A 54193-nucleotide genomic window follows, 5' to 3' on the forward strand; every position below is an offset into this window, starting at 1 on the left:
CCAGCGGTGCGCGGTTGTGCGTGATATAGCGCAGCGTCAGGGAGCGGTCGCCGCGCAGGTCCACGTTCCACACCTGAATATTGGGTTCAAGGTTGCTCAGGTTGTACTGGGAGGAGAGACGGGAGCGGATCTCCCGGTATCCTTCCTCGTTGTGGATCGCGGAGATCTCCAGATAGTTGTTGCGGTCATCGTCCAGCACGGTGAAGAAGCGGAAATCGCGCATGATCTTCGGCGACATGAACTGGCTGATAAAGCTCTCATCCTTAAAGTCGCGCATCGCAAAATGCAGCGTTTCCAGCCAGTCAGAACCGGCGATATCCGGGAACCAGTACTTGTCCTCTTCCGTTGGCGACTGGCAGATGCGCTTAATATCCTGGAACATCGCAAAGCCCAGCGCATACGGGTTAATCCCGCTGTACCACGGGCTGTTGTAGGGCGGCTGGAACACCACGTTAGTATGGCTGTGGAGGAATTCCATCATGAACCGCTCGGTGACTTTCCCCTCGTCATACAGATGGTTGAGAATGGTGTAGTGCCAGAATGTTGCCCAGCCCTCGTTCATCACCTGCGTCTGCTTTTGCGGATAGAAATACTGGCTCACCTTGCGCACGATGCGCAAAATCTCGCGCTGCCACGGCTCCAGCAGCGGGGCATTCTTCTCCATAAAATAGAGCAGGTTTTCCTGCGGCTCGGACGGATAACGACGCGCTTCGGCAATCGTTTTTTCCTCCTCACGCTTCGGCAGGGTGCGCCACAGCATGTTCACCTGGCTCTGCAGATACTCCTCGCGGCTTTTCTGCCGGGCTTTCTCCTCCTGCAGTGAGATTTTCTGCGGGCGTTTATAGCGGTCCACGCCGTAGTTCATCAGCGCGTGGCAGGAGTCGAGCAGCTTCTCTACCTCGTCCACGCCGTAGCGCTCTTCGCAGTCGGTAATGTATTTACGCGCGAAGATCAGGTAATCGACGATGGAGCTGGCGTCCGTCCAGCTGCGGAACAGATAGTTATTTTTAAAGAAGGAGTTATGGCCGTAGCAGGCGTGCGCCATCACCAGCGCCTGCATGGTAATGGTGTTCTCTTCCATCAGATAGGCGATACACGGGTTGGAGTTAATGACGATCTCATACGCCAGCCCCTGCTGGCCGTGCTTGTACAGCCGCTCCGTTTCAATGAATTTTTTACCAAACGACCAGTGCGGATAGTTGATCGGCATCCCGACGCTGGAGTAAGCGTCCATCATCTGTTCGGAGGTAATCACCTCAATCTGATGGGGATAGGTATCCAGGCGATACAGTTTTGCCACCCGATCGATTTCGGCGAGGTAGACATCCAGCAGCTCGAAGGTCCAGTCGGGTCCATCGCTCAGACGTGTGTTGTCCTTGTTCAGGGAATCAATAGTAGCCATTAGCGCGCCCTCGTTGTGGGTGCTCTCTCTGTCTGGAGAGCCTCCTTTCAAGCATAGATCAACGTGTTAAAAAGCGTGCTGGCGCAGAAATTTTTTCTTTACGATTTCCCGTTTTTGATACGGCAAAAAAAGCGCACTCATCAGAATTTTATGCTGGTTAAAAATAAAGCTCAGCAGGAGATCCCAAATTATCCCTGTCCCCTGATGCTGGGGGATGTGTGAGGTAAGTCACCATAAAAAAGTCGTATGTTGAATAATATTTTCAACTAGGTTATCAATCTGTAATTAGATGATTGTTCTTTTGCTCATAATGGAGTGGCTATGCGTGTTGTCATACTGGGAAGTGGTGTCGTTGGCGTAACCAGCGCCTGGTATTTAAGTCAGGCGGGACATGAGGTTACCGTTATCGATCGTGAATCCGGCCCGGCGCTTGAAACCAGTGCGGCAAATGCCGGTCAAATCTCTCCTGGCTATGCGGCCCCGTGGGCGGCGCCCGGCGTGCCGCTGAAGGCGATCAAATGGATGTTCCAGCGCCACGCGCCGCTGGCCATCAGCCTTGACGGCACGCAGTTCCAGCTGAAGTGGATGTGGCAGATGCTGCGCAATTGCGACACCCGGCACTACATGGAAAACAAAGGGCGCATGGTGCGTCTGGCGGAATACAGCCGTGACTGCCTCAAAGCCCTGCGCGCGTCGACGGGGATTGAGTACGAAGGCCGTCAGGGCGGCACGCTGCAGCTGTTCCGCACCGAGCAACAGTATGAAAACGCCACCCGCGATATCGCCGTGCTGGAAGATGCCGGTGTACCGTATCAGCTGCTGGAAGCCAGCCAGCTGGGGCAGGTGGAACCCGCGCTGGCCGAAGTGGCCCACAAGCTGACCGGCGGTCTGCGTCTGCCGAATGACGAAACCGGCGACTGTCAGCTCTTTACCCAGCGGCTGGCGCACATGTGCGAGCAGGCAGGGGTAAAATTCCGCTTTAATACCTCCGTCGACAAGCTGCTGTCGGAAGGCGAAAAAATTTACGGCGTGAAGTGCGGCGACGAGGTGATAAAGGCGGATGCCTACGTGATGGCGTTTGGTTCCTACTCCACCGCCATGCTGAAAGGCATCCTCGATATTCCGGTCTACCCGCTCAAGGGCTACTCATTGACTATCCCGGTGAAAGAGGAGAGCGGGGCGCCCGTGTCAACCATCCTGGATGAAACCTACAAAATCGCCATTACCCGCTTCGATAACCGTATTCGCGTCGGCGGCATGGCGGAGATTGTCGGCTTCAACACCGAGCTGCTGCAGCCGCGTCGTGAAACGCTGGAGATGGTGGTGGGCGATCTCTTCCCGCGCGGCGGGTTTGTGGAACAGGCGACGTTCTGGACCGGCCTGCGTCCGATGACCCCGGACGGCACGCCGATTGTAGGCCGCACGCCATACAAAAACCTGTGGACCAATACCGGACACGGCACGCTCGGCTGGACGATGGCCTGCGGCTCGGGCCAGCTGCTGAGCGACCTGATTTCCGGGCGCACGCCGGCAATTCCGTTTGACGATTTAAGTGCTGCGCGCTATCAATCAGGATTTACGCCATCGCGTCCTCAGCACCTGCACGGCGCGCATAATTAAGGAGTTGTCATGTCCCGTCCTGTTCTGGCTCAGCTGGATCTGCAGGCCCTGAAGGAAAACCTGCAAATTGTTCGCCGGGCAGCACCTGGTTCGCGCGTCTGGTCAGTCGTCAAGGCAAACGCCTACGGCCACGGTATTGACCGTATATGGAGCGCGCTCGGCGCGACCGACGGTTTTGCGTTACTCAATCTCGAGGAGGCCATCCTGCTGCGCGAGCGCGGCTGGAAAGGGCCTATTCTGCTGCTGGAGGGGTTCTTCCACGCGGACGATCTGCCGCTGCTGGATAAGTATCGCCTGACCACCAGCGTTCACAGCAACTGGCAGATTAAAGCCATTCAGGATGCGAAGCTCCACGCTCCGCTGGATATTTATCTCAAGGTGAACAGCGGCATGAACCGCCTGGGCTTCCAGCCTGAGCGGGTGCATACGGTCTGGCAGCAGCTGCGTGGCCTGAAAAACGTCGGCGAAATGACGCTGATGGCGCATTTTGCCGACGCGGAAAAACCGGACGGCATTGCTGATGCTATGGTCCGCATTGAGCAGGCGGCTGAAGGGCTCGATTGTCCGCGCTCCCTTTCGAACTCGGCGGCGACGCTTTGGCATCCTGAAGCCCACTATAACTGGGTGCGTCCGGGGATCGTTCTGTACGGTGCATCACCCTCAGGCCAGTGGCAGGATATTGCCAACAGCGGCCTGAGGCCGGTCATGACCCTGCGCAGCGAGATCATCGGCGTGCAGACGCTGAAGGCGGGCGACACGGTAGGCTACGGCAGCCGCTTCCGGGCGAAGGGCGAGCAGCGGATTGGCATCGTCGCGGGCGGTTATGCCGACGGCTATCCGCGTATCGCGCCGACCGGCACGCCGGTCTGGGTGGATGGGGTGCGCACGGGCACGGTGGGGACCGTCTCAATGGATATGCTGGCCGTTGACCTGACGCCATGCCCGCAGGCGGGCATCGGTTCACCGGTCGAGCTGTGGGGCAACGAAATCAAAATTGATGACGTGGCGGCCGCGGCGGGAACGGTAGGGTATGAACTGATGTGTGCCCTGGCACCAAGAGTGCCGGTTGTGACGGTGTAACTTGTATCTTTGCCGGGTGACGCGAAGCCGCCACCCGGCAAAAAAACTACTCCCCGTCCTCTTCCATCGGCCTCAAACCGACCTTCCGCACCGCGTTATCTTCTTTTTCTGCCACCGTCCAGATCATCCCGGCAAACTCCACCTGGTCACCCACAACCGGCGCAGCGCCAAGCCGCTGCTGAATGATTTCTCCCAGCGTTTGCGGGTTGTCACCGTCTTCTGCACCTTCATCCAGGCCATAAATCAGCGCCACATCCGCAAATTTGGCGCTGGCTTCCAAAATAAAATCGCCGAAGAAACGCTGGTCCAGCGACACGGGAGGCGACTGGCTGAACAGCTTGCCCAGCGCGGGCAGGTCGCGCTCGCGGCCAATGACGCACAGAATATCCCCTTCGCGCAGGCGGGTGCTGCCGGTCGGGTGCAGCAGGACATTATCGCGGAACAGGGCGGCAATGCGCGTTTCAGTCGGCATGTGCAAATCGCGCAGCGAGGCCCCCACGCACCATTTGTCGGCGCTCAGCTGGTAGACGAACTGCTCCCACGGGTTTTCCGGGTGAATGTCCAGCCCCACGCGGGAGACCGGCCAGCCTACGGGCGGCACCACCACTTTGGCCTTTTTCGCCGCCCACCCGAGCGACGTGCCCTGGAACAGCAGGGAAATCAGCACCACGAAGAACGCCACGTTGAAGAACAGCCGCGCGTTGTCGAGACCGGCCATCATCGGGAACACCGCAAGGATAATCGGCACCGCGCCGCGCAGGCCGACCCAGCTGATAAAGACGCGCTCGCGCAGGTTAAAGCCGCGAAACGGCAGCAGGCCTGCAAATACGGAGAGCGGACGGGCGAAGAAGATCATCCACGCCGACAGCAGCAGCGCCGGAACGGCGATCGGCAGCAGGTCCGACGGGGTCACCAGCAGGCCCAGCACCAGGAACATGCCGATTTGCGCCAGCCACGCCAGGCCGTCAAAGTTCTGCAAAATAGCATGACGGTTGCGAATAGGGCGGTTGCCCATCAGGAACCCGCAGAGGTAGACGGCGAGAATACCGCTGCCGTCCAGCGCGGTGGTAACGGCAAAAATGAGAATGCCGCCGCTCAGCGCCAGCAGAGGGTAAAGCCCCGAGGGCAGAGAAATGCGGTTGATCGTCTGCTGTAACAGGTATCCCCCCGCCAGGCCGATGACAATCCCCAGCCCGAACTGCTGCAGAATATGCAGGGCAAACATCCAGCTCAGGCCCGTCTCGTGCTGCTGGATCATCTCTATCAGCGTGATGGTCAGGAACACCGCCATCGGATCGTTACTGCCGGATTCAATCTCAAGCGTTGAGCCAACGCGTTCGTTAAGCCCTTTACCCCCAAGCAGGGAAAAGACCGCCGCCGCATCGGTAGAGCCAACGATTGCGCCAATCAGCAAGCCTTCCATGAGATTGAGATTGAAAAGCCATGCGGCCATCATCCCGGTGAGGCCAGAGGTGATCAACACGCCGACGGTCGCCAGCGACAGCGCAGGCCCTAAGGCCACGCGGAAGGAGCTCGCCTGAGTGCGCATCCCGCCGTCGAGCAGGATCACCGCCAGCGCGAGGTTACTCACCATGTAGGCGAAGGGATAGTTATCGAAGGGGATACCGCCGATGCCGTCAACGCCGGCCAGCATGCCGATGGCAAGGAAAATAACAAGAATGGGTATGCCAAGACGCGATGAAAATGAACTTAATAAAATACTGCTGGTTACAAGTACAGAACCCAAAATGAAAAGGCTGATTATCGCTGCGGCATCCAATGTTCTCTTTCTCCCACCTCAATGTTAACGCTGTTACTAAAACCCTAACATATTAACAACGGCAACAGCGTTTTATTAAGGGGGTTTTTTATGCTTTTATGACCGGATGACCACCGATCGTTAACCGACTGCCCGAAACATCATGTGTAAGCGTCGCCTGCGCGCCCAGCGCAAGGGTAACGGTCTGCTGCTCATGGCCGAAATCCAGACCGGTGATAACCGGAATATCCAGCCGCGAGCGGATGAAATCGACCATGGTTTCCAGGGAGTAGCCCGCATCATAGTCATTCGGGGCAGAGCCGCTGAAGCTGCCCAGCACGATCGCGGACTGGCGATCGAGAATACCGGCATGATAAAGCTGCAATAACATGCGCTCGACGCGGAACGGATGTTCGTTAATATCCTCCAGCACCAGAATGCCGTCCTTGATTTGCGGCATCCACTGCGTGCCGATGAGCGAGACCAGCATCGCCAGGTTACCGCCCCAGAGCTGGCCCTCACATTCCCAGTGCGGTCCATTGCCTTGCCATTCCACGCTGTAGGTGGGATTGCGCAGCGCGCGCCAGAAATGCTCCACGGTGAACGCGTCCAGTTCCGGCGCGCCGAAGTTACCGGCCAGCATCGGGCCGCTAAACGTGATGACGTTATGCAGCGCCAGAAGACCAAGCTGGATGGCGGTGAAATCGCTGTGGCCGCATATCAGCAGCGGATCCTGCTGCTGGCGCTGCGCCAGGCCCTGCCAGTCAATGCTCTCAAGCAGCCTGCTCGCACCATAGCCGCCGCGCACCGCAAGGACTATTCGGTTTTCGCCCTTCAGGTTCACCAGGCTATTGATATCATTTAGCCTCTGCGCTTCTGTTCCGGCAAAACGTTGCTGGCGGCGGGGGATAATTGTCTGATTTTCTACCTGATGGCCGGATTCCAGTAAGCGCTGAACGCCCCGCTGCGCCGCGTCCTGGTTAATACAGTAGCCCGATGGCGCGATGAGATGAAACTGAGACATGGCAATTCCTTGCTGAATGAGAAACTAATTGTCTATATCATGCCGCGTATACGCCGCCTGCTTCAAGGGCGGCGCACCGCGATGACCGGCTATAAGGATAGATGACGTGAAATTGAGATGGTTTGCTTTTTTGATTGTTTTGCTGGCTGGCTGTAGTTCAAAACATGATTATCAAAACCCGCCCTGGAATCCGGAAGTGCCGGTGAAACGGGCCATGCAGTGGATGCCGATCAGTGAAAAAGCCGGGAAGGCATGGGGCGTCAGCCCGCGGCTGATCACCGCCATTATTGCGGTGGAGTCCGGTGGCAATCCTACGCTTGTCAGCAAATCCAACGCGGTGGGGCTGATGCAGCTGAAAGCCTCTACGGCGGGGAGAGAGGTCTACCGCTATATGGGCTGGAGCGGCCAGCCGTCGACCAGCGAGCTGAAGAACCCGGAACGCAACATTTCTATGGGGACCGCTTACCTGAGCATTCTGGAACACGGCGTGCTGAAGGGCATTGAGGATCCGGAAGTGATGCAATACGCGCTGGTGGTCTCGTACGTGAACGGCGCCGGGGCGCTGCTCAGAACCTTCTCCTCTGACCGCAAAGAGGCGATTGAGGAGATCAACGACATGGACAAAGATGAGTTCGTCAAGCATGTTGCGAAAAATCATCCGGCACCGCAGGCGCCTCGCTATATCTGGAAAGTACAGAAAGCGATGGATGCCATGTAATGCCGCAAACGGGCGGCGCTCGCTGCCCGACTTTTCCTACAGAACCTTATTCGCACGTTCCCGTGCTTCCCGTTCCAGCGAATAGATAATGCGCTGCAGCTCGCGCTCCGCGCCGGGCCCGACGTTCAGAAAACGGAAGCTCAGACGCGGCGTGGTAATCGTTTCATTTTTGCTGTCCACCACCGTGCGCTCGCTGATGGCAATCAGCTGTGCATCGAAATAAAAGCGGCCCCAGCCCGCCATATCCAGTTCTATTTGCGTAAACCGCATGCCTTCTACCAGACCCTCCGGCTTCGGGGTATCCATCAGCGCGCCCATTCCGCCCAGCGACAGGTCAAAGAGACGGAAGCGGATCTCTTTTTTGTCCGGCATTTTAGCCTTACAAAAATAGGCAGGATGAAGGGGGGCGCTGATGCGGAAATATTCACGGCGCTGGACAAACCAGAGGTTGCCAGGAAGGGGGGTAACAAAAGCCGGAAGTCCCTGGTATTCGCTCAATTCCAGTCGCGGCAGGACAAATTCCACTTTGGCCCCATGGGTTTCGGCCATGACCACGATATTCTCTGCTTTCAGCGCCGCGCGGTTTTCATACTCCAGGCTGCCCAGGTCAATAACCAGCCTCTCCTGCGAGACGTCAAGGATCTTGCTGATAAACTGATTATTCGACCAGCTGATGCGCAGCGGCACTTCGCCTTTTTGCAGGTCGCGTAATACCCCTAATACAGCCAGCGGATTTTGCTTGAGGAACTGCTCACTGTAATGACTCACGCCGGATGGCTCCTTGATTGATGACAGACTGTCTTAGCGTTATCGGCAATCCACCCTCAAACTTAATACAAACCGGTGAGATTTTTTTACCGTTGTCCGCAGGATAAGTCGGTGAGACGAAACTGGTTTTCCGGTGATGACCTATACTTAAGTTAGCTGTGCAGAAGGTTTTCTGCACATGCGTTTAATCTGCAAGAGGGCATTGCTATGGGTATCATCGCCTGGATTATCTTTGGCCTTATTGCCGGCGCTATCGCAAAACTGATCATGCCGGGAAACGATGGCGGCGGCTTTATTTTGACCTGCGTACTCGGGGTCGTTGGTGCGGTTGTAGGCGGCTGGCTGGCGACGATGTTTGGTTTTGGTGGTGACATCAGTGGTTTCGACATGCACAGTTTCCTGGTCGCTGTCGTGGGAGCCATTGTCGTGCTGGGCATATTCAGATTACTGCGACGAGCATAAAATGACAGAACGGCTCTCTGCGGAGGGCCGTTTTTTTTGCCGCCATATTGATTTGCTAATCTAAATGATAATAATTGTCGTTCCGTATTGCATGTAATAACAAGACGACATTATGAACTCCTCACGTTTTACGTTATGCACCCTGGCGGGTGCCGTCACGCTGGCATTGCAGGTCCAGGCTTTCGCCGAAGAATCAACCATTGTCGTCACGGGCTCAGAGCAGGGCAGCGCGCTGCCGGCCTGGACCAACAGCGCCACCAAATCGGCCGTTGCCGAAAGTAAAACGCCGCAGGTTATCAACACGCTCTCTGCGCCGGAGATCGAAAAGCGTCACGCGAACTCCGTGAATGAAATCCTGCGCTATGCCCCAGGCGTCTCAACCGAGGTGCGGGGGAATACCTCCTATATGAGCGAATACAAAATTCGTGGCTTTACCGTTGATCAGGAGTTTTACAACGGACTGCAGCTACCCTATAACGTCACCGGTAACACCAAGGCGCGCATCGATCCGCTGTTAATAGAGAGCGTCGATATCCTGAAAGGGCCTTCATCGGTGCTTTACGGCGGCGGTTCGCCGGGCGGGCTGGTAAATATTCAAAGCAAAAAGCCGCAGCGGGAAGCCCGAACCGAGGTCGGTTTTAACACCGGGAACCGTAATCTGAAAGAAGGCTACCTCGATTCGACCGGACAAATTGCCGACAGCGACTGGAATTACCGCCTGCTGGGTAAGGCGACGGAGAATGACGATCAGCCGCACACCAGCCGCTATGAAAATTATCTGGTCGCCCCGTCCGTTACATGGCAACCCGACGGTAAAACCCGCCTCACCCTGGATGCGCTGGCGCAAAACTCCCCGAGCCTGACGCCGTCTAACCCGCTGCCGCTCGCTTATCTGCGGTCCAAATATGCCGATCGCCGGGATTACGCCGGAGATGAGTGGAGCGGGTTTAAGCAGCGGCAGTGGATGCTGGGCTACAGCTTCGAACACGAGTTTGACAGCGGCTGGGGCTTTTATCAGAAAGCGCGCTATTTCGACGTCGATACCCACCAGAACAGCGTCTACGCGACGGGAACGGGAAGTGAGGTCTATCAGCTTAACCGCTTTGCCTATACCACCGATGAAGATCTTAAGAGCTTCAACATCGACAACCAGGTGACTAAAACCGTTGCGCTGGGCGAATGGAAACACCATCTGCTGGCCGGGTTTGACTATCAGAGGCTGAACTCCCATTTCCACTACCGCTACGCGTCGACTACGCCGGGCATGGATATGCGTAATCCGGACTATTCGCAAATCCACGAAAGCGCGCTGGGGCTCTACACCGCCCAGAAAAACCGTCTCAGCTACCAGCAGAACGGGTACTACCTGCAGGATCAGGTGGAATTTGGTGGCTTAAATCTGTTAGGCAGCCTGCGCTACGACGATTACCGCTCCGTCACCACCGATTACCTGCAAAACGGCGATAAGGCCTGGGTATCGCAGGATCGCGTTACCAAACGCCTGGGGGCGCTTTACGCCTTCGATAACGGTATTTCGCCTTTTATCAGCTATTCAGAAGGTTTTGCACCGGTCTCGCCGCAGGGGACGCTCACGGCGAAAGACGTCAAGCCAACCACCAGCAAGCAGGTGGAAGGCGGGGTAAAATATCTGCTGGCAGAGTACGCCACGACGTTTACCGCCTCGGTGTTTAACATCCGGCAGAAAAACGTCGTCACCTCCGACCCGGGCTTCCTGAACTACCGTCAGACTGGTGAAGTGGAATCCAAAGGCGCGGAGCTCTCCGCCATCAGCCGCCCGACGGACAACCTGACGCTGATTGCCAACTATGCCTACACCCACGTAATTAATACCGAAGATGATAAATACCAGGGCAAGCGTCCTACTCAGGTGCCGGAAAATGCGTTCAACCTGTGGGGGGATTACACCTTCGAGAGCACGCCGCTGAAGGGGCTGATGCTGGGCGCCGGGGCGCGCTATACCGGGCCGATGGAGATTTCACCGTCTAACGATGCGGGTAAGCTGGGGGGCACTACGCAGTACGATCTGGCGGCGTCGTACCGGATGGGCGAAATTCTGCCTTCGCTGGCGGGGCTGACGCTTAAGGCAAGTATGCAGAACATCACCAATAAAGAGACGCTGACCTGCTACGATGCGACCAACTGCTGGATTGGGCGTGACAGGACGTATCAGCTAGGGGCGAGTTACAGCTTCTAAATCCCTGTGAGTTCAAAATGTAAGCCGGGTAAGGCGTAGCCATCACCCGGCAATACTCCCTTACTGCGCCGCAGCTTTCACCGGCGCAGCCTCATCGTTCGCCGCAGGCTGATTTTCCGGCACGCTGTCGCACGGTTTCTCTTTCGGACAAACCAGATCCAGCATTTTCAGCGTCACGCCGTTACTCCAGCCGAACCCATCCTGGAGCGGATATTCACCGCCGCCACCGCCGGTACCGGTAGAAGAGACATCATATTTCTCCACCAGCTTCTTCTCGCGGTCATAAGTGTGCTGAACGTTCTTCAGGAAGCGCCAGGTCACGTCCATTGCAACCTTATCCTGCCCATAGTTCTGCAACCCTTCCGTTGCCACCCACTGCAGCGGTGCCCAGCCGTTTGGCGCATCCCACTGCTGGCCGCTGTTGATGGTGGTGGTGGTAATACCGCCCGGCTTCAACAGGCGTGCGGAAGTGGCCGCGGCCACTTTATCGGCGCGATCCTGTGCCGCCGCCTTCACGTAGAGCGGGAAGAGGGCCGCCGCCGTGAGCTGGTTGCGCACCTTCTTACTCTTGAGATCGTAATCGGCGTACCAGCCCTCTTTATCGTTCCACAGGTGGCGCTCAATGGCTTTTTGACGCGCGGTTGCTAATGCCTCGTATTTACTCGCCGCCGCGCTGTCGCCCGCCTCCTGGCCTGCTCGCGCGAGCAGTTTTTCCATTTTAAACATCAGGGCGTTCAGATCGACGGGCACAATGCTGGTGGTGCGGATGGTGCCGAGCTTTTGCGGGTCGTCCATCCAGCGGGAGCTAAAGTCCCAGCCCGAGGCCGCTGCGGAGCGCAAATCGCGGTAGATTTCCGTCGCAGGCCGGTTAGGGTTGCTCTTCGCCGTGGTGATATCGTCAAGCCAGGACTCCGGGCGCGGGGTATCGCGATCGTCCCAGTAGCGGTTGAGTACGGAACCGTCATCGAGCTTCACCACGCGCTGGTTAGCCTGCCCAGGCTGAAGGCTTTCTACACCCTCCATCCAGTAGGTGTACTCTTTTTCCATTTGTGGACGGTATTTTTTCAGCGCTTCTTTGTCATGCGTCGCCAGCAGCTCAACCATCAGTGAGAAGAACGGCGGCTGGGAGCGGCTCAGGTAGTAGCTGCGGTTGCCGTTGGGGATATGGCCGAAAGTATCAATCTCATACGCAAAGTTATCCACCATATCGCTGATTTTGTCCCAGTGGCCGCTCTCCGCCAGGCCCAGCATGGTGAAATAGCTATCCCAGTAGTAGACCTCGCGGAAGCGCCCGCCGGGCACAACGTAAGGTTTCGGTAACGGCAGCAGGGAATCCCATTTGTTACTGGCTTTATCCGTGGTGCGCGTCAGCACAGGCCAGAGGTCGTCAATGTGTTCACGTAAGCTTTGTCCCGCAGGCGGCACATATTTTTCACCTTCCGCAGGCAGTATGAAGTTCATCTCCACAAAGTGGCGCAGGTCAAAGCTTGTCTGGGTGTGCTGCATCCGGTAATCCGCCAGAATCATCAGCGGGTCGCTTTTGGGAACGGCATCGGCAAAGGTTTTCTGATCGGGAAACAGTTTGGCACTCTGCACGTCGTTAAACAGAGGGCCAAGCAAAATATCGGGTGAATTTTTCTGGTAGGCTGGCTGTTCTTCAGCATAACCCATCGTTGCTACACCGAGCAGCGCGCCTCCCAGCGCGAGGTGCAAAAGAGCAGGGCGTAAAGTACGAGGTCTTATCATCGGTTCGTCTCCTGTATTCCTGAACAGCGTGACCGCTGTTATCAATCACCTGAAAACCTTAGACGAATATTGCCCGCTTCGCGTGTTGAATATCCCATTTTGCGCAGAACCAGACAATTTACCGCTTCGCACGCCCTGTCCGGAAGGATTTGTTGTGCAACAAAAAAATAATAGAACCCAAAAGGCTATGTAGTCGAAATAGCGATGCTCCCTATTTGCGTATTCACTTTTATAATCAGGATGGATTTTATGAAATTAAAAAAAACGGTAATACTGATAAGTGCATTTTATTCCGGCGCTTAGACAGCAGCAGGCGGCCGCCGCGCAGGCAGCACCCGCCGTTGTTGTGCAATCCGAAGAGCCGGTAAGCAAAGCCGAACCGCCAAAGCTGACGCTTTCAGGGTTTGGTGATATTAAATTTTATGGTGACGTGGCGTTTAATATAGATGCCGCCAGTAAAACAGGCAGTCTGACCTCCATTAAGCAAAGCGCTAATAGCGACCAGGCACCGGGATATAAAGAACGCTGGGATATTAACGGGCGTAATTTATGAGGTTTTGATGGTTATCGAAAATGGATAACGGCAATTTTGCCGGATTTTCCGTTCAGCCTCTCGGCGGGAAAATGTATCTCGATGATGCGGTATTCTTCTTCGGTTCTGTGAACGACGGGGAAATTAAAGTCGGACGATCTCTACAGCGACGGCTACGGGTTTACTATGACCTGGGACGGGCTTAAAACCGATCCGGAGAACGGATTGGTCATGAACCTCAACACCGCTTACCTGGACGCGAAGGGCGAGTACGATATTCATACCATCCATACGATCTGATCCCGAACGTCATGAAGATGAAAAACTTCAACATCTATCTGGGCGCGTATGCGTCCTGGGTCAACGCTTCGCCGAAAGCGGGCGATAAGAAAAACGACGATCGCTACGGTGGCCGCGTGCGCTTTAAATACTCTTTATGATGCCAGCCTGCCGGTCAGACCTCTTCCGGGGCCTGGCCGGCTTCCCGCAGCGTGCCCGGCGCATGGCCAATGATGCGCTTAAAGGCCCGGCTAAACGCCGCCAGCGATCCGTAACCCAGCCGCAGGGCGACCGTTTCAATCGGCTGATTTTCGTGACGAATGTACTGAATCGCCAGCCGCATTCTCAGTTCGCTGAGATACTTTGCCGGGGTCGTCCCCGTCGCGGCCAGAAACCGTTCGGCAAACACGGAGCGTGAGGTGCCCGCTTCTTTCGCCAGGTCCGCCACGCTCCAGTTCAGGCCAGGCTGCTGGTGCATGGCGTAAATGGCCCGGCTCAGGCGCGGGTCGCGTAAAACCTGCACCCAGCCGGTGGCTTTACCGCAGCCGCCCTCAACCCAGCCGCGCACAATTAACGCCGCCACCACATCAGCCAGCCGGGCAAGGATCCCGGCGAACCCGGCCTGACGGGTCATGGATTCTCGCTCCATCGCCGCCAGTAGCGGATGAATTTCCGGCCAGGTGGACATCAGCCGGCTGACCATCATCACTTCCGGCATTGCTTTGATCAGCGGCTGCATCCCGCCGAGTTCAAAATCCATACACCCGCTAAAGATGATGGTGTTCTCGCTCTCCGGACAGGGCTCGCAGGTAATGGCGCACACCGAGCCGCAGATAGGTTCGCTCGGAAAAGCGTTCACCGGGGTAATGGCTGCCTGCGCGTCAGAGAGCAGGGCGTGGGCATTCCCGCCAGGAATAAACAGCGCGTCGCCGCCGCTCAGTTCGAAGGTCGCACCGCTCTCCATACGCAGCAGGGCGCTACCGTGGCTCACAAAATGGAACTGCGCCTTACCGGGCGCCTGGTGGAACGCCACGCCAAACGGCGCGCTGGCTTCAATCCGTCGGTATTTCACGCCCGACAGGCGCATGCCGCGTAAGAGTTCGCTGATCAAATCGGGGGACTGAACGGTCATGGCGCAACTCCGGACGAATAATCAATAAGTGGAGATTATATGTCATAGATCGTCCACGGTGAACCCTCTATGCTTTTGCGACAGTTGTCACATTTTTATAACGGGAGAACAACAGATGAATTCATGTGTCGTGGCGAGAGAGGCCGTGGCGCCAGCCAGACCCGCCTGGCGGGCCGTCTATTCACTGGGGCTGGGCGTGTTTGGGTTGATAACGGCTGAGTTCCTGCCAGCCAGTTTGCTGACGCCGATGGCCGCGAGCCTGGGCGTCAGCGAGGGCATGGCCGGGCAGGCCGTCACCGCCACCGCGCTGGTGGCGCTGGTCACCGGGCTTCTGATTACGCCGGCGACCAAAAGTATCGACCGTCGCTGGGTACTCATGTTTTTCTCCGTGCTGCAAATCATCTCCAGCCTGCTGGTGGCCTTTGCGCCTACGCTGCACGTCCTGCTGATGGGGCGCCTGCTGTTAGGGGTCGCCATCGGTGGCTTCTGGGCGATGTCGACGGCCACCACGATGCGCCTGGTTCCGACGGATAAAGTGCCGAAGGCGCTGGCGGTGATCTTCTCCAGCGTGTCGATTGCCACCGTGGTTGCTGCCCCGCTGGGGAGCTATCTGGGTAGCCTGATCGGCTGGCGCAACGTCTTTGTGCTCTGCATACTGCCGAGCGTACTGGCGCTGCTGTGGCAGATCTGGGTGCTGCCGTCCATGAAGCCCGAGAGCAGCGGTAGCCTCAGCACGCTGTTCCGCGTGCTGCGTCGACCGGGCATGATCGGCGGCATGCTGGCCACTATTCTGATCTTCAGCGGCCATTTCGCCTTCTTTACCTACCTGCGCCCGTTCCTGGAAACGGTGGGGCAGGCGAACGTTGAGACCATTTCACTGATCCTGCTGGGCTTTGGGCTGGCGAACTTTGTCGGTACTTCCGTTGCCGGACATCTGCTGGCACGTAATCTACGCCTGACGCTGGCGCTGGTGCCGTTCGCCATGGGCATACTGGCGCTGACGATGGTGGCGTTTGGCCATCTGGCAATGCTGGACGGTTTCCTGGTGGCGCTGTGGGGCTTTGCGTTTGGTCTGGTTCCGGTGGGCTGGTCAACCTGGCTTGCCACCACCGTTCCGGATGAAGCCGAAAGTGCAGGGGGGCTGCTGGTGGCCTCAATCCAGCTGGCGATAAGCGCCGGTGCGGCCGGGGGCGGGGCGGTATTTGACCTTAACGGTGCCAGCGGCGTATTCGCCGGAAGCGGGTTCCTGCTGGTGACGGCGATGGTGATTGTGTTGATGGGCGTGAAAGTGAAAGCGGAATGATTTTTTTGCCGGGTGAGCGTTCGCGCCACCCGGCTCCAGGCTTACAGCCCTTTCTTATCCATTAGCACCGCCAGATCCACCAGGCGGTTAGAGAAGCCCCACTCGTTGTCATACCACGCCAGGATCTTCACCATGTTCCCGCCAATCACCAGCGTGGAAAGCCCGTCGATAATGGAGGAGCGCGGGTCGCCCTGGTAGTCGCTGGAGACCAGCGGTTCATCGCTATAGCCCAGGATCCCTTTCAGAGGCCCGCTGGCGGCCGCGTTGCGGAACGCCTCATTCACCTCTTCGGCGGTTACGGTACGGCTGAGCGTTACCGTTAAATCCACAATCGACACCACCGGCACCGGCACGCGCAGGGAGTACCCGGTCAGCTTGCCGTCCAGGGAGGGGATCACTTTGCCCAGCGCTTTCGCCGCGCCGCTGGAGTAAGGCACAATCGACAGCGCCGCCGCGCGCGCGCCGCGCAGATCTTTTTCCGGCTGGTCGTGCAGCGCCTGGCTGTTGGTGTAGGCGTGCGTCGTGTTCATCAGACCATGCTCGATCCCGAACTGCTGATGCAGCACCTGAGCCGCCGGCGCCAGACCGTTCGTGGTACAGCTCCCGTTACTGACGACCACGTGCTGAGCCGGGTCGTAGCGATCGTGGTTCACTCCCATCACAACCGTCAGATCGTCATTCTTGCCGGGCGCGGAGATGATGACGCGCTTTGCGCCACCCTGCGTGACGTGCACCGCCGCTTTTTCCCGATCGGTAAAGAAGCCGGTGGCCTCAATTACCACGTCAACACCAACATCGCGCCACGGAATATTTGCCGGGTCGCGTTCGCTAAACACCACAATCCGCTGACCGTCCACCTGCAGCGCGCCGTCAGCCGCTTCAACGGGCGCGGGCAGTTTGCCCAGAAGGGAATCATGTTTCAGCAGGTGGGCGAGGGTTTTACTGTCCGTCAGATCGTTAATGGCCACAATCTGAAGATCCGGGTTACCCAGCGCCGCGCGCAGGAAATTACGTCCGATACGGCCGAAACCGTTAATACCGACCTTAACCATGGTGCACTCCTTATCTCTGTTGTCTGGAGTCACTGTAGGCGCGGGGCCGGTTGGCGTAAACGACAAAAAAGGATCAGATTACGCCATCTTGCGGCAGTGGAAGCGCTGGCGGTACTCGCCTGGCGTGAGGTGGAGCTGTTTCTCAAACACGCGGCGCAGGTTAATGCTGGTGCCAAACCCGCTTTGCTCGGCAACCCGCTCAAGGGGATCATGGGTCTGCTCAAGCAGCTGTCGGGCGGCGGCCAGGCGCGCTTCCATCACGTAACGGGCAGGCGAGACGCCCGCGTCGCGGGTAAAAACCCGGGTGAAATTGCGCGGGCTCATCGCCACCTTTTCGGCCAAATTTTCCACGCAAAGGTCGGCGGTGAGGTTCTGCAGGATCCAGGTTTGCAGTTCGCTGATAGGCCCCGATGCGCCAGGCTGCTGCAGGCTATAGCGGCTGAACTGCAGCTGTCCGCCGGGGCGACGCAGATACATCACCATATCCTGCGCCACGTCGCGGGCGAGGGTAAATCCATAGTCGTCTTCCACCAGCGCCAGGGTCAGATCGAACCCGGAACTCACGCCGCCGGAGGTCCAGATGGGGCCATCCTGAATATACAGCGGGCCGCCTTCGACGTGGATAGCCGGGTACTGGGCTTGCATCGTCTCCAGCAGCCGCCAGTGGGTGGTTGCGCGGCGGCCGTCCAGCAAGCCGGTCTGGGCAAGCAGCATCGCGCCCCCGCAAATGGAGGCGACCCGCCGGGCGTGCGGCGCAGCGAGATGCAGCCAGTCCACCACCGCCGTGCTCTCCTGCTCGTTGATCCCGCGTCCGGTGATGATAATGGTGTCCAGCGGTTCGCGCGGATCCAGCTCCGGCAGACGATAGTCCGCCAGCAGGTTCAGGCCAGACTGGCCGTGGATCACCTGGTGGGGCTGCGTGGTGGCGATGATGATACGGTAGCGGGGCTGGGTAAGCCCTTCCGGATGCAGCCGGTTGGCCTGCATCAGAATGTCGGCGATACCGGCGGCCTCAAAAAGCATGCCGCCGTCAGGTACGATAATTAATATTTTCTTCATGTCCTGAAAAGTACCTTTACCACAGAATAAGTCAAGCCGGGCGTGACCCTGCGTTTCCGGCAAAGCAAAGCGATTTAAGTTCTTTGTCATTTCAGGCGTTATCCCCGATCGTCAGAGTATTGTCTCTGGCGAAACGGCATCTGAAGGAATGAGTAAACGAAGCTCCCTCTATTTACATCCGCAGCAGCGCAATCACATCCACCGACTTGCATCTGGGGTTCTGTGGCGAAGTGAACTCCCTACGTGGCTGCTGATCGTCATTATCTATACCGGCTGGTTTTCCACCCTAACATTCTGGCAAACGCTCGGCCTGCTTCCCGCCACGCTGCTGCTTATCTGGTTTACCGCCTGGTACATGTCCCTGCAGCACGAGCTGATCCACGGGCATCCCACCCGTTTTGCCCGGCTTAACCAGCTGTTTGGCACGCTCCCGCTGGCGGTCTGGTATCCGTATGGCCTGTACCGGGATTCCCATCTGGCCCACCATCGGTACGATAGCCTGACCGATCCGGTGGATGACCCGGAGTCGTATTATTTTACCGAGGCGAGCTGGGCGCGCTTTTCCCCGTGGCAGAAGTGCCTGATCCGGGCCCGGAATACCTTTGCCGGGCGGCTTCTGCTGGCGCCGCTGCTGGATATCGTCCAGACGCTGGGCAGCGCCGGGGCGGCGTTTCGTGATTTTCACCTGCGTGCGATGACGATGTGGCTGGTTCACGCTCTGCTGCTGGCGGCACTTTTCGCGTGGATGGTGCATCACGGCTTTTCACCCGTCTGGTTTGTGCTGGCGGTAAGCTATCCGGCGCTGGCGCTGACCAAGGTCCGCTCGTTCTACGAACATCGGGCGGCGGACGATCCGCTCGCGCGCTCGGTCATTAACGAGGCCGGGCTAGTCTGGCGGGTGCTGTTTTTGAATCTCAACTACCATTCTATTCACCACGATTTACCGGGCGTTCCCTGGTACGGGTTGCCGACGATCTACCGGCAAAACCGGGAGGCGTACCGGCAGCGTAACCACGGCTTTGTGGTCCGGGGCTACGGTGAATGGCTACGCCAGTTCTGGACCCGGCCAGTGGAGGTCACCGTCCATCCCGGAAAACAACAGGAGGAGAGGTATGAGTAACCTGCTGGCGTTTCCCATGTACGCCGTGGATCGCGGCGATACCCGCGCGCTCTGGCTGGCGGTGCAGCATCTGCTGGCCGCGCGTGGCGTGCCCGTCGGTGGTGCTCCCGGCTGGCCGGAGTCTGACCTGCTGGCCCACTGGCAGCAGCCTGAGCTTATCCTCAGCCAGACATGCGGCTACCCGCTGGTGACGCAGCTCCCGGAGGTACAGGTGGTGGGCTGTTTTCACTACACCGCCGCGGGCTGCGAAGGGAGCCAGTACCGCAGTTTTCTGGTAGCGCGCGCGGAGGAAAGGCATCTCACGCTGGCGGATTTTCGCGGACGTCGGGTGGTTTGTAATTCGGAAGACTCGCAGTCCGGCTATAACGCGCTGCGAAAAAAGGTGGCTCCCCTGATTGTTGACGGACCATTTTTTTCACAAACGTCTTTCAGCGGCAGCCACCGTCAGTCGCTGATTGACGTCCAGCGCGGGAAGAGCGATATCGCCGCCATCGACTGCGTGACCTGGGCGCTGCTGGAGCGTCATGAGCCGGAACGGCTTGCGGGGCTGGCGGCGTTCGATCGAACGCCGCTGACGCCAGGGCTGCCATTAATCACGTCGCGACGCACGTCCCCCGAAACGCTCAGCGCCATTCGCGATGCGCTGCGCGAGCTGGTGAGTGCGCCGGATTACCGGGAGGTCTGCGCCGCAGTGCTGATCGGCGGTTTCAGCGTGGTGACGCGCCAGGCTTACGCCTCCTTGTCCGCGTGATAAATCGCCTGCGCGTCGGTAAAGCAGCGCAGCGCCAGCGAAGAGACGGGTTTCTGCCTGCGCATAATCAGGCCGATGGGAGCCTCAATGTTCGCGTCGGCGATGGGGACAATCCTGAAAGTGCTGTTCAGGGCTTCCAGCCCGTTATTCAGCGGCATCACGGCGCAGCATACGCCGCTCTGAACCGCCTGAATGATCTGGAACGTGGAGTCGCTCTCAAAAACGGCCGTCGGTTCGATGCCAGCAGCTTTAAAGCTGGCCTCCATATGCGCCCGGTAGTGCATCCCTTTGGTCAGGAACCCCAGCGGAAAATCCATCAGGTCGTGCCAGGTCAGCGTCTCCGGGGTAAGCTGGAAATGACGGGTGTCGTGGAGCAGCCCCATCTTCGTTTTAGGAAGCTGAATAATGTCAAACAGGCTGGTGTCGATGCTGTTCAGGTAGCAAATCCCCAGCTCAAGCTGATTGCGGCTGACGCCGTCGGCAATCTGCGCCGAAGACATAGAATAGAGGCTGTAGGTCAGCTCCGGGTACTTTTGCGTAAGCAGGCGGATAAAGATCATCGGATCCACGCTCGCCAGCGGCACCATCCCCAGACGTAATTCACCCACCACCTGGCCTTTGCACAGCGCGGCTTCCGCCTGCAATCCGTCGTGCGCGGCAAGAAGCGCGCGCGCCCATGCGAGGATGCGCTCTCCCTCCGGCGTAAACCCTTCAAAGCGCTGCCCGCGCACGATCAGCACCAGCCCCAGCTCCTCTTCCAGGCTGCGGATGCGCATGGAGAGGGTCGGCTGGGTGATGTTGCACCGCAATGCCGCTTTACCAAAGTGGCGGGTCTCGTCGAGCGCGAGTAAATATTTTAACTGTTTTATGTCCATCACTCTTCTCTGCGCGTAAAGCCTTACAGCATGCGGATCTCTTTCGAGCGCAGGGTAATGCGAACCGGAACCGATTTATACGACGGCGTACCGCTGTCCTTATCGAGATAATCGAGCGGCACCAGCACGTTGGCCTCCGGGTAATACGCGCCGACGGAGCCCGGGGCGATGTTGTACGCCACCACCGTAATATCTTCCAGCCGCTGCGCGCTGCCGGGGAGGGCGGTTTCGATATCCACGCGATCGCCGTGTTCCAGCCCTGACTGCGCCATATCTTCTTCGTTCATAAACAGCACGTCGCGGCGGCCAAATACGCCACGGTAGCGATCGTCCAGGGCGTAAATGGTGGTGTTGTACTGGTCGTGGCTGCGCAGCGTGATCAGGCGCAGCACATGCTCGCCTTCACCGCTGGCGTTTTCCTGTACGCCGTCGAAAACCGAGAACATCGCTTTGCCCGTTGCGGTCGGCCAGATACGCTGTGTCGGAGGCAGCGGCATGCGGAAGCCGCCGGGAACACGGATCCGCGCATTGTAGTTCTCAAAGCCCGGAATGGTCTGCTCGATCAAATCGCGGATGCGGTCGTAATCCTCGACCAGCGTCAGCCACTCCACGCGTGTTTCCGGCAGGGTAGCCTTTGCGAGGCCAGCGACGATGGCAGGCTCCGAACGGAGCAACGGCGAGGCGGGTTTCAGCTTGCCGGAGGAAGCATGCACCATCGACATGGAGTCTTCGACGGTGATGGACTGGCGGCCGGTGGCCTGCATATCCAGCTCCGTGCGGCCGAGGCACGGGAAAATAAAGGTCTCTTTGCCCACCAGCAGATGGGTACGGTTCAGCTTGGTCCCGACGTGCACGCTCAGATCCAGGTTACCCATCGCCGGGAAACCGTTCTCGTGGTCGGGCATCGCGACGGCAAAGTTACCGCCGAGGCAAATGAGCGCTTTTGCGCGACCGTCGATCATGGCCTGCGTCGCCTGCACCGCATCGTGTCCGTGACGGGAAGGGGGCTCAAAGCCAAACACCTCTTTCAGGCGGTTCAGGAAGGCCGGGGCAGGCTTCTCGCTAATCCCGACGGTCCGGTTCCCCTGAACGTTAGAGTGGCCGCGCAGGGGGCAGATCCCCGCGCCGGGCTTGCCGATATTCCCGCGCAGAAGCAGCAGGTCAGCAATCAGGCGGACGTTCGCCGTGCCTTTATTGTGCTGGGTAATCCCCATTCCGTAAGTAATGATGGTGGCGTTTGATTTGGCATAGGCCTCGGCCACCTTTTTGAGCGCCGCCTGGCTGAGCCCCGACTCGCGCTCAATGTCGTCCCAGCGGGTCTGCGCGATATCGGCGGCAAAATCTTCAATACCCCGGGTGTGTTCTGCAATAAACGCGCGGTCAAGCACGTCACCGCGTTCGGCCTCCATCTCCAGAAGGTGTTTAGCAATGCCTTTCAGCGCGGCGGCATCGCCCCCGGCCTTCACCTGGAAGTAGGTCGAGGCGATGTCCGTAGAGCCATAGGTTGCCATTTCAATCACGCTTTGCGGATCGGCAAAACGTTCGAGGGCACGCTCGCGCAGCGGGTTGAAAACGATAATCGGCACATTGCGACGCGCCAGCTCGTGCAGGGTACCCATCATTCGCGGATGGTTGGTGCCGGGGTTGTGACCGATGGAGATTACAAGCTCAGTCTTGTCGAAATCGTCCAGCGAGACGGTGCCTTTCCCAATTCCGATGGAGCGCGGCAAGCCGACGCTGGTGGCCTCGTGACACATATTCGAGCAGTCCGGGAAATTATTGGTGCCGTACTCGCGGGCGAACAGCTGGAACAAATACGCCGCTTCGTTGGAGGCGCGCCCGGAAGTATAGAACTCGACCTGGTCCGGTTCGAGCCCGCGCAATATTTCCCCGATGCGTTGAAACGCCTCGTCCCAGTCGACGGGCCGGAAGGTATCGCTGGCCCGTTCATAGCGCAGGGGATGCGTCAGACGACCGTAACCTTCCAGCTCAAAGTCTGATTTAGCCAGTAGCGAGGAGACGCTGTTTTCCGCCAGAAAATCGGGCGTCACGCGCTTACTGGTCGCTTCCCAGGTTACCGCTTTCGCGCCGTTCTCGCAGAACTGGAATGTCGACTTGTGCTCTTTATCGGGCCACGCGCAGCCGGGGCAGTCAAAACCGTCCGGCTGGTTGGTACGCAGCAGCGTCGCGGGAGCGTCCAGGGTATCCATTTGGGTACGTACCGCAATGGCCGTCGCCTTCAACGCGCCCCAGCCGCCGGCAGGACCATCGTAGTGTCTGATACCGGGAACTGAGCGTCTTTTCGTGTTCATACTGACTCCTGACGTGTTTGGTCGCGCAACGGCTGGGTAATAAGCAAAAGCAATGACTGGCGGAGATGGAAATCCACGCGGTCGAGTTACGGCTCTTGCCTGTAATTATCTTTATAACAATGAGTTAAAAATGTTGGCATGCAACTATTTAAAGAAATTATAACGAAATTTTATCATTTTAATAATAAATTGTATCTATCATCCGGTAGGCAGGATAGATAGCGTCGAGAGAGAAAGCATGTAGCGCAGGTAAAATTTCGAATGAAAGAGACGGCCGCTCAAAAGTGGAAACATGGTGGCTGACAGGCGCTGTAGCAACGTCGGTATTCGAAATAGTGACGAGAAAGTTTACTCAGGCTTAATGATTAATGGAAATGTATAATCACTTACAGGGTTATTATCACTACATGAAATATAAGTTATTTTGAGTCGTGAAATTAAAGGCGCAGTCAATAGGTTAAATAGTGATGGTGTCGTCAGGTGAAGCGGCAATATTAAACATACCCTGTTAGTGCAACAAATAATTCATCGTCGATATCTTCTTCTGATATCACCAAAACGACACTTCTACTAATTATGGTAGTGGCGATAATAGCATTATTGCGTTAATGAAATCCGTTTTCTTTTGAATTTTATGCTTTAATAACAGTGTGTTATATCATTAGAGGGTGTTGAAATAAGTAGATCCAGGCCATGCCGGGTTTTTTTATCAGATTAATCCTATAATGTTTTGGCTGCTTCAATTACCACCACTTACGATGCGGTAAATATTGAATTGAAGCAAAGCTCATGTAAACTTGTTTACCGTTTGTCAAAATATGTCAGGAAGACGCTGGGCCTTATTCTGAAGGGCTCGTGCGGTAGCTATGCCTTTAAATTAGTAACACCCCGAAATTATCCTGACTATTTTAACAATAGCACCTAAGTCAAATTTCATCCCCTTATCTCCATCATCAAAATATCGCTACGGAAAAGCATATGAAAATGCGCGTACTGTTTTCACTTCTGTTTGTAATGGCGGTGGCGGGCTGTAAAGCGCCACAGAAACCGGCAATCACTGACGACACGATCGTGACCAGCCAGGTCAACGGTGTCACCCTGACCCACCGTCACGCCGTGGTGCCGCCAACGGAATTCACCCAGCTCAACGAGCCTTATCGTGCCATGTACCCGGCCTCCCTGATGAGCCGTCCTGATTTTGGTGGAAAGGTTATCCGTACGCTGGAAACCGGAAAAACCTATGTAGTGCTGGGGCAGGTTGAACACTACTGGATGGCGCTCGCCGATGAGGGGAACGACCAGCTGATTGGCTACGTCCCGATGCGTGCCGTTATCAAAGCCGACCAGTACGAAGCCACCGTCCGCAAACAGGCCATTCGTCCTAAGGTGCGTAAAAAAGCGACCTGCGTCGATGTGGATGGCAACAGCAAAGCCTGCAAAGACAGCGCTAACGGTACCTGGATCCTGAACTAAACGGCTTTCGTAGGCGTATTTTTATGAATAATAAAAAGTTTCATCGGCTGTGGTTAGTCTTTTACGCGGCGATTTTCGCCCTTGTCAGTGGTTGTACGTCGTCTTCACACAGCGACCCTTCCCGCTACAATCTGCAGTTTCAGGCTCATCCACAAATCAATGATTCTGCGCCACTTAAAGTCCGGGTGCTGTTGTTGAAATCCGATGCGGATTTCATGTCCAGCGACTTCTATTCCCTGCAGAACAACGCGTCAGCAACGCTTGGCGCGAATCTGCTGAACAGCGACGTTTTCTTCCTGATGCCGGGACAGCTGTCCAAAACCCTCAGTGGTCAGAGCGATCCTGAGGCGCGTTATATCGGCGTGATGGCGGAATATCAGAAGCTGGACGGTAAAAAATGGCGCGTTTCACTCCCGCTGCCTGTGCCAGGCGAAAATCATATCTACCAGTTCTGGAAATGGTCCGCGGATGAACTCCAGGCCAACGTTTTTCTCGACGTAAACGGCATTCGGGTCATCAGCCAGTAACGCGCTTCACAACAGGAAACACATCATCATGACCAAAGCAGAAAAGGTCGTCTGGACCGAAGGCATGTTCCTGCGTCCACACCATTTTCAGCGGACTGAAAGTTATCTGCTCAACCATGTTCGTGAGTGGGGTGCGCTGCAGCGTTCCTATCTCTGGGGCTTTCTCGACGTAGAACTGGACGAAGCGATGCTTCGCCAGGGCTGCATTGCCCTGAGCTACTGCAGCGGGTTACTGCCGGACGGCACCTTTTTCCAGGTCCGCAACGGACGCAATGGTCCCGCGCCGCTAAAAATTCCTGACAATCTCACCAACGAAAAGGTGGTGCTCGCGCTGCCGGTTCGTCGTGGCGAGCGGGAAGAGGTGATTTTCAGCGAAGAGCCCGCCTCGCTGGCCCGCTTCGTCGCGTTTGAGCAGGAGGTGGAGGACGATAACGCCATGTCGGTGGGGGATGCCACCGTCCAGTTTGGCCGCCTGCGCCTGACGCTGATGCTGGAAAAAGACCTCACGGCAGAATGGACATCCATCGGCGTGGCGTTTGTGACTGAAAAACGCAACGACAACCACGTGCGGCTGGATAACAGCTACATCCCGCCGATGCTGAACGCCAATAACAGCCCGCAGATCTACAGCATGATCAACGATCTGCACGGTTTGCTGGTGCAGCGCAGCCAGCAGATTGGTGGCCGCCTGCGTCAGCCTGGCCGCTTTAACACCTCTGAACTGATTGAATTTACGCTGCTTTCGCTCGTGAACCGTCATCTGGGCGAGGTTTCACATTTAAAAACGCTGCCGCTGCTGCACCCGGAAACGCTCTGGCGCAGCTGGCTGCCGTTTGCCACCGAGCTCACGACCTGGACGTCGCAGCGCACCACCGAGAGCGTGCTGCCGATCTACGATCACGACGATCTGGCGAACTGCTTCAGCAAGCTGATGCTGATGCTGCGCCAGGGGCTGTCGCTGGTGATGGAAGACCACGCCATTCAGCTGCCGCTTAACGAGCGCTCGCATGGCCTGAACATCGCCACCGTTCCTGAAACCAGCATGGTGCGCGAATTTGGCTTCGTGCTGGCGGTGAAAGCCAACGTGCCGGGCGAACACCTGCAAACCCATTTCCCGGCGCAGATGAAAATTGCCCCGGTCTCGAAAATTCGCGATCTGGTTCAGCTGCAGCTGCCGGGCATTATGCTGCGCGCCATGCCGGTCGCGCCGCCGCAGATCCCGTGGCATGCCGGCTACAGCTACTTCGAGCTGGAGAAGGGTAGCGAGCTGTGGCACGAGATGGATAAGTCCGGCGCATTCGCCCTGCACCTTGCAGGGGAGTTCCCGGGGCTGGATATGGAGTTTTGGGCCATCCGTAGCCCGACAGAATAATAAAGCGAGCGCTTAATATGCAGGAACGACAGGATAGCGGCAGTGATGCCGCGTTTACCGGAGCCAGTAGCAACAATCAGCTGGTGGCGGCCGCCAATCCGCTGCTCAACGCGATTCCGCAGATCCGTCATTCGGTATCACATGACGATCAGGTGGCGTTACGCCAGCGCCTGATCGATGAGATTCGCCGTTTTGAAGTCCGCTGCCAGCAGGCGGGGCTGCCCTACGAAGTGATCGTCGGGGCGCGCTACTGCCTGTGCACGGCGCTGGACGAGGCCGCCGCGCTGACTCCCTGGGGCAGCAGCGGCGTCTGGTCCAGCAATGGCCTGCTGGTGACGTTCCATAACGAAACCTGGGGCGGCGAAAAGTTCTTCCAGCTGCTGGCGCGCCTGTCGCAGAACCCGCGCGAGCATATCCTGCTGCTGGAGATGATCAACTACTGCCTGCTGCTCGGCTTCGAGGGGCGCTATCGGGTGCTGGACAATGGCCGCACCCAGCTTGAAACCATCAAGCAGCGGCTGTGGCAGATGATACGCGGCGTGCGCGGCAGCTATCCGCCGCCGCTTTCTCCCCATCCGGAAGATCGTCCGGTGCTGCGCAAGCTCTGGCGGCCGATGGTTCCCCTGTGGGCCTGCGTGGCGCTGGCCGGGTTTATCGCCTGCCTGTTTTATATCGTGCTTAACTGGCGCCTTGGCGACAACACCAACCCGGTGCTGGCGAAGATTTATCAGTCCCAACTGCCGGAAACCACCATCCAGCAGCCGGCGCGTCAGCTGCCCGCGGTGCTTAACCTGCGCGGCTTCCTGAAGCCTGAAATTGAGGCGGGTCTGGTGGCGGTAAAAGACCAGGCAGATCGCAGCGTCGTGATCCTGAAGGGCGACGGGCTGTTTGCCTCCGCCTCGACCGTCGTGCGCGACCGCTATGAACCGGTCATCAACCGCATTGCGCAGGCGATGAACAACGTCAGCGGCAAAATTCTGGTGGTGGGCTACAGCGATAACGTGCCGATCCGCAGCGCGCGCTTTGCCTCTAACTACGAGCTCTCACTGGAACGCGCGCGCTCCGTACAGAAAATGCTGCAGGGAAGCCTCTCTCAGCCTGGCCGCGTGAAGGCGGAAGGGCGGGGCGAGATTAACCCGGTGGCGCCGAACACGACGCCGGAAAACCGCGCCCGTAACCGCCGTGTGGAAATTACTCTGCTGGTGTCGCCTGAAAACACCCAGGCCGAGCTGAACGGATTGCCGCAAGGAAACTAAGGATGCTGACTACACTTCTTTCCATTCTGACCAACCGCATTCTGTGGAGCTTCCTCGGCGTAACGGCGCTGGCGGCGGTGATCTGGATGATTGGCCCTCTGCTGTCCATCGTGGACACCCGACCGCTCGAATCCGAACAGAACCGCATCATCAGTATCGCCGTGGTCTACCTGCTGTGGGCGCAGGGCCATATTCTGCCGCGCCTTTATAACGCCTGGCTGAACCGCAAGCTGATGGACAAGCTCAACGAGAACACCACCAGCCCGGAGGCGGCGGATCCGCAGCAGCGCCTGAACAGTGAGGAGCAGATCCTCGCCAGCCGTTTTGATGAAGCCGCGCAGATGCTTAAAAAAGCGCACTTCAGCAAAGCGGGCCAGGGCGCCCAGTGGACCCAGCGCTTCAGCACGCAATATCTCTATCAGCTGCCGTGGTACGTCATTATCGGCGCGCCGGGCTCCGGTAAAACCACGGCGCTGGTGAACTCCGGGCTGCAGTTCCCGCTGGCCGACCGTTTTGGTAAGACCGCGCTGCGCGGTATTGGCGGCACGCGCAACTGCGACTGGTGGTTCACCAACGAGGCCGTGCTGCTGGACACCGCGGGTCGCTATACCACCCAGGAGAGCGAGCAGGCGCAGGATGCCGGTGAGTGGCTGCAGTTCATGGGGCTACTGCGCAAGTACCGTCGCCGCCAGCCGATCAACGGCGTCATCGTCACGATCAGCATTTCGGACCTGCTGACCCAGTCTGCCGAGGCGTCCCGCCAGCAGGCGGTGAACCTGCGCCAGCGCCTGTCTGAGCTGCATGAACAGCTGGGTATCCGCTTCCCGGTGTACGTGATGGTGACCAAGGCCGACCTTCTCAAAGGCTTCCGCGCCTGGTTTGCCGACTACGATAAAGCGCAGCGCGACCAGATCTGGGGCTTCACGCTGCCGTGGGAGCAGACCAAACACGCCGATTACGACCTGATGGGCAACTTCCAGCAGGAATTTTCGCTGCTGCAGCAGCGCCTCGATGCCGGGCTGCCGGAAACCATGCTCAAAGAGCATGACGCGAAAACCCGCGCCGAAGCGTATCTCTTCCCGCAGGAGTTCGCCGCGCTGCGTCCGCTGCTGGCGGACTACCTTAGCACGGTCTTTGCGCGCTCCAACTTCGAAACTGAGTTCTCCCCGCGCGGGATCTACTTCGCCAGCGGGACGCAGGAAGGCATGCCGTTTGACCGCGTAATGGGCGAACTGAACCGCGCGCTCTCCCTGCCGGAAGGGGCAGAGCGCGATAACTGGGATTCGGTCAGTAAAGAAGCCCCAATCCCGGGCGCGAAGGGCCAGAGTTTCTTCATCAAGAACCTGCTGCAAAACGTTATTTTCCAGGAAGCCGGGATCGCCGGGGAAAACCGCTGGTGGGAACTGCGCAACCGGGCGGTGATCTGGTCCGGCTACGTGGCGCTGCTGGCCCTGCTGGCAATCCTCGGCGGGCTGTGGCTGACCAGCTATGCTAAAAACAAGGCCTATCTGGAAGAGGTGGATGCGAAGGTGCCGCTGCTGGACCAGCAGAGCAAAGCGTTGCAGAACCAGCCGCAGCGTGACCTGTTCGATCTGCTGCCATTGCTGAATGGCCTGGTGGACCTGCCGAAAAGCGACGCGTTTGATGTCAACGATCCGCCAGTCTCCCGCCGCATGGGGCTTTACCGTGGGGATGACGTCAGCGATGCTTCGCAGTCCCTGTACCAGAAGGCGCTGGATCAGCTGCTGTTGCCCGCCGTTGCTATGCACATCACCACCTGGCTGCGCAACGATAACGGCAGCGACGTGGAGTACAGCTACGAGGCGCTGAAAGCCTATCAGATGCTCTATCAGCCGAAGCACTACGACGGCAAATTCCTGCACTCCTGGGTGATGCTCAACCTGCAGCGCAACCTGCCGCAAAATGTCACGAAGGCGCAACTGCAGCAGCTCGAATGGCACCTCACCCAGCTGCTGGAGCCGAAAATTCAGGCCTCGCCGTACGCGCAGGACGAATCCCTGGTGGGGCGTGAAAGAGCGCTGATCAACCAGCAGCCGCTTTCAACCCGCGTCTACGGTCGCCTGAAGCGCCTGCTGGAACATGACGACAACCTCAAACCGGTCTCCCTTTCCGACCTGGGCGGGCCACAGAGCGAGCTGGTGTTTTCCCGCAAAAGCGGTAAGCCGGTGAGCGAAGGGGTGCCGGGTCTTTATACGCCGGACGGTTACTGGAAAAGCTTTAACAGCCAGATTGACAGCGTAACGACCGCTCTGCATGAAGACGACGCCTGGGTGCTGGGCGCCGCGACCGCGCAGGAAGATAAACAGCAGATCGATAACGCCGTACGCCAGCTCTACATGCGCGACTTTATCGCGAACTGGGATCGCTTTCTCGCCGACATCCAGCTTAACAACAGCGCCGATCTCTCCCAGCGCATCAACACTGCGCGCCTGCTCTCTGGTGCAAACTCGCCCCTGCGCCGTCTGGTGCAGAACCTGAGCCAGGTGCTGACGCTCTCCCGGGATACCCCGGCACCGGAAGATGCCGATAAAGCGCAGGCGCAGAGCAACCGCGCCACCCGCACGCTGGAAGCGCTGTTCAGCAATAATGACAATGCTCCGACGCAGGCCGCCGCGATTACTCAGGCGCCGGAGCAGCTGGTGACGGACCACTACGCGCCGATGATTGAGCTGGCCCAGCCGCTGGAAAAGGGTGGCAAGACCATCGTCTTTGATGATTTTCTTAAGCAGGTGGACGAGCTTTATCGTTACCTGACCGCCGTGCAGGACGCCGCCAACAGCGGTATGCCGGCACCGGGCGGCGAGGCGATCAGCCGTCTGCAGGCCAGCGCCGGTCGACTGCCGGGCGGATTGCAAACCATGTTCAGCAACATGGCGGTGGGGGCCAGCAGCGATACCCAGCGCCGCGATCTGGAAAACGTGCGTAAGCGGATCAACGTTGAAGTCGGCGGTTTCTGCCGTCAGGCGATCGCCGGTCGCTACCCGCTGGTGCGCAGCGCCAGCACTGAGGTAACCCCGGACGATCTCGCCCGCATGTTCGCGCCGGGCACCGGGCTGATGGATACCTTCTTTCGCGATAACCTGACCAGCAAAGTGGATACGACGCAGGCAAACTGGCGCTTTATGCCGGGTATCGACGGTAAAACCCTGCCGGGCAGCGAAGGGCTGCTGAGGCCGTTCCAGCAGGCCCAGTCGATTCGCGACGCCTTCTTTGCTAACGGCGCAACCACGCCGTCCTTCAAGGTGACGGTTCGCACCGTGCGAATGGATAACACCATTCTGAACCTGACGCTGGATGTCGACGGCCAGCTGCTGCGTTACAGCCACGGTCCGCAGGCGGTGCAGATCATGAACTGGCCGGGGCCGGGCGGCACCAACCAGGTCCGTATGCAGCTGGGTCTGGCTAACGGCAGCACCGCGACGCTTGTGACCAACGGCTCCTGGGCGCTCAACCGCTTTTTTGACAAAGCGAGCACCAGTCCGGGCGCGGGTAGCCTGAGCCGTCAGGCCACCTTCAACGTCGACGGACATCAGGTCACGCTGGAGTTTGCGCCGAACAGCATCCGCAACCCGTTCCAGCTTCCCCGTTTTTCATGCCCATAACCGCAAGGACAGCCGTATGACGAATACCCCTGCGATGAACCGCTACAGCTGGTATGGCAAATTACCCAGCGCCGGAGATTTCCTGCAGCGTCGCTTTCCTGACACCTTACAGCGCCAGTGGTCGCACTGGTTTCAGGTTGGCCTGCTGGCCTGGCAGCAGGAAGAGCAGCGCAGCGGCGAGCGCCAGTTCACCAAAGCTCCGGTCTGGAATTTCGTCGTCCCGCCGATGCTGGGCAGCCAGATGATCCAGATGGGCTGCCTGCTGCCCGGCCGCGACAGCGTTGGCCGACAGTACCCGGTCTGCATTCAGTTGAGCTTCGCCCCGTCAGAGTGGTCGACCAGCCTGCTCAGCCAGGCGGAGAGCTGGTATCAGCAAATTGGTCGTCTGGGGCTGCACGCGGTGCGTAACAGCTTTTCCGCCTCGCAGCTGGATGAGATGCTGATGTCCATTCCGGCGCCGCAGCCCGTCGAGCCGCAGAAGCGCTCTGACATCCTCGACGTCATTGGTTACGACGAGGACGGCCAAAGCACGCTGGGCTGGCCGCAGGCGGCAGAGTGCTTTGACCCGCTGCGTCAGACCAGCTACTGGTGGACTAACCGCTGCGACGGTTACCCGCTATACACCCACGTTCACAGCGGCAACTTCACCGGGCAGCTTTTTACCCTGCTGTTCGACCCGGCAGGGGGCGCCCGCCCGGGCCGTCACGGTCTCTATCCGCCTATGTTTGAATAAGCAGGGATCTCATGAATATCGAAGAATTTCTCGCGCCAATAAGTCCCGATAAGCCCTGTGGCGACAATCTGGAATATGACGCTGACTTCCAGGCGATGAACCAGGCCAGTCAGGGCAAAGCGGAACAGCAGTTTGGCGACACCATCATCCCGGCAGAGCCGGCGGACTGGAACACGGTAGAAAAATTCGCTACCAGCCTGCTGAGCCGCACCAAAGATCTTCGCGTGATGCTGGCGTTAACCCACGCCTGGACCCGCCGTCGCGGTCTTGTGGGCTACGCGGACGGGCTGTTGCTGGTGCAGGAGGCTATCGCGCGCTACTGGGAGCCGCTCTATCCGCTGCTGGAAGAATATGGCGAAACCGACCCGTTCTATCGCATTAACGCTCTGGCAGGGCTGAGCGATAAATCCGAGCTCACCGTCGCGGTACGTAACGCCTCGCTGCTGCGTTCAAACGGCGATGAAATTTCGCTGCGTGACGCCCAGGCGCTGCTGGACGGCAGTAAAACCGAGTGTCCGGACTATCCCGGCGGTCGCCCGAGGCTGATTGACGAACTGGCGCGCGGCGACCAGCCGGGGACCGCAGCGGTCATTGTGATTAACGAACGGCTGCTGGCCATCCGCGAGCTGCTTATCGGGCATCTCGGTGAAAGCGGCGTACCGGAAATGGAACAGCTGCTGAAAACCGTGGGGCTGGTCGCCAGCGCCTGTCAGGTGACCGACATCAGTAAGCTGCTGCCGAACCGTGAAGCGCAGGCTGAACAGCACGCTGAGCCGCAGCCTGCGGCAGCGCAGCCCGTTCAGCCGGTCACCGACTGGCGCAGCGTGCAGGTTACCAGCCGCGCCGACGCGCAGCTAATGCTGGAAAAAGCGAAGCAGTATTTCGCGCAGTACGAACCGAGCCACCCCGCGCCGCTGATGATTGAACGGGTGCAGCGGCTGTCAGAACTTAACTTTATGGACATTATTCGCGACCTGGCGCCAGACGGCGTTAACCAACTGGAAAACATCTTTGGACGCCGCGAATGACGCGTCCTGGCATTATGACGACAGGCATGGAGTCTGCCGTTTCACCTTCACCGCGCATCTTTGATGGAGAACATCATGGCAATGAGTAACAGTGGACAGAAATTCATCGCACGCAACCGTGCTCCCCGCGTGCAGATCGAATACGACGTAGAGATCTACGGTGCAGAACGCAAAATTCAGCTGCCGTTTGTGATGGGCGTTATGGCCGATCTGGTTGGCAAGCCGGTGGAAAACCTGCCAGCCGTCGACGAGCGTAAATTCCTGGAAATCGACATCGATAACTTCGATGAACGCATGAAGGCGCTGAAGCCGCGCGTGGCGTTCCAGGTAGATAACACCCTGACCGGCGAAGGTAAGCTCAATGTCGATCTGACCTTCGACAGCATGGACGACTTCCTGCCGGACGCGGTGGCCCGCAAGGTTGAGCCGCTGAACAAGCTGCTGGAGGCGCGCACGCAGCTCTCTAACCTGCTGACCTACATGGACGGCAAAAACGGTGCGGAAGAGCTGATCGCAAAAATTCTCCAGGATCCGACGCTGCTCAAATCCCTGAGCCAGTTGCCGAAAAATGACGAAAGTGCGAAAGGTAGCGAGGAATAATCGATGAGCAACCAGACTCAACAACACGATCAGCAGGCGGGTCAGGCGTTCAGCCAGGATGAGTTCAGCGCGCTGCTGAACAAAGAGTTCCGCCCGAAAACCGATCAGGCCCGCTCCGCCGTAGAAAGCGCGGTCAAGACTCTGGCGCAGCAGGCGCTGGAAAATACCGTTACCTTCTCGAACGACACCTACCGCACCATTCAGAACCTGATTGCCGGTATCGACGAGCAGCTCTCGCAGCAGGTGAACCAGATCATTCACCACGAAGAGTTTCAGAAGCTGGAGAGCGCCTGGCGCGGTCTGAGCTACCTGGTCAACAATACCGAAACTGACGAGATGCTGAAGATCCGCTTTATGAGCATCTCCAAGCAGGAGCTGGGCCGCACCCTGAAGCGCTACAAGGGCGTGGGCTGGGACCAGAGCCCGATCTTCAAGAAAATCTACGAGCAGGAGTACGGTCAGTTCGGCGGCGAGCCGTTTGGCTGCATCGTCGGCGACTACTACTTCGACCACAGCCCGCAGGACGTTGAGCTGCTGGGGGAAATGGCGCGCATCGGCTCTGCGGCGCACTGTCCGTTCATTACCGGTACCGCGCCGGGCGTGATGCAGATGGAGTCCTGGCAGGAGCTGGCCAACCCGCGCGATCTGACCAAGATCTTCCAGAACACCGAATACGCCGCCTGGCGTTCACTGCGTGAATCGGAAGACGCCCGCTATCTGGGGCTGGTGATGCCGCGCTTCCTGTCGCGCCTGCCGTACGGCATTCGCACCAACCCGGTGGACAGCTTTGACTTTGAAGAGCAGACCGATGGCGCGAACCACAACAGCTACTCGTGGGCGAACGCGGCCTATGCGATGGCGGCCAACATCAACCGTTCCTTCAAAGAGTACGGCTGGTGCACCTCGATTCGCGGCGTGGAGTCCGGCGGGGCGGTGGAAAACCTGCCGTGCCACACCTTCCCGAGCGATGACGGCGGCGTGGACATGAAGTGCCCGACCGAGATCGCCATCAGCGATCGCCGTGAAGCCGAACTGGCAAAAAACGGCTTTATGCCGCTGGTACACCGCAAAAACTCCGACTTTGCCGCCTTCATCGGCGCGCAGTCTCTGCAAAAACCGGCCGAGTATCACGATCCGGATGCCACCGCCAACGCGCGCCTGGCATCACGCCTGCCGTACCTGTTCGCCTGCTGCCGCTTTGCCCACTACCTGAAGTGCATCGTGCGCGACAAAATCGGCTCCTTCCGCGAGCGCGAAGAGATGGAGCGCTGGCTGAACGACTGGGTGATGAACTACGTCGACGGTGACCCGGCTAACTCCTCCCAGGAAACCAAATCCCGCAAACCGCTGGCGGCTGCGGAAGTGCAGGTGCAGGAGATTGAAGACAACCCGGGCTACTACGCCGCGAAGTTCTTCCTGCGTCCACACTACCAGCTGGAAGGTCTGACCGTTTCCCTGCGTCTGGTTTCTAAACTGCCGTCGCTGAAGACGAAAGACGCGTAAGAGCAACATCTTGCACGGGCCGGCAAGAAAGACGGCTGGAACGGTAATAATGACTTCACATTCATTCCGTTATTTCGGAGGAATGTAAGACTGTCAAATGACACGGGTCATTTGATATGAGGCAGAGGTAAAATATGGACGGTTTTATTCAGCCCCATGCTTTCCTGTTTGCCATATAAGTGCTTTTTCGAAAGCAATATTGTTCATCCACGAAGAGTAGATATTATGGCTATTGATATGTTTCTGAAGGTCGAGGGTGTTACGGGCGAATCTAAAGATTCTAACCACACCGGCTGGACTGATATTACCTCCTTCTCCTGGGGCGCTTCCCAGCCAGGTAATATGAGCGTTGGCGGTGGCGGCGGTGCCGGTAAAGTTAACTTTAACGACCTGCACGTTAACGCGCTGATCGACAAATCCACCACCGCTATCCTGAAACACTGCGCCAGCGGTAAACACCTGACTAAGGTTGAGCTGTCCGTCTGTAAAGCGGGCGGTCAGCAGGTGGAATACTCCCGCATTACGCTGGAAGATGTGCTGGTGACTTCCGTTCAGTACACCGGTGCAGACAACGGCGACACCGTGGGTGTGACCTATGCATTCCAGGCTGCGAAAGTGAAACAGCAGTACTGGGAGCAGACCACGTCGGGTGGTAAAGGTGCTGAAAGCAGCGCTGGCTGGAATATCAAAGAAAACAAAGAAGCATAATAATAGTGGGCCCGAAAGGGCTCACTTTACCCTGAGCTTCTTATCAAGGAGAAACGAGATGTCTCATATGCGTCCTGCTTTTGGTGCCGCCTGGAACAGATTCAGAGAAGTGAACGTAAACGTAGAACAGGTTGGCAAATTATTGGGTGGAAAAGTTCAGCATAATATCGACGCCGGTATTTTTAAAAATGCCTGCCCAATTCGTATGAGTTACGTTTTAAATTACTGTGGCATTCCGATTCCTTCTAACAGTAAATATGCGACAGTGACCGGGAATGACAAAAAGCGCTATATGTTCCGCGTTAAAGATATGATTGCATTTCTCCCCACGGTACTGGGCAATGCAGATATGTCGGTCTCTTCCCCAACGCCTGCGCAATTTGCAGGCAAGCAAGGCATTATCATCTTTACCGGGCATGGCTGGAGCGACGCAACCGGTCATGTCACACTCTGGAATGGAAATATTTGCTCTGATGATTGCCATTTCCTCGGCTCACCGGGTAATGGTTCGTTTATTCCGACCAACGCCACCTTCTGGAGCCTGAAATGAAACGTTTATTACTGCTGGTATTGGCTATCAATGCCTCTGTTGTTTATGCCCAAAATCTGCCTGCCGTCAGCGCTTTTTCTCAGCAACAAATCTTTGAAAATTGGGTGCAAAACCGTTGCATCAGTAAGATCGCGGACAGTAAAAGTCTGAAAGATGATGCAGAGGCCAGCGCGGCCGCCTGGCTGGAAGCAAGCAATCTCCCTGCTGAAAATTTTGAAAAAGCTGACCAGATCATTGTTTCTTCTCTGAAAGAGAAGATAGGCGGTACTGAACCGGGTCAATATCAGGTTTTAAAGTGCAGCTTAATCGCCAACAGCGACGCGATTCGTCCGCTTAAAACCGCAAAATAGAAGCAGTGGAAGCGGCCCCAAACGCCGCCGTTCTCGTCCCGAGAGCGGCAGCGTTTGAGCGCTAATCATACCAGCAGGAATACGCCATGCGATTCACGATTATTTCTACGAAACCCGGTCATCAGCCGCCGCAAAGCAGCTGTGATTTTTACGCCCCGGGCGGCACCATTGGGCGCGGTACGGATAACAATCTGGTATTGCCGGACAATGACCGCACCATCTCGCGTCTGCAGGCCATTGTCCACGTTGACGCTCAGGGCGAATGCCGTGTCACCAACCGTGGCAGCGTCACCCGCGTGGTATTGAATGATATTCCGCTGGAGCGCGGACGTCAGGTTGAACTGCAGGATGGCGACATTCTCGGTATTGATGACTACCGTATCGAAGTGACCGAACTGATCCACGACACACAGCCGGTGAGCCGTATGGCGGCCAGCATGCAGCAGCAGGCGCGTCCGACAGCCGCACCCGCTGCGCCCGTAGCGCAAGCGAAGCCTGCTAACCCCGCGCCACGCGGGAAGGCGGAACCGACCGCCGTGCCTTCCGAAATCTGGGACAGCCTGATGCAGGAGTTCTCCATCTCCGACAGCATCTCCAGCAACCGCGCAAAGCCGCAGCCTGCGGCCTCACAGGATCCCTTCTCCCAGCCCGCCGCGCCGGAGCGTAATGCCGAAGATCCGTTGGCGATGTTCAACGACAGCGATCCAACGCTTGAGCGCAAGAACGTCGACCCGGACACGCTGTTCAGCGACGAAGCGCTGTTCAAAAAAGAGAGCATTTTTGACGACGTGACGCCTTCCACGCTGGTGCCGCCGGTTGAGGGGCAACCCGCCCCTAAAGAAGACGCGGCGGACGAGCTTGACCCGCTGGCGCTGTTCGGTGGAAAGGCCAGCGCGCCAGCCGCGCGCAATGATGACCCGCTCGGGCTGATGGGCGGAGCACCGTTAACCCACCCGGATGATATTGCAGACGAAAAGCCAGCATCAACGCCTGAACCGGAGCAGGAAGAGGACGTGCTTGCCGATTCTCCGCTGTTCGCCCCAGAGCCGCAGGAAACGCCGCGTGAAGAAGAGCCGGCGCGGCCGGATTACGCAGGCTTCACCATGCCTACGCCGCAGGCCGTTGCGCGCAGCAGCGCTCAGGCACCGAAGGGGCGCCTGCGCATCGACCCGGTCAATAACGCGGCATCCCCAACCGCCAGCCCGAATAATGGCGAGAAGGGTGAAGTGCTGCAGGGCGAGCTGCTGCAGGCGCTGCTTGAAGGTATGGGCCTGAGCGAAATGCAGCCTGTTCCGCAGTTTGACCGGGAAAATATGCGTCAGTTGGGGCAGATTCTCGGCATGTTCTCGCAGGGCACCGTGGCGCTGCTCTCGTCGCGCTCCATCCTGAAACGCGGCGTAAAAGCCGATATGACCATGGTGCTGGACGATGCCAACAACCCGTTCAAGCTGTTGCCGACCGGGAAAACCGTCTTAATTCAGATGTTCGGCACCCCGATGCCGGGCTTTATGCCGCCGACCAAATCGGTGCGCGACGCGCTGATCGACCTTCAGGCGCACCAGCTGGGGATGATCTCCGGTATCCGCGCCATCATCGCCGCGATGCTGCAGTCCTTTAACCCGGAACAGCTGGAGGAGCAGGCGAAGCAAAACGGCATGACCTCGCGTCTGGCGCTGCCGGGCAGCCGCAAAGCCGCCCTGTGGGACTATTTTGTTCGTAGCTATGGCGAGACGGCGGGCGAGATTGAGGATGACTTCCACACCCTGTTCGGCGAAGCCTTCCTTCATGCGTATGACATGGAGGTGAATCAGTACAAAGACTCACAGAGCGGATCGGAAGACAAATGAATATCGCAACCGCTTCTCTCTCCCGCCAGGGGACGCGCGCCAGCAACCAGGATCAGACGGGAGAAACCATAGGGGAACGCTCGGCCTGCTTTGTCGTCTGCGACGGCATCGCGGGTCTGCCCGGTGGTGAAGTCGCCGCGGAACTGGCCCGTAACAGCATTATCTCCCGCTTCGATGGCGACAAGCACCTCAACGCGCAGCATATCCGCGACTACGTGCAGACGGCGAATCGCACCATTCTGAGCGAACAGCAGGCCGTTCAGGACTATCGCCGGATGGGCACGACGCTGGTCAGCCTGTTCATTGACCGGGACTACGGGCTGGCGTACTGGGCGCATGCCGGCGACAGCCGCCTGTACCTGTTTCGCCGGGGGTGGCTGTGGCACGTCACCACGGACCACAGTCTGGTGCAGCAGATGAAGGATGCCGGGCATCAGACGGACGATCTCAACAGCAACCTGCTTTATCTGGCGCTGGGAATTGAAAACGGCGGACCGGAAGCGAGCTACAGCGACGTGGTGCAGGTTGAAGACGGCGATGCCTTTTTACTCTGCACCGACGGGTTCTGGCACGGCGTCAGCGAAGAGCAAATGAAGCAGTCGCTGCACATGGTCAATACGCCGCAGGAGTGGCTGACCTTAATGAACCAAATCATTCAAAAGAATGGCGAGCAGGAGGGGAATGCGCAGGATAACTATACCGCCCTGGCGGTATGGATGGGCAACCCTCAGGACACCACTTTGCTGCACACCCTCTCTGATGCAGCACAATTTCTTCCCTGCGGAACTGATTAGACACACAAGGAACGATATGAAACTTTGGCTATCGGGTTTGGCACTTCTGGCGGCGACCTCCACCGCGCAGGCTGAAAATTTCCGCATCGTGCAGTCTCCTGCGCAGAAGCTGGATATCTGGATCGACAACATCAAAGACAACACCCCGCAAAGCTGGTGTAAGCCTGAGGTGGCGCTGCGCATTGTGGCGAACGGCAAGAAAGACGTCTCCGTGCTGGAAAACTTTGTGCCGCGTCTTGGCTCGCTGCTGGAACACCAGTGCAGCAAAGTGAATAAACTCAGCTGGACGCTCAACGATCCCGAGGGAACGACGCTGGCGCAGGGCACGGCAGCTAAAGCGCAGGACTGGGCGCTGGTGGTGAAACAGCAGCAGGCCGCGCCTGCCGAGACCGTCACCGCAACCCCAGCCAGCGGCGCGTTACTGCCACCCGATCAGAACGTGGCTTCCCGCACCGTTGCCGCGGACCGCACGCCGTGGCAGGAGTTTACCCTGCAGGATGGCTGCCACCTGCGCACCTTCTGGGAGGGCGGCGCGTCCGCTCCGGCGCTCTTTATTCCGGATTCTGACACCACCCGCTGCGGTAACGGCAGCTGGCTGAGCGGTCACACCGTTATCTCTCAGTCCCGCAACGGCGGGCAGAAAGAGATGGCGGTGACGTACATTCACGGCTTCCCGGTGATGGGGCTGAATCAGAGCGCCGATCCGGAAAACGCACTGATCACCTCCGTCAATAAAGAGCGCATGGTATTCAGCACGCCAGACAGCGATCAGAGCTGGATGATCCTGCCTTACGACAGCACCCTGAACAGCTGGAAGAGCAACGGCACGGTAGCGGTAGAAATTTCCCGCGAGACCGCCAGCGACGATGCAAAACTGCAGGCGCGTATTGCGGCGGTGAAGAAAACCTGGAACGCCTGGGTTGCCCCAGGCACCCCGCTGAATATCGTTCTGATTGATACCCTGCGTCCTCAGCTGCGCGATCCGGCAGTAGGCGCCTGGCGCGCGGCGAATTAAGGAATGGCTATGAATACGCTCTATCAACACCTGGCGGGTGAAACGCTCAACGACGCGCTGGCGCGTCTTGAAGCGGAGATCAAAGCCCGTCCGGCAGATGCAGACCTCCGCGCCGCGTTCGTGCAGTTTTTAATCCTCAGCGGCAACGGGACGCGCGCGCTGACCCAGCTGAAAAGCTGGCTGGCGCTGAAGCCGCAGGCGAAACCCACCGTCACGCTGCTGGAGCAGTCCATTCAGGGCGAGCTGCAGCGCGCGCAGGTGATGGCGGGGCAGGCGCGTCCGGCCATGCCTGAAACTCAGTGGCCGTGGCTGACCACCCTGGCCGCGGCGCTCCGCGAGGAGGGCGAGCGTGCCCGGTCGCTGCGCCTTGAAGCGCTTGACCAGGCGCAGGCCACTCCCGGCCACATCACCCTCGAAAATGATGAGGCTCAGCCGTTTGACTGGCTGATGGACGGCGATGCCCGTCTCGGCCCGGTGTGCGAAACCATCGTGAACGGCCGCTATTTCTGGCTGCCGTTTAACGCTATCGCCGAGATCCGTTTCCAGGCGCCTGCCAGCGTGACCGATCTGGTCTGGCGTCACGCGCTGGTGCGCCTGACCGACGGTACGGAGCAGGTATGTCAGATCCCGGCGCGTTACCCGTTTGCTGCCGATGCGTCGGATGCGATCAAACTGGGCCGCACTACCGAGTGGCAGCCGCTCGATGAGGACGGCACCCTGTACGAAGGGATGGGCCAGAAAGCCTGGCTCAGCGAGCAAAGCGAAAGCCCGTTGCTGTCGTTAAGCCTCGTGTCGTTTGCGACGGATGGAGCCGATGAGTAATCCCGCTGGCGAAGGCGATCTGCTGCGCAGCGGCTGGCAAGCCCGCAGCAGGCAGGAGAAGGTGGGGGCGCGCGACAAAATGCAGCCTTCGCTGCTCGATCGCCTCACCGATAACGATCCGGAAAAAAAACGCGAGCCGGCTAACAGCAACCTGATCACCCACGCAGCGCTGCGTCGTAACGTGCTGCGGGATCTGCAGTGGCTGTTTAACACCATCAACCACGATGCCTCCGGGGATTTGAGCGCCTTGCCGCACGTGAGCCGCTCGGTGGTTAACTTCGGCGTCGCGCCGCTGGCCGGGAAGAGAATGTCGGACATCGAATGGCACGACATTCAGCGCAAGCTCACCGAGGCCATCATCAATTTTGAACCGCGCATTTTGCCGCAGGGGCTGCAGGTCCGCTGCGTGTCGGATACCTCCTCGCTGGATCTGCATAACGTGCTCTCCATCGAGATTAAAGGGCGCTTATGGTGTGTGCCGTACCCGCTGGAGTTTCTGTTTCGCACCGATGTCGATCTGGAAAACGGCCATTTTGAACTGAAAGATGCGGGGTAATCATGGAAAGTAAACTGCTCGAATATTACAACCGTGAGCTGGCCTACCTGCGCGAAATGGGGGCCGAATTTGCCGAACGCTATCCGAAGGTCGCCGGGCGGCTGGGCATGCGCGGCATCGAAGTGGCGGACCCGTACACCGAACGCCTGATGGAAGGTTTCGCGTTTCTGACCTCCCGCGTGCAGATGAAAATGGACGCGGAGTTTCCGCGTTTCTCCCAGCGTCTGCTGGAGATGATCGCGCCGAACTACCTCGCGCCCACCCCTTCCATGGCGATTGCGGAAATTGAGCCCGACAGCAGCCGCGGCGATCTGAGCAACGGCTTTATTGTGCCGCGCGGCACCATGATGGACAGCCTGGCGCTGAAAAAAACCGGCGTAACCTGCAGCTATACCACCGCGCACGAGGTTAATCTGCTGCCGCTGAAAATCGACAAAGTGGAGCTCGGCGGCGTGCCCGCTGACCTGCCGCTGGCGCAGCTCGGCTTAAGCCAGCGGGGGATCAACAGCGCCTTGCGGATCCGCATTGCCTGCGACGGCCCGCAAAACCTTGGGCACCTGAATTTTGACCGGCTGGAGTTTTTCCTCAGCGGCCCGGACATTGAGGCGCTGAAGCTGCTGGAGCTGGTGATGGAGCACCACGCCGGGATCGTCTGCCAGACGGTCAGCCCGCAGCCGCAGCGACAGCTGCTGGCAACGGATGCGCTGCGTCAGGAGGGCTTTGCGCCGGACCAGGCGCTCCTCCCGGACGATCTGCGCAACTTTGACGGCTACCGTCTGCTGCAGGAGTATTTTGCGTTTCCGGCCCGCTTCCGCTTTATCAGCCTGAGCGGTCTGAGCACGCTTATCCAGCGCTGCGAAAACGAAAAAGCCTTCGATATCTTCATTCTGCTGGATAAGTCGGATGAACAGCTGGAGCGCGTGGTTGACGCCAGCCATCTGGCGCTGCACTGCACGCCGGTCATCAACCTGTTCCCGAAAGTGGCGGCCCGGCAGAAGCTGAATGAAGGCCAGCATGAATACCATCTGGTGGTCGATAACATCCGTCCGCTGGACTACGAAATTTATGCGGTAAATAAAATTTTTGGCAGCGCCGACGGCCAGCGCGACGACCAGACGTTTCGTCCGTTCTGGAGCACCTGGAGCGGCGACGCGGGCAACTACGGGGCCTATTTTTCCCTGCGCCGGGAACAGCGCGTGCTCTCCGAGCACGCCCTGCGCTACGGCACCCGTACCGGCTATATCGGCTCGGAGGTCTTTGTCTCGCTGGTGGATGAACAACATGCCCCGTGGCAGGAAAACCTGCGCTACATCTCTGCCGAGGTGCTCTGTACCAGCCGCGACCTGCCGCTGATGCTCCAGCAGGAGCTCGGGCAGTTCATTATGGCCGACTCCATGCCGGTGAAGGGGTTAACCCTGCGCAAAGGCCCGACGCCGCCGCGTCCGGCGCTGGCGGAAGGGTTCAGCACCTGGCGGCTCATCAGCCAGCTGCAGATGAACTACCTCAGCCTGATGGACAGCGAAAATGAAGAGGGGGCAGCGGCGCTGCGCCAGCTGTTAGGTCTGTATGCCAACCTGGCCGAAACGCCGGTTGCGCGTCAGGTGGAGGGGGTTCGCCATTGTGTGCTGGAGCCGGTACACCGCCGCGTGCCTGAACCCGGCCCGGTCGTTTTCGCCCGCGGAATTGGCATCACCCTGACGGTGGACGAGCGGGCGTTTTCCGGCGCCAGCCCGTGGCTTTTCGGCAGCGTGATGGAGCGCCTTTTTGCCCGTCTGGTCTCCATCAACAGCTTCACCGAGTTCACCCTGAAGAGTCAGCAGCGCGGCGAGATAGGCTACTGGGCACCGCGCATGGGTAAAAGGGCGCTGGTATGAGTGACGCTGCCACCGCACCGCTGCGCGTGCATCGCCTGACGAAGCTGCCGGATACGTTCTGGCACGGGGTCCGCGAGACGCCCTGGCGCTACGATCTGTTTCAGCTGTTAAGGCGCATTGATGCCCAGGGTGGCGAGCGTTACCCGCTGGGCCGCGCGCCGCTGCCGAAATTTGAGCCGCTGCGCATTGGTCAGCAGCCCTCAATGAGCTTTGCGCCGTCGACGCTGGCCCAGGTGCGACAGCGTGAGGAAAGCGGGCTGCATGAGGTGTCGATCCTCAGCTTTGGCCTGTTTGGCCCGAACGGCCCGCTGCCGGTGCATATGACCGAGTACGCCCGCGAGCGGATTCATCATCATCAGGACACTAGCCTCAGCGCGTTTGCCGATCTGTTCCATCATCGTCTTGCGCTGCTATTTTACCGCGCCTGGGCGGATGCGCAGCCTGCCGTTTCCCTCGATCGCGCCGACAATAAGCGCTTTGAGGGCTACCTGGCGTCGCTGATCGGCATGGGACAGCCGGGTCAGATGAACAAGGGCAGCCTGAGCGCCCATGCCCGCTTTACCCACGCCGGGCACCTGACCCGCCACGGGCGGGATCCGGAAGGGCTGGAGAAGATCCTGCGCAGCTATTTTAAAGCGCCGGTTAAGCTGGTGAGCAACGTGCCGCAGTGGATGCCGCTCTCCACCCGCGAGCAGGCGCAGCTGGGAGCAGGACGCCGCATGCCGCGCATGGGGGAATCCGCTTTTCTCGGCGTCGCCGTCCGCGACGTGCAGCATAAGTTTCGTATCGAGATTGGCCCGCTGAGCGCGGAGGAGTACAACCGCTTTCTGCCGGGCGAAGCGTGGGTCACCGAGCTGCGCGACTGGGTGCGCCAGTACGCGGGAATTGAGTTTGAATGGGAAACACGGGTGATCCTGCGTGAAGACGCGGTGCAGGGCACCACGCTCGGCAGCGATGGGCGATTAGGCTTTAACACCTGGCTGGGGCATCAGCCGCAGCCTGTCCCGCGTGGCGATCTGGTGTATCGCGCAGAGCGATAAATTTTTCTAACGCATTGTTATCAACGGAACCGAACATGTCAGAAATTAGCCGTGCCGTGCTTTTCGGCAAACTGGATACGCTGTTATTTACCTCTCTGGAAAGCGCGACTGCCTTCTGCAAGCTGCGCGGCAACCCCTACGTTGAGCTGGTGCACTGGCTGCATCAGCTGATGCAGCAGCAGGATGGCGATCTGCAGCAGGTCATCCGCCACTTTGCCCTCGACGAACAGCAGTTAACGCGCGATATCGTGGCGGCGCTGGACGCTCTGCCGCGCGGCGCAAGTTCCGTTTCCGATCTCTCCGAACATATCGACAGCGCCGTGGAGCGCGCCTGGGTCTTCGGCTCGCTGAAGTTTGGCGTCAGCCGTATTCGCGGCGGCCATTTGCTGATTGGCATCCTCAAGACCTGGAATCTGGCCAACGTGCTGAAAAGCATCTCGTCGCAGTTCACCCGTCTTAACGTCGAAGTGCTGATCGAGCAGTTCGACGCTATTTGCGCCAACAGCAAAGAGACGCAGCAGGCCGCTGCCGCCGTCGATGCACCGGCGGGTACGGTCCCGGCGGCGCAGGGAACGCTGGCCCAGTACGGCCAGGACCTGACCGCCCGGGCCCGCGACGGGAAGATTGACCCGGTTGTCGGGCGCGACGAGGAGATCCGCCAGATGGTGGATATCCTGATGCGCCGCCGCCAGAACAACCCGCTGCTGACCGGGGAGGCCGGGGTCGGCAAAACCGCAGTCGTTGAAGGGCTGGCGCTGCGTATCGCCGACGGCGACGTGCCGGAGCCGCTGCAAAATATTCAGCTGTGGCTGCTGGATATCGGCATGCTGCAGGCAGGCGCGGGCATGAAAGGCGAGTTTGAAGCCCGTCTGCAGGCGCTCATTAACGAAGTCCAGTCCAGCACCACGCCGATTATTCTGTTTATCGATGAGATCCACACTCTGATTGGTGCAGGCGGCCAGCAGGGAACCGGCGATGCGGCGAACCTGCTGAAGCCGGCCCTGGCGCGCGGTCAGCTGCGCACCATCGGTGCCACCACCTGGGCGGAATACAAAAAGTACATTGAGAAAGACCCGGCGCTGACCCGCCGTTTCCAGACCGTACAGGTTCACGAGCCGGACGAAGCGAAAGCGATTCTGATGCTGCGCAGCACCGTGTCGCCGCTGGAGACGCACCACCAGGTCCTGCTGCTCGACGAAGCGGTCAGCGCGGCGGTGAAGCTGTCCCATCGCTATATCCCGGCGCGTCAGCTGCCGGACAAAGCCGTTGCGCTGCTCGACACCGCCTGCGCCCGCGTGGCCGTCAGCCAGAGCGCGCCGCCGGCGCAGCTGGAAGACTGCCTGCGCCATCTTGCCGCGCTGGACGTTGAAATTGAAATTGCTGAACGCGAAGCGCGCGTCGGTGCCGGTGACGCAGAGCGCGTAACGGCATTAATCACAGAGCGCGACGCGTATGAAACAAAACGCGAAGCTCTGGCCCGGCGCTGGGAAGACGAGCGCGGTCTGGTGCAGGAGATCATCCGCCTGCGCGCCGCGCTGTTTGCGGCGGGCGAGGAAGAGACCGCCGAGCTGCGCAGCCAGCTGGCGGAGCAGCAGCAGGCGCTGAACGCCTTGCAGGGTGACGAGCCGCTGCTGTTTGCGGCGGTAGATGAAAACGTGGTCGCCGCAGTCGTCTCTGACTGGACCGGGATCCCGCTGGGCCGGATGGTGAAAAACGAGATCGACGCGGTGCTGAACCTTGCCGATACGCTGAACCAGCGCGTTATCGGCCAGCGTCACGGGCTGGATCTCATTGCCCGCCGCGTGAAAACCTCGCGGGCGAAGCTCGACGATCCGAACAAACCGGTGGGCGTCTTTATGCTGTGCGGCCCGTCCGGCGTCGGGAAAACCGAAACCGCGCTGGCGCTGGCGGAATCCCTGTACGGCGGCGAGCAGAACGTTATCACCATCAACATGAGCGAGTTCCAGGAAGCGCACACCGTTTCCACCTTAAAAGGTGCGCCTCCGGGATACGTAGGGTATGGTGAAGGCGGCGTGTTAACCGAGGCCGTGCGCCGTCGCCCTTACAGCGTGGTGCTGCTGGACGAAATTGAAAAAGCGCACCCGGACGTCCATGAGATCTTCTTCCAGGTCTTCGACAAAGGCTGGATGGAGGACGGCGAGGGGCGCCACATTGATTTCCGTAACACCATTATCATTCTGACGTCCAACGTGGGCACCGAGCTGATAAGCGCCATGTGCGCCGATCCGGAGCTGATGCCGGAGCCTGACGCGTTAAGTGGCGCGCTGCGCCAGCCGCTGCTGGAGGTATTCCCGCCGGCGCTGCTGGGCCGCCTGCTGGTGGTGCCGTACTACCCGCTCAGCGACGAGATGCTCGGGCAGATTGTGCGCCTGCAGCTCAAGCGCATTCAGCGTCGTCTGGAAGAGAATCACAGCATTATTTCTGAGTTTGACGACAGCGTGGTGGAACAGATTGTTCAGCGCTGCACCGAGGTGGAGTCCGGGGGCCGCATGGTGGATGCTATTCTGACTAACACCCTGCTGCCTCAGATGAGCCAGATCTTACTTACCGCCAGCCGCAGCGACGAGCAGTTCCGACGCCTGCATGTCACCTGCGAGCAGGGCGAGTTTCACTGTCAGTTTGCCGCGTAATAATCATCAAGAGAACTGTAAAAGATGACGGATAATGATAACAATCGGACTGTCCCAAACGCGCTCCCGGTCGGGTACCGCTTCAACGAGTTTGAAATCAAAGAGGTGATCGGCGGCGGCGGTTTTGGCATTGTCTATCGCGCGTGGGATCACCAGCTCGAACGCACTATCGCTATCAAAGAATTTATGCCTTCCTCGCTCGCCGTGCGCGGCGACGACATGACCCTGGTGCTGCGCAGCGAGCGCTTTGGCAAAGCATTTTCCGCGGGCCTGAACAGCTTTATTCAGGAAGCGCGTCTGCTGGCGCGGTTTAACCACCCGAACCTGCTGCACGTCCTGCGTTTCTGGGTGCAAAACGACACGGCCTACATGGGGACGCTGTTTTATAGCGGCACCACGCTTTCACGCCTGCGCGAAGAAAAACCGGAGCTGATCAACGAGGCCTGGATCCGCCGCACGCTGCCGATGCTGTTCGGCGCGATCAAGACCATCCACGACGAAGGCTATCTGCACCGCGACATCTCGCTGGATAATATTCAGATCCAGGATAACGGCCTGCCGGTGTTGCTCGATTTCGGCTCCGCGCGCCGCACCATCGGCAACCTTTCCGACGAAACGGAAACCATGCTGCGCCCCGGCTTTGCGCCGATTGAGCAGTACACCGACGACAACGAGAGCGAGCAGGGGCCGTGGACGGATATTTACGCCCTCGGCGCGGTGCTGCGTACCCTGATTGTGGGTTCTCCGCCGCCGGTCAGCGTGGTGCGCTCCATCCAGGATACCTGTAAGCCGCTGGTGGAAATCATGCCGCAGGGCTACTCCATTCCGCTGCTGCAGGCCATTGACCGCGCGCTGGCGCTGCACATGGAGGACCGTCCGCAGTCTATCGACGAATTCGCGGCGCTGATTGAGATGCCGGTCGCCGGGATCAACGACGTGCTCACCGCCAAAAAAACCGGCACCATGCTGGTTCCGGTTGAGGAAGAGAAGCCAGCTTCGGTGCTCGACTGGCGTCGCTATAAGATCCCGGGCATGGTTGCCGCGGGCGTGCTGGTGGGCGTTGTCGCCGGGGCGATGCTGTTCAGCGGTGGGAATGATGCGCCTGAGCAGGCTGCCCAGGCTCCGTCAGAGACGCGTCCGACAGAGACCGCCGCGAACGCGCCAGAGGTGAAGCCAGAAACGGCGACGGTGAGCGAACCGGCGACGGCACAGCAGACGCCACCGCCTGCCGCGAGCCCGATTGCGTTGGTCTATATCCGGATCCTCGACGGTGAAACGCTGAAAGTGAACGGCGAACCAAAAGCGCTGCGTCCGGCGACCAACGGCTATGCCTCGCTCAAGCTGCCAGCCGGTGAGACGAAGATTGAACTGCAGGGCAACGGGAGAACGCGCAGCCAGACGCTGGATATCAGCAAGCCGGGCACCTGGCTGGTGAATCCTTAGTAATGCACGATCTTCAAGGCCAGAGACTTCTTCCAAAGGTGTTCGAAGATCGTCTCTCCTCTTTATGTACAAAATCGCTTTAGGATTGAAAGCTCAGTTGGCTCAGTAGCGGTGGTCTTAATTGACCACCGCCAGTGAAAAACGACAGGCCCTTTTGTCTCCGACCCCGGAGAGTTAGCTTAAGCGAAGACGCGGAATTCCATTTTTGTCAGTGTTAATTACGTGCATAAACAAAATGTCGCTCATTTAAAGAGTAAATCAGGGTATTTCTGGGGAAGTATGGATCTTCTCGCAATTTTACTTTATTGCGAGAATTCAGTACGCCACAACAGAATCCCATTTCTTTCTGACGCAAAAGCATTTAGTGCTTCGTTGAATTATTTTGCAGGTGATGGTTTCAGCATTTTGGTCATGCTTTTTTTTGTGCTTGACTTACTTTTACTACTCTCTTTGTTTGCTTCGGCCTGGTTATTCTTCAAACGAAAGAACGGTGCAGTCAAATTTGCTCTTGCTCAGGAATTATTTCGTTTGATTTCATTCAGATGTTCAGTCTCATTTTTCCCTCTTTTAGTAAGCGTGTTTGGAATTTCAAACGTCTGGTTGAATGTAGGGTTATTTGTCACATCAGAGTCACTGAAAATCTACTCTCTTGTTTTTTGGATGAACGAGCGGGAAAAGCCCCTTTCTTGAATGATGCTTTATCAGAGATGCGACCCGCTTTTTTGCATCGCATAAGCTAAATGGAATAAAGATTATGCTCAACCGAATTACCGTTCAGCTCCCGGTGGAGGGGCTTCTGTTCTGGAAACTGACGGGCCGCGAGGCGATGTCCGAGTCGTTCGCGCTGACGCTGACCGTACTCGGCACGGACGCGCGCATTGACCGCAGTAAGCTGCTGGGCCAGCCGGTCACGGTGACCATCCCGACGCAGAGCCTGCTGACGTCCCGCTATATTAACGGCAAGATTACCCGCGTGGCGGTGAGCGCCGTTGAGCTGACGGGCACCCGCTATGCGGTGTACCAGCTGACGGTGGAGCCGGACCTGTGGCCGATGAAGCGCGACCGTAACCTGCGTATCTTCCAGGGGCAGACGGTGCCGCAGATTGTCAAAACCCTGCTGGGCGAGCATCAGGTCAACGTTGAGGATAAACTCACCGGCAGCTACCGGGTCTGGGACTACTGCGTGCAGTATCAGGAGTCGAGCCTGGACTTTATCAGCCGCCTGATGGAGCTGGAGGGGATTGCGTATCACTTCCGCCATGGGGCGGACAAGCACACCCTGGTGCTCACCGACGCCGCCACGCAGCATCAGCCGTTCAGTGGCTACGAGGTCATTCCTTACCACCAGACGCCGTCCGGCGGCAGTACGGATGAAGAGGGCATCAGCCAGTGGGCGCTGGAGGACAGCGTGACGCCGGGGATTTACAGCCTCGACGACTATGACTTCCGCAAGCCGAACGCGTGGCTGTTCCAGGCCCAGCAGAACCCGGCGTCGCCGAAGCCGGGCAGCATCGACGTGTACGACTGGCCGGGTCGCTTTGTGGACAAAGGTCACGGGGAGTTCTATGCCCGTATCCGTCAGGAGCGCTGGCAGGTGGAGCATCAGCAGATTCAGGCCACCGCCACGGCGGCGGGGATAGCGCCAGGGCACACCTTCACGTTAACCAACGCGCCGTTCTTCAGCGACAACGGGGAGTATCTGGTGACGGCAGCGGGCTACCACTTCGAGGAGAACCGCTACGCCAGCGGCGAGGGGGAGACCATACACCGTACCGATTTCACGGTCATTCCGTCGGCGGTGGTTTACCGTCCGGCGCAGAGCACGGCTTGGCCGCGCACCTACGGCCCGCAGACCGCGAAGGTGGTGGGGCCGAAGGGGGAGAGTATCTGGACGGACAAATATGGCCGGGTGAAGGTGAAGTTCCACTGGGACCGGCTGGCGAAGGGCGATGATACCAGCTCCTGCTGGGTTCGCGTGTCGAGCGCGTGGGCAGGCCAGGGCTACGGCGGGGTGCAGATCCCGCGCGTCGGCGACGAGGTGGTGGTGGACTTTATCAACGGCGACCCGGACCGTCCGATTATTACCGGCCGCGTGTATAACGACGCGAGCATGCCGCCGTGGGCGCTGCCGGCTGCGGCGACGCAGATGGGCTTTATGAGCCGCACGAAAGGGGGCTCTGTGGACAACGCCAACGCCCTGCGCTTTGAGGATAAGGCGGGCGCGGAACAGGTGTGGATCCAGGCCGAGCGGAATCTGGATATTAACGTCAAAAACGACGAGTCTCATTCTACTGAAAAAAATCGTACCCAGTTTGTTGGTGAAGATGAAACCTTACGGGTAGCGAAAAACCAGAAATCAGGAATTAAAGGCGATGTGGTATGCCTGACGGGTAAGAGTCGAAACGATAAAGTCGTAGATAATTTTATACTTTCCGCAGGTAATACGCTGAGACTGGAATGTGGTGAAAGTGCCATTGAGCTCTCAAAAGATGGTAGCGTTCATATCATTGGTAATAACTTTAACTTTACTGCAAAACAAAGTGCACAAATTAATACGCTTTCTGGCGAATTGCACTTGAACCCTGACGATGGGCGAAACGTCATCGATCCGCCTGGCGCATCCCTTCAGGAGGAAATCCAACAGGAAGTGGATAGCTTTTTTGTTATTAATGGCAATAACTAAGAGTAACCCGAATGGCTGATTATATTCTTCAGGAAGCAACCCTCGCTTTACCCGATGTATTTAAAGACAGAACCATGAATTTATTTACCCTGAGCGATAACGGAGCCAGCGAGTTTACTTTTGTTGTTTCTCGTGCGAGTGCTAAAAACGAAGACAAAGTCCATGATGTGGCAACTCGCCTGGTGCGTGAACTGGAAATTACGGTGCCCGACTTTCGTCTCGAATCCTCTCAGATGACTTCTGTTGATGGTCACCCGGCGGTAGAGCTTTTTTATCAGTTTAAAAATGATAATGCGGTCATTTTTCAGAAGCAGACGGTGATTTTGCTCGGTGACCATCCCGGCGGGCAAAAGATGGTGTGTTATATCGGTACATGCCCGGGCGAATTTAGCGATTATTATCATAATCAATACCAGGAGATTATCCGTAGTATTAAGTTCCACAAACCTGCTCAGACTGAAACTAAAGAAATGCTCGCTGCCGATAGCCAGGGACCATTTTTTGCGCTTGATAGTGAGAGTAAGTTACTTAGTGTCTTTGAAAACATTCAGGATCTTTATGGACATCTTTCGCTTCAGCGGGCGAAAGAGGGGCAATATTTGCTTTTTGAAAAGCAGGGTAAACCACTCAGTATTGCACCCGTCCCGGGCAGCCAACCCCTGCGTTACGCGCTGTGGACCACTTCCACAGACACATCACATCATTTGCTTTCACAGCTATCCGTCTGCCGTCAGGTCTCTGGTTCTGACCAACTTAATACGCCCGATCGGATACGTGGGTATCTGATGGCACAGCGAGCCGAATAGTCATGTCCGAATGTCAGGCTGCTCGCGTAGATGATGAGATAGCACATACAGCCTCAAAAGGCTGGATGATTGCAGGATTGGTGGGCGGGGCCATTCTTGGTGCAGCTGCCGTTGTGGTCACCGGAGGGACCGCGCTGGTTGCAGTTTCTGCCGTTGCGGCTGGGGCATGCGCTGCGGGTGGGTTGGGTGAGCTCCTCGGCAGTATGTCATGGGCTCCACGCCATACTACCGGTACGCTAAAAGAAGGTTCACCCAATGTCTTTATCAACAGCCGAAGGGCAATCCGCGCTCACCTGTCAGCCGGAGAGTGTGATGAGCACAGCGGTAGCCTGCAACGGGTTGCGGAAGGTTCGATAAAAGTTTACATCAATAACTTCCCCGCCTCCCGCGCAGGCGATAAATTGACATGCAGCGCTGAGATTAGTCAGGGATCGCGTAATGTTATTATCGGTGGAAGCAAAGTTCAGACCGATGAAATAAGTCCTGAAATCCCGGAATGGGTGAACTGGACGATGCTCGCCGTTGGTGCCGGAGCCATGGCGGTGCTGGCCAGTCCGGCAATCGCACTTCTGAGTACCCTCGGTGCGATGGGCGGTGGGACAGTCGGTAGTTATGCGGGGGGAATGCTGTTTGGCGAAGGTAGCGACGGTCAGAAATGGGGGATGCTGATCGGCTCGGTTATTGGCGGCGGGGCTGGCATGAAAGGCGGGGCAAGGTTTGATGCGTGGCGGGCTGGTAAGCCTGTTCTCGAACCGGTTAAGCCAAATATTTTGGCCCGAAGAGCTGAACTTAATGAAAAATTTGGACGCACGGGCGATCTTAATAGAGATATTAATATCCGTGCAAATCAAAAAATTGTTGATGATTTTATGCGTTCTCAGGGTGTTGAAGAAAGTAAAATACCAGCTTATCGCAGCGGTATAGATCTTGAACAGAGAGTGACAATTGAAACAATCAATAAAGGGAAAATAGCTTATCAGAATCAAGCCCCAGGGAATTGGCAAGGAAACTGGTATTCTCTTGACGAATCGACCCCTGCCACAAAACTAGGCATTAACCCAGAGGGACAGGTCAGGGATACGGGGTTAATTGTTCCTAAAGAAGTAAAAGCTTATCAAGCGCAACAAAAAGTTGAGATGCTTCGAAGTAGTGCCACACCAGCCTTGGACACCTGGTCTGTACCAGACAAACCTTTCCAGACAGAAGGCGGTGGGATACAATGGTTTACTACTAAGCGTGATATTTGGACTCCATATAATGAATAACATGACAGCTCTAAATTATGTTGAAAAAGCATTAACTTTAGCAGAAAAGAGATATGCTGAGGTAAAACATCTCAACCCCCACTCCCCACTTTTACAAATGTACGATTCTATTGTACAACAATTAATATTTCTACGGGATTTAATCGAAGGCAAGGAAAAGGATAAAGCAAAATTATGGAAAATGACTTTCGGTATGTATGCAGCAAAGGAGTTTGATAATTCTGATGAGTTGTTTTTTGAAAGGTTGTCGGATGCCTGGTTTATTGTGGATCAAATCCGCCGAGGGTTAAAGGTTAGACTGCCGCATGAGGTTGATGCCAATTACAAAATGAAACAACATAATCTTAAAATGAAATATCCTGATGAATTTTAGGGTTTGATATTAAAAATATTTTATTATGGGTGAATGGTGATAGACTTACATGCTAATTTGAATGTATTGTTAAAATATGTAGATATATATCG

The 54193-nt window shown here is 57.9% G+C and carries 44 protein-coding genes and 1 pseudogene (1 of these 45 cut by a window edge); 35 read left to right on the forward strand and 10 right to left on the reverse strand.

What is annotated here, in order from left to right; translation table 11 throughout:
* Positions 1 to 1402: the 5' portion of a SpoVR family protein gene (locus IM294_RS16135; protein ID WP_193360364.1), read on the reverse strand. It extends 131 nt beyond the left edge of the window; the window shows 1402 of its 1533 coding nt (coding positions 1-1402); its start codon is at positions 1400 to 1402; the stop codon falls past the left edge of the window.
* 321 nt (positions 1403 to 1723) lie between these two features.
* Here IM294_RS16135 and IM294_RS16140 point away from each other — a divergent pair, with 321 nt between their 5' ends.
* The gene (locus IM294_RS16140; protein WP_049138818.1) at positions 1724 to 3022 is read left to right on the forward strand and encodes a D-amino acid dehydrogenase; all 1299 of its coding nucleotides are present in this window, start codon (positions 1724 to 1726) and stop codon (positions 3020 to 3022) included.
* A gap of 9 nt (positions 3023 to 3031) precedes the next feature.
* Entirely contained in the window at positions 3032 to 4102 is a 1071-nt protein-coding gene (gene dadX, locus IM294_RS16145) for a catabolic alanine racemase DadX (protein WP_028013513.1), read from the forward strand.
* A 46-nt stretch (positions 4103 to 4148) separates the two neighbouring features.
* On the opposite strand, the gene IM294_RS16150 is transcribed toward dadX, so the two are convergent.
* Both IM294_RS16150 and ldcA read right to left on the reverse strand, forming a co-directional pair.
* The gene (locus IM294_RS16150) at positions 4149 to 5882 is read right to left on the reverse strand and encodes a potassium/proton antiporter (RefSeq protein ID WP_126818480.1); all 1734 of its coding nucleotides are present in this window, start codon (positions 5880 to 5882) and stop codon (positions 4149 to 4151) included.
* Positions 5883 to 5970: 88 nt separating this feature from the next.
* Positions 5971 to 6885, reverse strand: coding sequence for a muramoyltetrapeptide carboxypeptidase (ldcA, locus tag IM294_RS16155; RefSeq protein WP_126818481.1), 915 nt, complete (start codon positions 6883 to 6885; stop codon positions 5971 to 5973).
* A 106-nt stretch (positions 6886 to 6991) separates the two neighbouring features.
* Here ldcA and emtA point away from each other — a divergent pair, with 106 nt between their 5' ends.
* Positions 6992 to 7603, forward strand: a complete 612-nt coding sequence (gene emtA, locus IM294_RS16160) for a membrane-bound lytic murein transglycosylase EmtA (protein ID WP_126818482.1) — start codon at positions 6992 to 6994, stop codon at positions 7601 to 7603.
* Between the two features lie 36 nt (positions 7604 to 7639).
* On the opposite strand, the gene IM294_RS16165 is transcribed toward emtA, so the two are convergent.
* Positions 7640 to 8371, reverse strand: coding sequence for a flagellar brake protein (locus tag IM294_RS16165; protein WP_126818483.1), 732 nt, complete (start codon positions 8369 to 8371; stop codon positions 7640 to 7642).
* Between the two features lie 207 nt (positions 8372 to 8578).
* On the opposite strand from IM294_RS16165, the gene IM294_RS16170 reads away from it, so the two are divergent.
* Both IM294_RS16170 and IM294_RS16175 read left to right on the forward strand, forming a co-directional pair.
* Complete coding sequence (locus IM294_RS16170) at positions 8579 to 8833, forward strand: GlsB/YeaQ/YmgE family stress response membrane protein (protein WP_028013508.1); 255 nt, start codon at positions 8579 to 8581, stop codon at positions 8831 to 8833.
* Positions 8834 to 8945: 112 nt separating this feature from the next.
* Complete coding sequence (locus IM294_RS16175) at positions 8946 to 11048, forward strand: TonB-dependent siderophore receptor (RefSeq protein WP_126818484.1); 2103 nt, start codon at positions 8946 to 8948, stop codon at positions 11046 to 11048.
* Between the two features lie 60 nt (positions 11049 to 11108).
* Here the strand turns inward: IM294_RS16175 and IM294_RS16180 are convergent, their stop codons facing one another.
* On the reverse strand, positions 11109 to 12794 hold the full coding sequence (locus tag IM294_RS16180; protein WP_126818485.1) for an alpha,alpha-trehalase: 1686 nt from the start codon (positions 12792 to 12794) through the stop codon (positions 11109 to 11111).
* Between the two features lie 280 nt (positions 12795 to 13074).
* Here IM294_RS16180 and IM294_RS16185 point away from each other — a divergent pair.
* Positions 13075 to 13766, forward strand: a pseudogene (locus tag IM294_RS16185) (carbohydrate porin).
* Positions 13767 to 13780: 14 nt separating this feature from the next.
* Here IM294_RS16185 and IM294_RS16190 read toward each other — a convergent pair.
* Positions 13781 to 14737, reverse strand: coding sequence for an AraC family transcriptional regulator (locus tag IM294_RS16190; protein ID WP_028013503.1), 957 nt, complete (start codon positions 14735 to 14737; stop codon positions 13781 to 13783).
* Between the two features lie 115 nt (positions 14738 to 14852).
* Here IM294_RS16190 and IM294_RS16195 point away from each other — a divergent pair, with 115 nt between their 5' ends.
* Positions 14853 to 16040 (forward strand): MFS transporter, encoded by a 1188-nt coding sequence (locus tag IM294_RS16195; protein WP_045260284.1) that lies wholly within the window; start codon positions 14853 to 14855, stop codon positions 16038 to 16040.
* 41 nt (positions 16041 to 16081) lie between these two features.
* On the opposite strand, the gene gap is transcribed toward IM294_RS16195, so the two are convergent.
* Together gap and IM294_RS16205 are read right to left on the reverse strand one after the other, a co-directional pair.
* On the reverse strand, positions 16082 to 17092 hold the full coding sequence (gene gap, locus IM294_RS16200) for a type I glyceraldehyde-3-phosphate dehydrogenase (protein WP_126326989.1): 1011 nt from the start codon (positions 17090 to 17092) through the stop codon (positions 16082 to 16084).
* Positions 17093 to 17170: 78 nt separating this feature from the next.
* Positions 17171 to 18151, reverse strand: a complete 981-nt coding sequence (locus IM294_RS16205) for a GlxA family transcriptional regulator (protein WP_028013500.1) — start codon at positions 18149 to 18151, stop codon at positions 17171 to 17173.
* 148 nt (positions 18152 to 18299) lie between these two features.
* On the opposite strand from IM294_RS16205, the gene IM294_RS16210 reads away from it, so the two are divergent.
* Entirely contained in the window at positions 18300 to 19271 is a 972-nt protein-coding gene (locus IM294_RS16210; protein WP_126818486.1) for a fatty acid desaturase, read from the forward strand.
* Positions 19264 to 20022 (forward strand): phosphate/phosphite/phosphonate ABC transporter substrate-binding protein, encoded by a 759-nt coding sequence (locus IM294_RS16215; protein ID WP_126818487.1) that lies wholly within the window; start codon positions 19264 to 19266, stop codon positions 20020 to 20022. The genes IM294_RS16210 and IM294_RS16215 overlap by 8 nt, the downstream gene beginning before the upstream one ends.
* Here the strand turns inward: IM294_RS16215 and IM294_RS16220 are convergent.
* Positions 20001 to 20897 carry a LysR family transcriptional regulator gene (locus tag IM294_RS16220; RefSeq protein WP_126818488.1) on the reverse strand — a complete coding sequence of 299 codons (897 nt, stop codon included), beginning with the start codon at positions 20895 to 20897 and terminating at the stop codon, positions 20001 to 20003. The two genes, IM294_RS16215 and IM294_RS16220, sit on opposite strands and share 22 nt — an antisense overlap.
* Positions 20898 to 20920: 23 nt before the next feature.
* Positions 20921 to 23209, reverse strand: coding sequence for an FdhF/YdeP family oxidoreductase (locus IM294_RS16225; protein ID WP_126818489.1), 2289 nt, complete (start codon positions 23207 to 23209; stop codon positions 20921 to 20923).
* Positions 23210 to 24187: 978 nt separating this feature from the next.
* Between IM294_RS16225 and IM294_RS16230 the strand changes: the two genes are divergently transcribed.
* The 26 genes from IM294_RS16230 (at position 24188) to IM294_RS16355 (ending at position 54101) form a co-directional block, all read left to right on the forward strand.
* Entirely contained in the window at positions 24188 to 24682 is a 495-nt protein-coding gene (locus tag IM294_RS16230) for a hypothetical protein (protein ID WP_028013496.1), read from the forward strand.
* Between the two features lie 23 nt (positions 24683 to 24705).
* Positions 24706 to 25209 carry a type VI secretion system lipoprotein TssJ gene (gene tssJ, locus IM294_RS16235; protein ID WP_028013495.1) on the forward strand — a complete coding sequence of 168 codons (504 nt, stop codon included), beginning with the start codon at positions 24706 to 24708 and terminating at the stop codon, positions 25207 to 25209.
* Between the two features lie 28 nt (positions 25210 to 25237).
* Positions 25238 to 26581 carry a type VI secretion system baseplate subunit TssK gene (gene tssK, locus IM294_RS16240; protein ID WP_041909533.1) on the forward strand — a complete coding sequence of 448 codons (1344 nt, stop codon included), beginning with the start codon at positions 25238 to 25240 and terminating at the stop codon, positions 26579 to 26581.
* Positions 26582 to 26598: 17 nt separating this feature from the next.
* Positions 26599 to 27837, forward strand: coding sequence for a DotU family type VI secretion system protein (locus IM294_RS16245; RefSeq protein WP_028013493.1), 1239 nt, complete (start codon positions 26599 to 26601; stop codon positions 27835 to 27837).
* Positions 27838 to 27839: 2 nt separating this feature from the next.
* Positions 27840 to 31460 (forward strand): type VI secretion system membrane subunit TssM, encoded by a 3621-nt coding sequence (gene tssM, locus IM294_RS16250; protein WP_126818490.1) that lies wholly within the window; start codon positions 27840 to 27842, stop codon positions 31458 to 31460.
* A 16-nt stretch (positions 31461 to 31476) separates the two neighbouring features.
* The gene (tagF, locus tag IM294_RS16255) at positions 31477 to 32193 is read left to right on the forward strand and encodes a type VI secretion system-associated protein TagF (RefSeq protein WP_028013492.1); all 717 of its coding nucleotides are present in this window, start codon (positions 31477 to 31479) and stop codon (positions 32191 to 32193) included.
* Between the two features lie 11 nt (positions 32194 to 32204).
* On the forward strand, positions 32205 to 33221 hold the full coding sequence (gene tssA, locus IM294_RS16260; protein ID WP_126300436.1) for a type VI secretion system protein TssA: 1017 nt from the start codon (positions 32205 to 32207) through the stop codon (positions 33219 to 33221).
* A 75-nt stretch (positions 33222 to 33296) separates the two neighbouring features.
* Complete coding sequence (tssB, locus tag IM294_RS16265) at positions 33297 to 33821, forward strand: type VI secretion system contractile sheath small subunit (protein WP_008502644.1); 525 nt, start codon at positions 33297 to 33299, stop codon at positions 33819 to 33821.
* 3 nt (positions 33822 to 33824) lie between these two features.
* The gene (gene tssC / locus IM294_RS16270) at positions 33825 to 35324 is read left to right on the forward strand and encodes a type VI secretion system contractile sheath large subunit (RefSeq protein WP_006810956.1); all 1500 of its coding nucleotides are present in this window, start codon (positions 33825 to 33827) and stop codon (positions 35322 to 35324) included.
* Between the two features lie 225 nt (positions 35325 to 35549).
* Entirely contained in the window at positions 35550 to 36032 is a 483-nt protein-coding gene (locus IM294_RS16275; RefSeq protein ID WP_008502640.1) for a type VI secretion system tube protein Hcp, read from the forward strand.
* 58 nt (positions 36033 to 36090) lie between these two features.
* A complete protein-coding gene (locus IM294_RS16280; RefSeq protein ID WP_023330611.1) occupies positions 36091 to 36582 on the forward strand; it encodes a type VI secretion system amidase effector protein Tae4 in 492 nt (163 codons plus the stop codon).
* Positions 36579 to 36932, forward strand: coding sequence for a T6SS amidase immunity protein Tai4 family protein (locus tag IM294_RS16285; protein WP_126818491.1), 354 nt, complete (start codon positions 36579 to 36581; stop codon positions 36930 to 36932). The genes IM294_RS16280 and IM294_RS16285 overlap by 4 nt, the downstream gene beginning before the upstream one ends.
* 86 nt (positions 36933 to 37018) lie before the next feature.
* Positions 37019 to 38779 (forward strand): type VI secretion system-associated FHA domain protein TagH, encoded by a 1761-nt coding sequence (gene tagH, locus IM294_RS16290; RefSeq protein ID WP_126818492.1) that lies wholly within the window; start codon positions 37019 to 37021, stop codon positions 38777 to 38779.
* A complete protein-coding gene (locus IM294_RS16295) occupies positions 38776 to 39573 on the forward strand; it encodes a PP2C family serine/threonine-protein phosphatase (protein WP_023336024.1) in 798 nt (265 codons plus the stop codon). Before tagH ends, IM294_RS16295 begins: the two co-directional genes overlap by 4 nt.
* A 16-nt stretch (positions 39574 to 39589) precedes the next feature.
* The gene (locus IM294_RS16300) at positions 39590 to 40588 is read left to right on the forward strand and encodes a hypothetical protein (RefSeq protein WP_126818493.1); all 999 of its coding nucleotides are present in this window, start codon (positions 39590 to 39592) and stop codon (positions 40586 to 40588) included.
* Between the two features lie 9 nt (positions 40589 to 40597).
* Positions 40598 to 41410, forward strand: a complete 813-nt coding sequence (locus tag IM294_RS16305; RefSeq protein WP_047367782.1) for a type VI secretion system accessory protein TagJ — start codon at positions 40598 to 40600, stop codon at positions 41408 to 41410.
* On the forward strand, positions 41403 to 41966 hold the full coding sequence (gene tssE / locus IM294_RS16310) for a type VI secretion system baseplate subunit TssE (protein ID WP_028013485.1): 564 nt from the start codon (positions 41403 to 41405) through the stop codon (positions 41964 to 41966). Before IM294_RS16305 ends, tssE begins: the two co-directional genes overlap by 8 nt.
* A gap of 2 nt (positions 41967 to 41968) precedes the next feature.
* On the forward strand, positions 41969 to 43840 hold the full coding sequence (tssF, locus tag IM294_RS16315) for a type VI secretion system baseplate subunit TssF (protein WP_045260272.1): 1872 nt from the start codon (positions 41969 to 41971) through the stop codon (positions 43838 to 43840).
* The gene (gene tssG, locus IM294_RS16320) at positions 43837 to 44880 is read left to right on the forward strand and encodes a type VI secretion system baseplate subunit TssG (RefSeq protein ID WP_045630816.1); all 1044 of its coding nucleotides are present in this window, start codon (positions 43837 to 43839) and stop codon (positions 44878 to 44880) included. The genes tssF and tssG overlap by 4 nt, the downstream gene beginning before the upstream one ends.
* Before the next feature lie 35 nt (positions 44881 to 44915).
* A complete protein-coding gene (gene tssH / locus IM294_RS16325; RefSeq protein WP_126818494.1) occupies positions 44916 to 47531 on the forward strand; it encodes a type VI secretion system ATPase TssH in 2616 nt (871 codons plus the stop codon).
* Between the two features lie 24 nt (positions 47532 to 47555).
* A complete protein-coding gene (locus IM294_RS16330) occupies positions 47556 to 48974 on the forward strand; it encodes a serine/threonine-protein kinase (RefSeq protein WP_028013481.1) in 1419 nt (472 codons plus the stop codon).
* 279 nt (positions 48975 to 49253) lie between these two features.
* The gene (locus IM294_RS16335) at positions 49254 to 49664 is read left to right on the forward strand and encodes a hypothetical protein (RefSeq protein ID WP_227015650.1); all 411 of its coding nucleotides are present in this window, start codon (positions 49254 to 49256) and stop codon (positions 49662 to 49664) included.
* A 64-nt stretch (positions 49665 to 49728) separates the two neighbouring features.
* Positions 49729 to 51657, forward strand: a complete 1929-nt coding sequence (locus IM294_RS16340; protein WP_150144112.1) for a type VI secretion system Vgr family protein — start codon at positions 49729 to 49731, stop codon at positions 51655 to 51657.
* Positions 51658 to 51668: 11 nt separating this feature from the next.
* A complete protein-coding gene (locus IM294_RS16345; protein ID WP_126818840.1) occupies positions 51669 to 52463 on the forward strand; it encodes a DcrB-related protein in 795 nt (264 codons plus the stop codon).
* A 2-nt stretch (positions 52464 to 52465) separates the two neighbouring features.
* Complete coding sequence (locus IM294_RS16350) at positions 52466 to 53728, forward strand: polymorphic toxin type 46 domain-containing protein (RefSeq protein WP_126818839.1); 1263 nt, start codon at positions 52466 to 52468, stop codon at positions 53726 to 53728.
* Positions 53721 to 54101, forward strand: coding sequence for an immunity protein Tsi6 family protein (locus IM294_RS16355; RefSeq protein WP_069733840.1), 381 nt, complete (start codon positions 53721 to 53723; stop codon positions 54099 to 54101). Before IM294_RS16350 ends, IM294_RS16355 begins: the two co-directional genes overlap by 8 nt.
* Positions 54102 to 54193 lie beyond the last annotated feature (92 nt).

The sequence above is a fragment of the Enterobacter cloacae complex sp. P43RS genome (genome assembly GCF_014930585.1).
Taxonomy (GTDB): Bacteria; Pseudomonadota; Gammaproteobacteria; order Enterobacterales; family Enterobacteriaceae; genus Enterobacter; species Enterobacter bugandensis.

What these genes read in the sequence shown, in the direction of transcription:
- IM294_RS16300 (WP_126818493.1), top strand. Translation starts at nt 39,590, where the DNA reads ATGAAACTTTGGCTATCGGGTTTGGCACTTCTGGCGGCGACCTCCACC.
- gap (WP_126326989.1), bottom strand. Translation starts at nt 17,092, where the DNA reads ATGGTTAAGGTCGGTATTAACGGTTTCGGCCGTATCGGACGTAATTTC.
- IM294_RS16170 (WP_028013508.1), top strand. Translation starts at nt 8,579, where the DNA reads ATGGGTATCATCGCCTGGATTATCTTTGGCCTTATTGCCGGCGCTATC.
- tssB (WP_008502644.1), top strand. Translation starts at nt 33,297, where the DNA reads ATGGCAATGAGTAACAGTGGACAGAAATTCATCGCACGCAACCGTGCT.
- IM294_RS16355 (WP_069733840.1), top strand. Translation starts at nt 53,721, where the DNA reads ATGAATAACATGACAGCTCTAAATTATGTTGAAAAAGCATTAACTTTA.
- IM294_RS16215 (WP_126818487.1), top strand. Translation starts at nt 19,264, where the DNA reads ATGAGTAACCTGCTGGCGTTTCCCATGTACGCCGTGGATCGCGGCGAT.
- IM294_RS16340 (WP_150144112.1), top strand. Translation starts at nt 49,729, where the DNA reads ATGCTCAACCGAATTACCGTTCAGCTCCCGGTGGAGGGGCTTCTGTTC.
- tssJ (WP_028013495.1), top strand. Translation starts at nt 24,706, where the DNA reads ATGAATAATAAAAAGTTTCATCGGCTGTGGTTAGTCTTTTACGCGGCG.
- tssK (WP_041909533.1), top strand. Translation starts at nt 25,238, where the DNA reads ATGACCAAAGCAGAAAAGGTCGTCTGGACCGAAGGCATGTTCCTGCGT.
- IM294_RS16195 (WP_045260284.1), top strand. Translation starts at nt 14,853, where the DNA reads ATGAATTCATGTGTCGTGGCGAGAGAGGCCGTGGCGCCAGCCAGACCC.
- IM294_RS16175 (WP_126818484.1), top strand. Translation starts at nt 8,946, where the DNA reads ATGAACTCCTCACGTTTTACGTTATGCACCCTGGCGGGTGCCGTCACG.
- IM294_RS16210 (WP_126818486.1), top strand. Translation starts at nt 18,300, where the DNA reads ATGAGTAAACGAAGCTCCCTCTATTTACATCCGCAGCAGCGCAATCAC.
- IM294_RS16280 (WP_023330611.1), top strand. Translation starts at nt 36,091, where the DNA reads ATGTCTCATATGCGTCCTGCTTTTGGTGCCGCCTGGAACAGATTCAGA.
- tssM (WP_126818490.1), top strand. Translation starts at nt 27,840, where the DNA reads ATGCTGACTACACTTCTTTCCATTCTGACCAACCGCATTCTGTGGAGC.
- dadX (WP_028013513.1), top strand. Translation starts at nt 3,032, where the DNA reads ATGTCCCGTCCTGTTCTGGCTCAGCTGGATCTGCAGGCCCTGAAGGAA.
- tagH (WP_126818492.1), top strand. Translation starts at nt 37,019, where the DNA reads ATGCGATTCACGATTATTTCTACGAAACCCGGTCATCAGCCGCCGCAA.
- tssG (WP_045630816.1), top strand. Translation starts at nt 43,837, where the DNA reads ATGAGTGACGCTGCCACCGCACCGCTGCGCGTGCATCGCCTGACGAAG.
- tssC (WP_006810956.1), top strand. Translation starts at nt 33,825, where the DNA reads ATGAGCAACCAGACTCAACAACACGATCAGCAGGCGGGTCAGGCGTTC.
- IM294_RS16295 (WP_023336024.1), top strand. Translation starts at nt 38,776, where the DNA reads ATGAATATCGCAACCGCTTCTCTCTCCCGCCAGGGGACGCGCGCCAGC.
- IM294_RS16345 (WP_126818840.1), top strand. Translation starts at nt 51,669, where the DNA reads ATGGCTGATTATATTCTTCAGGAAGCAACCCTCGCTTTACCCGATGTA.
- IM294_RS16190 (WP_028013503.1), bottom strand. Translation starts at nt 14,737, where the DNA reads ATGACCGTTCAGTCCCCCGATTTGATCAGCGAACTCTTACGCGGCATG.
- IM294_RS16140 (WP_049138818.1), top strand. Translation starts at nt 1,724, where the DNA reads ATGCGTGTTGTCATACTGGGAAGTGGTGTCGTTGGCGTAACCAGCGCC.
- IM294_RS16330 (WP_028013481.1), top strand. Translation starts at nt 47,556, where the DNA reads ATGACGGATAATGATAACAATCGGACTGTCCCAAACGCGCTCCCGGTC.
- tssF (WP_045260272.1), top strand. Translation starts at nt 41,969, where the DNA reads ATGGAAAGTAAACTGCTCGAATATTACAACCGTGAGCTGGCCTACCTG.
- IM294_RS16285 (WP_126818491.1), top strand. Translation starts at nt 36,579, where the DNA reads ATGAAACGTTTATTACTGCTGGTATTGGCTATCAATGCCTCTGTTGTT.
- IM294_RS16275 (WP_008502640.1), top strand. Translation starts at nt 35,550, where the DNA reads ATGGCTATTGATATGTTTCTGAAGGTCGAGGGTGTTACGGGCGAATCT.
- IM294_RS16335 (WP_227015650.1), top strand. Translation starts at nt 49,254, where the DNA reads ATGGATCTTCTCGCAATTTTACTTTATTGCGAGAATTCAGTACGCCAC.
- IM294_RS16180 (WP_126818485.1), bottom strand. Translation starts at nt 12,794, where the DNA reads ATGATAAGACCTCGTACTTTACGCCCTGCTCTTTTGCACCTCGCGCTG.
- IM294_RS16220 (WP_126818488.1), bottom strand. Translation starts at nt 20,897, where the DNA reads ATGGACATAAAACAGTTAAAATATTTACTCGCGCTCGACGAGACCCGC.
- IM294_RS16305 (WP_047367782.1), top strand. Translation starts at nt 40,598, where the DNA reads ATGAATACGCTCTATCAACACCTGGCGGGTGAAACGCTCAACGACGCG.
- IM294_RS16225 (WP_126818489.1), bottom strand. Translation starts at nt 23,209, where the DNA reads ATGAACACGAAAAGACGCTCAGTTCCCGGTATCAGACACTACGATGGT.
- IM294_RS16350 (WP_126818839.1), top strand. Translation starts at nt 52,466, where the DNA reads ATGTCCGAATGTCAGGCTGCTCGCGTAGATGATGAGATAGCACATACA.
- IM294_RS16230 (WP_028013496.1), top strand. Translation starts at nt 24,188, where the DNA reads ATGAAAATGCGCGTACTGTTTTCACTTCTGTTTGTAATGGCGGTGGCG.
- ldcA (WP_126818481.1), bottom strand. Translation starts at nt 6,885, where the DNA reads ATGTCTCAGTTTCATCTCATCGCGCCATCGGGCTACTGTATTAACCAG.
- tssE (WP_028013485.1), top strand. Translation starts at nt 41,403, where the DNA reads ATGAGTAATCCCGCTGGCGAAGGCGATCTGCTGCGCAGCGGCTGGCAA.
- IM294_RS16245 (WP_028013493.1), top strand. Translation starts at nt 26,599, where the DNA reads ATGCAGGAACGACAGGATAGCGGCAGTGATGCCGCGTTTACCGGAGCC.
- tagF (WP_028013492.1), top strand. Translation starts at nt 31,477, where the DNA reads ATGACGAATACCCCTGCGATGAACCGCTACAGCTGGTATGGCAAATTA.
- tssH (WP_126818494.1), top strand. Translation starts at nt 44,916, where the DNA reads ATGTCAGAAATTAGCCGTGCCGTGCTTTTCGGCAAACTGGATACGCTG.
- IM294_RS16205 (WP_028013500.1), bottom strand. Translation starts at nt 18,151, where the DNA reads ATGAAGAAAATATTAATTATCGTACCTGACGGCGGCATGCTTTTTGAG.
- tssA (WP_126300436.1), top strand. Translation starts at nt 32,205, where the DNA reads ATGAATATCGAAGAATTTCTCGCGCCAATAAGTCCCGATAAGCCCTGT.